Source organism: Stutzerimonas sp. VN223-3, assembly GCF_045999685.1.
GTDB lineage: Bacteria > Pseudomonadota > Gammaproteobacteria > Pseudomonadales > Pseudomonadaceae > Stutzerimonas > Stutzerimonas stutzeri_AR.
The window spans coordinates 226991-282853 of sequence record NZ_RBEC01000002.1; the positions used below are offsets into that span (position 1 = coordinate 226991).

General features: G+C 62.1%; 56 protein-coding genes (2 of these 56 only partly in view). 24 read left to right on the forward strand and 32 right to left on the reverse strand.

What is annotated here, in order from left to right:
- Positions 1-484, reverse strand: the 5' portion of a protein-coding gene (locus D7241_RS09895) for a 2-dehydro-3-deoxygalactonokinase (protein ID WP_408101380.1). Its footprint begins 467 nt before the window's first position; only the first 484 of its 951 coding nucleotides appear in the window; the start codon lies at positions 482-484; its stop codon lies off the left edge, out of view.
- A complete protein-coding gene (locus D7241_RS09900; protein WP_408101381.1) occupies positions 481-1269 on the reverse strand; it encodes an IclR family transcriptional regulator in 789 nt (262 codons plus the stop codon). The genes D7241_RS09895 and D7241_RS09900 overlap by 4 nt, the downstream gene beginning before the upstream one ends.
- 163 nt (positions 1270-1432) lie before the next feature.
- On the opposite strand from D7241_RS09900, the gene phoB reads away from it, so the two are divergent.
- The 3 genes from phoB to D7241_RS09915 all read left to right on the forward strand — a co-directional run bounded on the left by phoB (position 1433) and on the right by D7241_RS09915 (position 4941).
- A complete protein-coding gene (gene phoB, locus D7241_RS09905) occupies positions 1433-2122 on the forward strand; it encodes a phosphate regulon transcriptional regulator PhoB (protein ID WP_255979815.1) in 690 nt (229 codons plus the stop codon).
- Between the two features lie 79 nt (positions 2123-2201).
- Positions 2202-3500, forward strand: coding sequence for a phosphate regulon sensor histidine kinase PhoR (gene phoR / locus D7241_RS09910; protein WP_408101382.1), 1299 nt, complete (start codon positions 2202-2204; stop codon positions 3498-3500).
- A gap of 100 nt (positions 3501-3600) precedes the next feature.
- The gene (locus D7241_RS09915; protein ID WP_408101383.1) at positions 3601-4941 is read left to right on the forward strand and encodes a hemolysin family protein; all 1341 of its coding nucleotides are present in this window, start codon (positions 3601-3603) and stop codon (positions 4939-4941) included.
- A gap of 103 nt (positions 4942-5044) precedes the next feature.
- Here D7241_RS09915 and D7241_RS09920 read toward each other — a convergent pair whose 3' ends face one another.
- Both D7241_RS09920 and D7241_RS09925 read right to left on the reverse strand, forming a co-directional pair.
- Positions 5045-5941, reverse strand: a complete 897-nt coding sequence (locus D7241_RS09920) for a peptidoglycan DD-metalloendopeptidase family protein (protein ID WP_255980236.1) — start codon at positions 5939-5941, stop codon at positions 5045-5047.
- A gap of 164 nt (positions 5942-6105) precedes the next feature.
- Positions 6106-7020: a response regulator gene (locus D7241_RS09925; RefSeq protein ID WP_408101384.1), complete on the reverse strand. Its 915-nt coding sequence runs from the start codon at positions 7018-7020 to the stop codon at positions 6106-6108.
- Between the two features lie 706 nt (positions 7021-7726).
- Here D7241_RS09925 and D7241_RS09930 point away from each other — a divergent pair.
- The 5 genes from D7241_RS09930 to D7241_RS09950 are packed head-to-tail and all read left to right on the forward strand — an operon-like array spanning position 7727 to position 12331.
- Positions 7727-8935 (forward strand): ABC transporter substrate-binding protein, encoded by a 1209-nt coding sequence (locus D7241_RS09930; protein ID WP_408101385.1) that lies wholly within the window; start codon positions 7727-7729, stop codon positions 8933-8935.
- Between the two features lie 2 nt (positions 8936-8937).
- Complete coding sequence (locus tag D7241_RS09935; RefSeq protein WP_408101386.1) at positions 8938-9756, forward strand: ABC transporter ATP-binding protein; 819 nt, start codon at positions 8938-8940, stop codon at positions 9754-9756.
- Positions 9749-10459, forward strand: coding sequence for an ABC transporter ATP-binding protein (locus D7241_RS09940; RefSeq protein ID WP_255979806.1), 711 nt, complete (start codon positions 9749-9751; stop codon positions 10457-10459). The genes D7241_RS09935 and D7241_RS09940 overlap by 8 nt, the downstream gene beginning before the upstream one ends.
- Positions 10459-11346 carry a branched-chain amino acid ABC transporter permease gene (locus tag D7241_RS09945; protein ID WP_255979804.1) on the forward strand — a complete coding sequence of 296 codons (888 nt, stop codon included), beginning with the start codon at positions 10459-10461 and terminating at the stop codon, positions 11344-11346. Before D7241_RS09940 ends, D7241_RS09945 begins: the two co-directional genes overlap by 1 nt.
- 1 nt (position 11347) lies before the next feature.
- Positions 11348-12331 carry a branched-chain amino acid ABC transporter permease gene (locus tag D7241_RS09950; protein WP_408101387.1) on the forward strand — a complete coding sequence of 328 codons (984 nt, stop codon included), beginning with the start codon at positions 11348-11350 and terminating at the stop codon, positions 12329-12331.
- 2 nt (positions 12332-12333) lie between these two features.
- Here the strand turns inward: D7241_RS09950 and D7241_RS09955 are convergent, their stop codons facing one another.
- The 4 genes from D7241_RS09955 to D7241_RS09970 form a co-directional block, all read right to left on the reverse strand.
- On the reverse strand, positions 12334-13104 hold the full coding sequence (locus D7241_RS09955; RefSeq protein ID WP_408101388.1) for a ParA family protein: 771 nt from the start codon (positions 13102-13104) through the stop codon (positions 12334-12336).
- An 88-nt stretch (positions 13105-13192) separates the two neighbouring features.
- A complete protein-coding gene (locus tag D7241_RS09960) occupies positions 13193-13987 on the reverse strand; it encodes a thymidylate synthase (RefSeq protein WP_408101389.1) in 795 nt (264 codons plus the stop codon).
- Between the two features lie 108 nt (positions 13988-14095).
- On the reverse strand, positions 14096-14896 hold the full coding sequence (gene lgt / locus D7241_RS09965; RefSeq protein WP_408101390.1) for a prolipoprotein diacylglyceryl transferase: 801 nt from the start codon (positions 14894-14896) through the stop codon (positions 14096-14098).
- A 10-nt stretch (positions 14897-14906) separates the two neighbouring features.
- Positions 14907-15689 carry a sulfite exporter TauE/SafE family protein gene (locus D7241_RS09970; protein ID WP_408101391.1) on the reverse strand — a complete coding sequence of 261 codons (783 nt, stop codon included), beginning with the start codon at positions 15687-15689 and terminating at the stop codon, positions 14907-14909.
- Positions 15690-15844: 155 nt separating this feature from the next.
- On the opposite strand from D7241_RS09970, the gene D7241_RS09975 reads away from it, so the two are divergent.
- A complete protein-coding gene (locus D7241_RS09975) occupies positions 15845-16621 on the forward strand; it encodes an NRDE family protein (RefSeq protein WP_408101392.1) in 777 nt (258 codons plus the stop codon).
- On the opposite strand, the gene ptsP is transcribed toward D7241_RS09975, so the two are convergent.
- Together ptsP and D7241_RS09985 are read right to left on the reverse strand one after the other, a co-directional pair.
- Positions 16618-18891 (reverse strand): phosphoenolpyruvate--protein phosphotransferase, encoded by a 2274-nt coding sequence (gene ptsP, locus D7241_RS09980; protein ID WP_408101393.1) that lies wholly within the window; start codon positions 18889-18891, stop codon positions 16618-16620. The genes D7241_RS09975 and ptsP overlap by 4 nt on opposite strands.
- 19 nt (positions 18892-18910) lie before the next feature.
- A complete protein-coding gene (locus tag D7241_RS09985; RefSeq protein ID WP_031310843.1) occupies positions 18911-19390 on the reverse strand; it encodes an RNA pyrophosphohydrolase in 480 nt (159 codons plus the stop codon).
- Positions 19391-19568: 178 nt separating this feature from the next.
- Here D7241_RS09985 and D7241_RS09990 point away from each other — a divergent pair, with 178 nt between their 5' ends.
- The gene (locus D7241_RS09990; protein ID WP_408101394.1) at positions 19569-20222 is read left to right on the forward strand and encodes an HAD family hydrolase; all 654 of its coding nucleotides are present in this window, start codon (positions 19569-19571) and stop codon (positions 20220-20222) included.
- A gap of 32 nt (positions 20223-20254) precedes the next feature.
- On the opposite strand, the gene D7241_RS09995 is transcribed toward D7241_RS09990, so the two are convergent.
- Positions 20255-20695: a DUF2269 family protein gene (locus D7241_RS09995; RefSeq protein WP_408101395.1), complete on the reverse strand. Its 441-nt coding sequence runs from the start codon at positions 20693-20695 to the stop codon at positions 20255-20257.
- Between the two features lie 21 nt (positions 20696-20716).
- Entirely contained in the window at positions 20717-22252 is a 1536-nt protein-coding gene (gene ilvA, locus D7241_RS10000; protein WP_255979783.1) for a threonine ammonia-lyase, biosynthetic, read from the reverse strand.
- 152 nt (positions 22253-22404) lie between these two features.
- Between ilvA and rpiA the strand changes: the two genes are divergently transcribed.
- On the forward strand, positions 22405-23076 hold the full coding sequence (rpiA, locus tag D7241_RS10005; protein WP_408101396.1) for a ribose-5-phosphate isomerase RpiA: 672 nt from the start codon (positions 22405-22407) through the stop codon (positions 23074-23076).
- A 93-nt stretch (positions 23077-23169) separates the two neighbouring features.
- Here the strand turns inward: rpiA and D7241_RS10010 are convergent, their stop codons facing one another.
- From D7241_RS10010 to D7241_RS10020, 3 genes are all read right to left on the reverse strand, one after another.
- Complete coding sequence (locus D7241_RS10010) at positions 23170-24069, reverse strand: SdiA-regulated domain-containing protein (protein WP_408102310.1); 900 nt, start codon at positions 24067-24069, stop codon at positions 23170-23172.
- A 111-nt stretch (positions 24070-24180) separates the two neighbouring features.
- Positions 24181-24846 carry a fumarylacetoacetate hydrolase family protein gene (locus D7241_RS10015; protein ID WP_408101397.1) on the reverse strand — a complete coding sequence of 222 codons (666 nt, stop codon included), beginning with the start codon at positions 24844-24846 and terminating at the stop codon, positions 24181-24183.
- A 52-nt stretch (positions 24847-24898) separates the two neighbouring features.
- A complete protein-coding gene (locus D7241_RS10020) occupies positions 24899-26290 on the reverse strand; it encodes an FAD-binding oxidoreductase (protein WP_408101398.1) in 1392 nt (463 codons plus the stop codon).
- Between the two features lie 200 nt (positions 26291-26490).
- Between D7241_RS10020 and serA the strand changes: the two genes are divergently transcribed.
- Complete coding sequence (gene serA / locus D7241_RS10025; protein ID WP_408101399.1) at positions 26491-27720, forward strand: phosphoglycerate dehydrogenase; 1230 nt, start codon at positions 26491-26493, stop codon at positions 27718-27720.
- A 67-nt stretch (positions 27721-27787) separates the two neighbouring features.
- On the opposite strand, the gene D7241_RS10030 is transcribed toward serA, so the two are convergent.
- The 3 genes from D7241_RS10030 to D7241_RS10040 form a co-directional block, all read right to left on the reverse strand.
- Positions 27788-28075, reverse strand: a complete 288-nt coding sequence (locus D7241_RS10030; RefSeq protein ID WP_408101400.1) for a hypothetical protein — start codon at positions 28073-28075, stop codon at positions 27788-27790.
- Positions 28076-28212: 137 nt separating this feature from the next.
- Positions 28213-28539, reverse strand: coding sequence for a hypothetical protein (locus D7241_RS10035; RefSeq protein ID WP_408101401.1), 327 nt, complete (start codon positions 28537-28539; stop codon positions 28213-28215).
- Between the two features lie 243 nt (positions 28540-28782).
- Positions 28783-30480, reverse strand: coding sequence for an OPT family oligopeptide transporter (locus D7241_RS10040; RefSeq protein ID WP_408101402.1), 1698 nt, complete (start codon positions 30478-30480; stop codon positions 28783-28785).
- Positions 30481-30759: 279 nt separating this feature from the next.
- Between D7241_RS10040 and D7241_RS10045 the strand changes: the two genes are divergently transcribed.
- From D7241_RS10045 to csgH, 5 genes are all read left to right on the forward strand, one after another.
- Positions 30760-31344 (forward strand): response regulator transcription factor, encoded by a 585-nt coding sequence (locus D7241_RS10045; protein WP_255980229.1) that lies wholly within the window; start codon positions 30760-30762, stop codon positions 31342-31344.
- Positions 31332-31742 (forward strand): CsgE family curli-type amyloid fiber assembly protein, encoded by a 411-nt coding sequence (locus tag D7241_RS10050; protein ID WP_408101403.1) that lies wholly within the window; start codon positions 31332-31334, stop codon positions 31740-31742. Before D7241_RS10045 ends, D7241_RS10050 begins: the two co-directional genes overlap by 13 nt.
- A gap of 117 nt (positions 31743-31859) precedes the next feature.
- On the forward strand, positions 31860-32348 hold the full coding sequence (locus tag D7241_RS10055; RefSeq protein WP_408101404.1) for a curli production assembly protein CsgB: 489 nt from the start codon (positions 31860-31862) through the stop codon (positions 32346-32348).
- Positions 32349-32368: 20 nt separating this feature from the next.
- On the forward strand, positions 32369-33298 hold the full coding sequence (locus tag D7241_RS10060; protein WP_408101405.1) for a hypothetical protein: 930 nt from the start codon (positions 32369-32371) through the stop codon (positions 33296-33298).
- Positions 33299-33345: 47 nt separating this feature from the next.
- Positions 33346-33831 (forward strand): curli-like amyloid fiber formation chaperone CsgH, encoded by a 486-nt coding sequence (csgH, locus tag D7241_RS10065; protein ID WP_408101406.1) that lies wholly within the window; start codon positions 33346-33348, stop codon positions 33829-33831.
- Here the strand turns inward: csgH and D7241_RS10070 are convergent.
- Entirely contained in the window at positions 33817-34968 is a 1152-nt protein-coding gene (locus tag D7241_RS10070; RefSeq protein ID WP_408101407.1) for an acyltransferase family protein, read from the reverse strand. The genes csgH and D7241_RS10070 overlap by 15 nt on opposite strands.
- A gap of 277 nt (positions 34969-35245) precedes the next feature.
- Between D7241_RS10070 and D7241_RS10075 the strand changes: the two genes are divergently transcribed.
- The 3 genes from D7241_RS10075 (at position 35246) to D7241_RS10085 (ending at position 37592) form a co-directional block, all read left to right on the forward strand.
- Positions 35246-36256, forward strand: coding sequence for an SDR family oxidoreductase (locus D7241_RS10075; protein ID WP_408101408.1), 1011 nt, complete (start codon positions 35246-35248; stop codon positions 36254-36256).
- Positions 36257-36412: 156 nt separating this feature from the next.
- On the forward strand, positions 36413-36856 hold the full coding sequence (locus tag D7241_RS10080; RefSeq protein ID WP_408101409.1) for a ketosteroid isomerase-related protein: 444 nt from the start codon (positions 36413-36415) through the stop codon (positions 36854-36856).
- A 421-nt stretch (positions 36857-37277) separates the two neighbouring features.
- On the forward strand, positions 37278-37592 hold the full coding sequence (locus tag D7241_RS10085; RefSeq protein WP_408101410.1) for a hypothetical protein: 315 nt from the start codon (positions 37278-37280) through the stop codon (positions 37590-37592).
- A gap of 204 nt (positions 37593-37796) precedes the next feature.
- Here D7241_RS10085 and D7241_RS10090 read toward each other — a convergent pair whose 3' ends face one another.
- The 10 genes from D7241_RS10090 to D7241_RS10135 form a co-directional block, all read right to left on the reverse strand.
- Positions 37797-39452 (reverse strand): proton-conducting transporter membrane subunit, encoded by a 1656-nt coding sequence (locus tag D7241_RS10090; protein ID WP_408101411.1) that lies wholly within the window; start codon positions 39450-39452, stop codon positions 37797-37799.
- Complete coding sequence (locus D7241_RS10095) at positions 39449-40945, reverse strand: complex I subunit 5 family protein (RefSeq protein WP_408101412.1); 1497 nt, start codon at positions 40943-40945, stop codon at positions 39449-39451. Before D7241_RS10095 ends, D7241_RS10090 begins: the two co-directional genes overlap by 4 nt.
- On the reverse strand, positions 40942-42366 hold the full coding sequence (locus tag D7241_RS10100; protein ID WP_408101413.1) for a complex I subunit 5 family protein: 1425 nt from the start codon (positions 42364-42366) through the stop codon (positions 40942-40944). Before D7241_RS10100 ends, D7241_RS10095 begins: the two co-directional genes overlap by 4 nt.
- Positions 42363-42644: an NADH-quinone oxidoreductase subunit K gene (locus tag D7241_RS10105; protein ID WP_408101414.1), complete on the reverse strand. Its 282-nt coding sequence runs from the start codon at positions 42642-42644 to the stop codon at positions 42363-42365. The genes D7241_RS10100 and D7241_RS10105 overlap by 4 nt, the downstream gene beginning before the upstream one ends.
- Positions 42641-43546: a hydrogenase subunit MbhD domain-containing protein gene (locus D7241_RS10110; protein ID WP_408101415.1), complete on the reverse strand. Its 906-nt coding sequence runs from the start codon at positions 43544-43546 to the stop codon at positions 42641-42643. The genes D7241_RS10105 and D7241_RS10110 overlap by 4 nt, the downstream gene beginning before the upstream one ends.
- Complete coding sequence (locus tag D7241_RS10115; protein ID WP_255979744.1) at positions 43539-43835, reverse strand: monovalent cation/H(+) antiporter subunit G; 297 nt, start codon at positions 43833-43835, stop codon at positions 43539-43541. Before D7241_RS10115 ends, D7241_RS10110 begins: the two co-directional genes overlap by 8 nt.
- Positions 43828-44079 carry an MrpF/PhaF family protein gene (locus tag D7241_RS10120; protein WP_255979742.1) on the reverse strand — a complete coding sequence of 84 codons (252 nt, stop codon included), beginning with the start codon at positions 44077-44079 and terminating at the stop codon, positions 43828-43830. Before D7241_RS10120 ends, D7241_RS10115 begins: the two co-directional genes overlap by 8 nt.
- Positions 44079-44570: a Na+/H+ antiporter subunit E gene (locus D7241_RS10125; protein WP_408101416.1), complete on the reverse strand. Its 492-nt coding sequence runs from the start codon at positions 44568-44570 to the stop codon at positions 44079-44081. Before D7241_RS10125 ends, D7241_RS10120 begins: the two co-directional genes overlap by 1 nt.
- Before the next feature lie 127 nt (positions 44571-44697).
- Positions 44698-47097 carry a glycoside hydrolase family 65 protein gene (locus D7241_RS10130; RefSeq protein WP_408101417.1) on the reverse strand — a complete coding sequence of 800 codons (2400 nt, stop codon included), beginning with the start codon at positions 47095-47097 and terminating at the stop codon, positions 44698-44700.
- Complete coding sequence (locus D7241_RS10135; RefSeq protein WP_408101418.1) at positions 47090-48049, reverse strand: PfkB family carbohydrate kinase; 960 nt, start codon at positions 48047-48049, stop codon at positions 47090-47092. The genes D7241_RS10130 and D7241_RS10135 overlap by 8 nt, the downstream gene beginning before the upstream one ends.
- A gap of 283 nt (positions 48050-48332) precedes the next feature.
- On the opposite strand from D7241_RS10135, the gene D7241_RS10140 reads away from it, so the two are divergent.
- From D7241_RS10140 to D7241_RS10150, 3 genes are all read left to right on the forward strand, one after another.
- Positions 48333-48908, forward strand: a complete 576-nt coding sequence (locus D7241_RS10140; protein ID WP_408101419.1) for an antibiotic biosynthesis monooxygenase — start codon at positions 48333-48335, stop codon at positions 48906-48908.
- 232 nt (positions 48909-49140) lie between these two features.
- A complete protein-coding gene (locus D7241_RS10145; RefSeq protein WP_408101420.1) occupies positions 49141-49320 on the forward strand; it encodes a hypothetical protein in 180 nt (59 codons plus the stop codon).
- Complete coding sequence (locus D7241_RS10150) at positions 49307-51679, forward strand: putative bifunctional diguanylate cyclase/phosphodiesterase (protein ID WP_408101421.1); 2373 nt, start codon at positions 49307-49309, stop codon at positions 51677-51679. Before D7241_RS10145 ends, D7241_RS10150 begins: the two co-directional genes overlap by 14 nt.
- Positions 51680-51793: 114 nt before the next feature.
- Here the strand turns inward: D7241_RS10150 and D7241_RS10155 are convergent, their stop codons facing one another.
- On the reverse strand, positions 51794-53194 hold the full coding sequence (locus D7241_RS10155; RefSeq protein ID WP_408102311.1) for a sigma-54-dependent transcriptional regulator: 1401 nt from the start codon (positions 53192-53194) through the stop codon (positions 51794-51796).
- Positions 53187-54674, reverse strand: coding sequence for an ATP-binding protein (locus D7241_RS10160; RefSeq protein ID WP_408101422.1), 1488 nt, complete (start codon positions 54672-54674; stop codon positions 53187-53189). The genes D7241_RS10155 and D7241_RS10160 overlap by 8 nt, the downstream gene beginning before the upstream one ends.
- Positions 54675-54824: 150 nt before the next feature.
- Here D7241_RS10160 and D7241_RS10165 point away from each other — a divergent pair, with 150 nt between their 5' ends.
- A complete protein-coding gene (locus D7241_RS10165; protein ID WP_408101423.1) occupies positions 54825-55217 on the forward strand; it encodes a DUF4168 domain-containing protein in 393 nt (130 codons plus the stop codon).
- A gap of 290 nt (positions 55218-55507) precedes the next feature.
- On the opposite strand, the gene D7241_RS10170 is transcribed toward D7241_RS10165, so the two are convergent.
- Positions 55508-55863: the 3' portion of a DUF1456 family protein gene (locus D7241_RS10170; RefSeq protein ID WP_408101424.1), read on the reverse strand. Its footprint extends 103 nt past the window's final position; only the last 356 of its 459 coding nucleotides appear in the window; its start codon lies off the right edge, out of view — the gene reads right to left on this strand; its stop codon occupies positions 55508-55510.

Sequence of the window (55863 nt, forward strand, 5' to 3'; positions counted from 1 at the left end):
GTGAACCGTCGCGCACCTGGACCCACTTGCTGTGGGTGCCCGGCAGCAGCAAAAGCGCCTGTTTCTCCAGGGCGGGATCGAGGGCCAGCGCGCCCACCACCTGGGTCTCCTCGCCGCGTAATACGTTGGGGTGTTCACCGACCTGCCGTACTCCCGGAATCAGGTGCAGCGCGCCGACCCCGGTTTCGATACTGACCAACCCGGCAGCGAGGGCCGACGCGTCGGCCGGACAATCGACATAGGGCACTTCGCGCCAACCTTGGCGGCTTCCAATCATGCCGGACGCGATGGCCGGCAGGCCGGGCCAGCGTGCGAGCCAGTCTTCCAACAAGAGTCGATAGGCGCGGGCAAAATCGCGATCGGGTGTGTGCTGAATTCCCCAAGGTTGCGACCGGCTATCCAGCAGCAAGCCGCCAGGGCCGAGCAAATAAGCGCGCAGGGATGAGGTCCCCCAGTCGATACCGATCAGGCAGGGCTCGCTCATCGCCCCCTCCATCCCAGCTCGGCGGATACGTCGGCCGCGCACCGTATGACCACAGGCCGTAGTTCTTCCAGACGACTTTCCGGCATGTATGGGATCGCGCTCGCGACGCTCAGCGCCGCGATGATTTCCCCGCCCGTGTCACGAACAGGGGCCGCTACGCAGCGCACACCGAGTTCGTTTTCCTCAAGGTCGAAGCTGAACCCACCCGCCGCGTATTCCGCCATCTGTGCGTGATAGTCCTGCCAGGGGGTGAACTCCTCACGCAACCCGCTCTGGCCCGCTCGCCGCTGAAGTCCTTCTTCGTAGAGCGTCTGCCAGTCGGCTGCGGGCAGATCGAGCATCAACGATTTGCCGATCCCGGTCAGCGCCAGGGGCATGCGCAAACCGATACGCGAGCGCATCTCCAGACCACGGGTGCTCGACAGCTTATCGATGTAGAGAACGTCGCCGCTTTCGCGAACGCCGAGGTGAATGGTGTCCTGCGTCAGATCGGCCAGGCGCTGCAGATGAGGGCGCGCCAGTTTGATCAAAGGCATTTCTGCACGGGCCTTGTAACCCAGCTCGATCAGCCGCGGGCCGAGACGATAACCCTGCGCCTCGCTACGCAGATAATCGGCCTGCACCAGCGCCGCGACCAGACGGTGTGTCGTGCTGCGCGTGCAGCCGATGGCGCTGCCAATCGCTGCAAGCGAATCCGCGCCCTGCGAGACCGCATCGATTACCGCCAATCCCCGAAACAGCGCCTGCGCGCCGAGGGGAGCTTCTTTGTTGTTGTCTTGAGTCATGAGCGTCTCCTACGAAGCGCACCTTAATACCAAAAACAGCCGGTCTCAATATGCGAGTTACACTCCCAAATTGTGGGATACATCAAGGCGGATAAATTTGTCATATCGCTGCAACATTTCCGTTATCTAATGCCGAGCGACAAGAAACGGACCGAGAGCGGACATGAACGGCAAATGCATATTGATCGTCGATGACGAAGCGCCGATTCGCGAGATGATCGTGGTGGCGCTGGAAATGGCCGGCTACGAGTGCCTCGAAGCGGACAATACCCAGCAGGCCCACGCCCTGATCATCGATCGTCAACCGGACCTGATCCTGCTCGACTGGATGCTGCCCGGCACGTCGGGAATCGAGCTGGCGCGGCGCCTCAAGCGCGACGAAATGACCGCCAACACCCCCATCATCATGCTCACCGCCAAGGATGCCGAGGACAACAAGATCCAGGGTCTGGAAGTGGGCGCCGACGACTACATCACCAAGCCCTTCTCCCCGCGCGAGCTGGTGGCACGCCTCAAAGCGGTGCTGCGCCGCGCCGCGCCCAGCGACAACGAGACGCCGATCGAGATCGGCGGTCTGCTGCTCGACCCCATCAGCCACCGGGTCACCATCGATGGTTCGCCGGCGGACATGGGCCCGACCGAGTACCGCCTGCTGCAGTTCTTCATGACCCACCAGGAGCGCGCCTACACTCGCGGACAGTTGCTCGATCAGGTCTGGGGCGGCAATGTTTATGTCGAAGAGCGCACCGTAGATGTACACATCCGTCGTCTGCGCAAGGCGCTGGGCGAAACCTATGAGAATCTGGTGCAGACCGTGCGCGGCACCGGTTATCGTTTTTCCACCAAGAGCTGAACAAGCCGTAACCGCCGGGCTTTCGCTGGCGTTGTAGATGATTTCCGGCCAGCCTAAGCTGTCTCAAGGAGCGTTAGCGGTGAACCAAGACTGGCAAGGCGCACTGATGCGCCGGCTGCTTCTGCTATTGGCGGGATGCCTGCTGATCGGCCTGATCACCGGCGAATATGCTTGGGCCCTGGCGGTGGGCCTGGCCGGTTACGTCGGTTGGACGTTGCATCAAATGCGCCGTCTGCTGCGCTGGCTCAAGCGCAGTCAGCCCGACGAGCCGCCGCCAGACAGCCACGGCCTATGGGGCGAGATCTTCGACAATCTCTATCAGTTGCAGCGCAGGGACTTGCGTTTGCGCGGCCAGCTGCAGGCTGTCATCGATCGCGTTCAGGGTTCGACGACAGCTCTGAAAGACGCCGTGATCATGCTCGACAGCGATGGCAATCTTGAATGGTGGAACCCCGCCGCAGAGCGCCTGCTGGGCCTGAAAAAGCCGGACACCGGCCATCCGGTCACCAATATGGTTCGCCATCCGAGCTTCAAGGAATATTTCGACAGCGGCCGGCACGAGGAACCGCTGGAGCTTTCCTCGCCGGTCAATGACCGTCTTTGGTTGCAGGTCACTATCACGCGCTACGGCAACAGTGAGCATCTGATGGTGGTACGCGACATCACCCGGTTGCATCTGCTGGAGCAGATGCGCAAGGACTTCGTCGCCAACGTCTCGCATGAGCTGCGCACGCCGCTGACGGTGATTGCCGGCTATCTGGAAACCATGCTCGAACACACTGACGAGATGAATCCGCGCTGGTCACGGGCGCTGCAACAGATGAACCAACAGGCCGGGCGTATGCAGCATCTGCTCAATGACCTGTTGCTGCTGGCGAAACTGGAAGCCACCAGCCCGCCGACCAATACCCAACCGGTGGCTGTCGCCGGCCTGCTGCAGTCGATCAAAAGCGACGCCCTGGCTTTGTCCGCCGAGCGCAACCATGACATTACTCTCGAGGCCGACCCCACCTTGCTACTCAAGGGCAGCGAGGCTGAGCTGCGCAGCGCATTTTCCAATCTGATATTCAACGCGGTGAAGTACACCCCAGCTGGGGGCGTGATCCAGATTCGCTGGTGGTGCAACGAGCACGGCGCGCATCTGGCCGTGCAGGATTCCGGGATCGGCATTGAATCCAAGCACCTGCCGCGCCTGACCGAACGCTTCTACCGGGTCGATTCGAGCCGCGCCAGCAACACCGGCGGCACCGGGCTGGGACTGGCCATCGTCAAGCATGTGTTGCTGCGCCATCAGGGCCGTCTGGACGTGAACAGTACGCCGGGCAAAGGCAGCATCTTTACCTGCCATTTCCCGCTGTCTCAGGCCTCGGTGCAGTAAGCATCGCCAATCGGCCGCCGATCAATGTCCTCACCAGCTTCTTGAAATAACCCGAGTCGAGCCCCATCCTTGTGGCCGTCATTAACTACCCGAAACCTTCATGGACCCTTCCCCCAGTTACGTCGCCCCTTCCTACTTCGCCGATTTCGGTTTGATTCTCTTCGCCCTGTTCCTGGTTCTGCTCAACGGCTTCTTCGTGGCCGCCGAGTTCGCTATGGTCAAGCTGCGCGCGACCAAGGTCGAAGCCATCGCCAAGCAACACGGCTGGCGCGGGCATATCCTGCGCAAGGTGCACAACCAACTGGACGCATACCTGTCTGCCTGCCAACTGGGTATTACCCTGGCATCCCTGGGCCTCGGCTGGGTCGGCGAGCCGGCCTTCGCTCATCTGCTCGAACCGCTGTTGGCAGCCATTGGTGTGCAATCGCAAGCCGTGGTGCATGGCGTCGCGTTCTTCACCGCGTTCTTCATCATTTCCTACCTGCACATCGTTGTCGGCGAGCTGGCGCCCAAGTCCTGGGCAATCCGCAAGCCCGAGCTGCTGTCGCTGTGGACGGCCGCGCCGCTGTACCTCTTCTACTGGGCCATGTATCCGGCGATTTATCTGCTCAACGCCAGCGCCAACGCAATTCTGCGTGTCGCCGGGCAAGGTGAGCCGGGAGATCATCACGAACACCACTACAGCCGCGACGAGCTGAAGCTGATCCTGCATTCAAATCGCGCACTGGATCCGGCCAACCAGGACATCAAGGTGCTGGCTTCCGCCGTCGAAATGAGCGAGCTGGAAGTCGCCGATTGGGCCAACTCGCGCGAAGATCTGTTGCAACTGGAGCACGACGCATCGCTGCCGGACATCCTCGACCTGATTCGTCGCCATAAATACAGCCGCTACCCGGTATTCGATACCGAGCAGGGCGAGTACATCGGCCTGTTGCATATCAAGGATCTGCTGCTGGCGCTGGCCAGCGACGAACAACTTGCGCAACATTTCGACCTCACCACCCTGTTGCGGCCGCTTGAACGGGTGCCCCGGCACCTGCCACTGAATGCGTTGCTGGATCAGTTCCGCCAAGGCGGCGCGCATTTCGTGTTGGTGGAGGAAGGCGACCACAAGGTCGTGGGTTTCCTGACTATGGAAGACGTGCTCGAAGTGCTGGTGGGCGATATCCAGGACGAACATCGCAAGACCGAGCGCGGCATCCTCGCTTATCAGCCCGGCAAATTGTTGGTGCGTGGCGATACGCCACTATTCAAGGTCGAGCGGCTGCTGAACGTAGATCTCGACCACATCGAAGCAGATACCCTTGCCGGTCTGATCTACGAAACCCTGAAGCGCGTTCCGGAAGAAAACGAAGTGCTGGTTATCGAGAACCTGCAAGTCATTATCAAGAAGATGCGCGGGCCAAAAATCGTGCTAGCCAAGGTGTTGAAGCAGGAATAAAGCGGCTGGAGGCGGGACAGAATCGTAGGGCGGGCGAACCCGCCAGATGTACAGGTGGCAATCGGCGGGTTGCAACCGCCTTACGCTGCAAGCTCGCCGCTACTCAATCCCCGCCAACCGCAAAATTCGGCAGACTGTTTACCGGCTGAGAGAAGTCGAAGGGAATCGATTCGACCGCCAGCCCGACGTTACGCTGCACCACGAAGTGCAGGTGTGGCCCGGTGCTGTTGCCGGTATTGCCGGAACGCGCGATGCGGGCGCCGGTCTCGACGCGCTGGCCCTCGCGGACGCTCACCGACCCCTTCATCAGGTGCAGATAGACGCCCATGGTGCCGTCGTCATGCATGATCCGCACAAAGTTGCCCGACGGGTTGTTACCGCGCCCGCTCTGGCTGTTCTCGATCTTCACCACCATGCCGCCACGCGCCGCGATGATCGGCGTGCCTTCGGGCATGGCGATGTCCGCGGCGTAGCGGCCTTTGGGCGTGAAATGGCTGTATTTGCCATTGGCGCCCTGAGTCAGACGGAACGGACCGCCGCGCCAGGGCAGCGGATAACGATAGGGTTTGGGTAGCAGGCGCGGATCGCCCAGCGCATGGCGCAGTTTGGGGGTGTATTTCAGCGGCTTTGAAGGGTCGAGCGGCGCCAGGGTCGCCAGACGGATCTGGCTGCGTGGCGGTAGCACCCAGCGAATCGGTTCATCCGGCACACCGACGGCGTTCTGCACACCGGTCAGCTGGAGCTCGATATCCACCGGCGCGAAGAGATCATTGCGCACCAGCAAGGTTTCCCCGGCGGCATGCTTGCGCGTCTCCAGCTTCACCTGATTATCGAGCGTCTCGACCATGCGGTCGTTGAAGGTGAACACGCGCGCGCCGGGAGCGGCCTGGTCGCTGTAGGTGACCACGCCGTTGGCGTCCGTGTACTTGTAGATGGTCAGGGCCGAGGCGGGCGATGCCAGCCAGAACAACCCGAGACAGAGAACGATGCGCCCCAACATAACGGCAGACTTCATGTGGTTATGTATTCAGAGCGCTGCAGACTAGCAGCGCAACGGGGTACGCGCGAGCCACCGACCGTCGGGCTGTGAAATTGTTCCTTTTACGAAGAATTTTCCGGACGGACGGAGTGATTCGTACAGGCAGTGGCCGGCAGGATCGGCCTTCAAGCTCCCGGAACGAAATGCCGTTGCGCGGTGCCGCGGGCAATCAAACGCGACAGGTAGTCGAGCTTCTGCGGGTCGCGATCGACGAAACGGAAGGTCAGCTGTAGCCACTCGCTGTCGGGCTTTGGCTCTAGCGCCGCGACGGCATGCAAGTAGCCATTCAAGCGTGCGATCTCGCCACCCTCCCCCTGTTCTAGATCGAGCACGGCACTTTCCAATACCTGCGGCAGAATCTCGCTGCGCTTGACCACCAGCAGGCCTTCCTTGAGGCTCAGCGCCTTGATCACGCAGGGAAGCGTTCCGCTCGCCAGGCGTAACTGGCCCTGACCCCGCCCGCCGCTCGAAGCAGTGGGTTTGGCCGCGCTCGGCTGGATCAACGGCGCGGCGGCCGCTGGCACCGAAGAGCTGGCCGATGCAGCGGACGCAGGCTTCACCACCTCCGCCTTGCCGCCGGTAAGCGCGGCCAGTGAATCATTGGCCATTCCGGTGTTCGTCGGCCGTGGCGGTGCGCTGGCCGCCAGCGCATCAAGCTTGCCAGCGCGGCCCAGTGCCTTGCGTACCTTGGTGATCAGCTGCTCGTTGGAGAAGGGTTTGCCGATGAAGTCGGAAACACCGGACTGGATCGCCTGGACGACGTTTTCCTTGTCGCCACGGCTGGTGACCATGATGAACGGGGTGGTCTTCAGTTTTTCGTGGGCACGGCACCAAGTGAGCAACTCGAGCCCGGACATTTCTGGCATTTCCCAATCGCAGAGAATCAGGTCGAAGCGTTCGCGATCGAGCATCTGCTGCGCCTTGCGACCGTTCACCGCGTCCTCGATGCGGATACCTGGGAAATGACTGCGCAATCCTTTCTTGACCAGATCCCGGATAAAGGGTGCGTCATCCACTACCAGCACACTGACCTTGCTCATCACTCGCTCCTGCTTGAATGGCCGCCAGCATAGCGGTAGCCGCCGGTCGAAAAAAGCACAGCCGACCAGCGTGGCACTTTAACTTCATTTGGCCAGCGATTGTCATTTGCCTGGCGCTCCCGACCGAATACGACGCTCGACTGACTCTTGAACTTGCGAAAGATGAGCGCAACGGACCAAAAAATGAGCCCGACACCGAGCTTAAACCCCGGGCACCGGCGCCCTGTATGGATAGATCGCCACGCGAAGTAAGCGCTGCGCCTGTTTTTTTTTATTTGTTGAGCCTTACGGATGCGTCAAGCTCGCAAGCTGCGCCGAATAAGCCTACCGAATCCAGCCGATTCGCCCGAAATGGTCAGTTGCGTCTGGCCGATCCCCTGCTACGTTTAGTTCTAACAATAATTAAAAAAGACATAGTCAGGCCGAATGAAAACACCCCCATCGACTATTCATGCCTGCCCGGCACAACGACCGACGGCTTCTCTTGGAGCGACCCCGTTTGCTGCCGCAGCCCCGATTTATTTTTTCCAATCGACGCGCCTTAAGGATTACGCCCGGAGCCGTTACCGCGGCGCCCGTCGGCGCCAAATCGTTGTGATGGAGGCAGTCCCGTCTGCCGGCACCCCTTTACCCACCGAACCGTCCAGTCCGTGGCAGCCCGCATGGGCCGCCCTGTAAGCGGTCAACCCCTGCAAGGAGATAGGCGATGAAGCTTCTGGCAATTGCAACGGCAGCATTGAGCGCGGCAGCGGTGATCCCCGCGTCGGCTGCGGAAATATCCGATGGAAAAGTGAAAATCGGAATCCTCAACGACCAATCCGGCGTCTACGCCGACTTCGGTGGCAAGTGGTCCTTTGAGGCGGCCAAGATGGCGGCGGAAGATTTCGGCGGAAAAGTTCAGGGGGCGCCGATCGAGATCGTCACGGCTGACCATCAGAACAAGCCGGATATCGCCTCCAATATCGCCCGCCAGTGGTATGACCGCGAACAGGTCGACTCGATCATGGAGCTGACCACCTCGTCCGTTGCACTCGCGGTGCAAGGCATTTCCAAGGAGAAGAAAAAGATCGATCTGGTAACCGGCGCCGCCACCACGGAGCTGACCGGAAAGCAGTGCTCGCCCTATGGCTTTCACTGGGCCTACGACACCCATGCGCTGGCGGTCGGTACCGGTGGCGCATTGGTGTCTCAGGGCGGAGACAGCTGGTATTTCCTCACCGCCGACTATGCCTTCGGTTATTCGCTGGAAGAGCAGACCAGCGAATTCGTCAAAGCCAAGGGCGGCGAGATCAAGGGCTCGGTGCGTCATCCGCTGGCCACCAACGACTACTCGTCCTTTCTGCTACAGGCACAATCCTCCGGCGCCGAAGTCATTGGCCTGGCCAACGCCGGGCTGGATACTGCCAACGCAATCAAGCAGGCGGCGGAGTTCGGCATCGTCGCCAGCGGGCAGCGCCTCGCGGCTCTGCTGTTCACCCTGTCAGAGGTACACGGCCTGGGACTGGAAGCGGCACAGGGCCTGACCCTGACCGAAAGCTTCTACTGGGACCGTGACGACCAATCTCGAGAATTTGGCAAACGCTTCTTCGAACGTACCGGGCGCATGCCGAACATGGTCCATGCCGGGACCTACTCGGGGGTTCTGCAGTATCTGAAGGCCATCGACAAGGTCGGCACCGACGAAACGGAAGCGGTAGCCAAGGCCATGCATGAGATGCCTGTGAATGACCTTTTCGCGCGCAATGCCAAGGTGGGCGCGAACGGTCGGCTGATCAGCGATGTTTATCTGATGGAAGTGAAGACGCCCGAGGAAAGCGAGGAGCCCTGGGACTATTACAAGGTGCTCGCCACTGTGCCGGGGGATGAGGCTTACATCAAACCAGCCGAGAGCGGCTGCGACCTGGTCAAGCAATAAGCATGGCGGCCAGCGTCGGTAATGTGCCCGGGGAAGCGGCGGCTTCGCCGGGCATCGGCGATGAATCGCAACCGCGCGTCGTGCTTTCGGCACGCGGGCTGCGCCGCGATTTTGGGGGTTTCGTAGCGGTGAACAATGTCGATCTGGACGTTCACCATGCGCGCGTCCACGCTCTGATCGGGCCCAACGGCGCGGGCAAGACCACCGTGTTCAATCTGCTAACGAAATTCCTGCAACCGTCGAGCGGCAGCATCCGGCTGCTCGACCATGACATCACCCGCACCGATCCGGCCAGGGTCGCCCGCATGGGACTGGTCCGTTCGTTTCAGATTTCGGCGGTATTCCCGCACCTGAGCGTCCTGGAAAACGTGCGCGTGGCGCTGCAACGCCCCAGTGGGCTGGCCACTCAGTTCTGGCTGCCGCTGCGTTCGCTTAATCGGCTCAACGAGCGCGCCATGGCGTTGATCGAATCGGTAGGGCTGCAGGACGCCAGCCACAGCCCTGCCGCGGATCTGTCCTACGGACGCAAACGTGTATTGGAAATCGCGACCACACTAGCGCTGGAACCCAAGGTCTTGCTACTCGATGAGCCGATGGCAGGCATGGGGCACGAGGACGTGCATATCGTCTCCGAGATCATTCGCGAAGTCGCTCGCGACCGCGCCATCCTGATGGTTGAGCACAACCTGAAAGTCGTCGCCGACCTTTGCGATCAGGTAACCGTTCTGCAGCGCGGGGAAATTCTCACCTCTGGCGACTACCGCAGCGTGAGTCAGGACGCACGCGTTCGTGAGGCTTATATGGGGACGGAAGATGAGTGAGGCCACGCCGCTGCTGAGTGTTCGTGAGCTCAACGCCTGGTATGGCGAGAGCCATGCCCTGCATGGGATCGATCTGGACGTGCATCAGGGCGAAACCGTCACCCTGCTCGGCCGTAACGGCGTGGGCAAAACCACGGCGCTGCGCTCGATCATGGGCATCATCCGCAAACGTACCGGAACGGTTCAATTCGATGGCCGCGACATGATGCGCGTGCCATTGCATCGAACCGCGCACACCGGGATGGGTTTCGTGCCGGAAGAGCGCGGCATTTTCGCCACCCTGACAGTTGATGAGAACCTGACCTTGCCCCCGATCATCGCCAAGGGCGGCATGTCCACCGACGAGATTTACCAGCTGTTCCCCAACCTCAAGGAACGCCGCAACAGCGCCGGGACCAAACTTTCCGGCGGCGAACAGCAGATGCTGGCAATCGCGCGCATCTTGCGCACCGGAGCGAAACTGCTACTGCTCGACGAGCCCACCGAAGGCCTGGCACCGGTGATCGTCCAGCGCATCGGCGATGTGCTGCTGACGCTCAAGGAGCGCGGCATGACCATCTTGCTTGTGGAGCAAAACTTCCGCTTCGCCAGCAAAGTCGCCGACCGCTTTTATCTGGTCGATCACGGACGGATCGTCGACAGCTTCCACGTCAGCGAACTGCCGGACCGTATGACGATACTCAACGAAACCCTGGGGGTCTGATGACGGAAATCTTCGGCGTACCCATCCAGGCCTTTCTAGGGCAATTGTTGATCGGCCTGATCAACGGCTCCTTCTACGCCATGCTCAGCCTTGGCCTGGCGATCATTTTCGGCCTGATCAAGGTGATCAACTTCGCCCACGGCGCGCAGTACATGATGGGCGCCTTCGCCGGTTACCTGCTGCTGGCGATGTTGGGCATCGGTTACTGGCCGGCGTTGATCCTGGCACCGCTGATCGTTGGCCTCGTCGGAGCAGTGATCGAGCGACTCGCGCTCTCGCGACTGTATAACCTCGATCATCTATATGGCCTGCTGTTCACGTTCGGCCTGGCCCTCGCGTTGGAAGGCGCGTTCCGCTACTTCTACGGCTCGTCCGGCCAGCCCTATGCAGTGCCGAGCCTGCTATCGGGCGGCTACAACCTTGGCTTCATGTTTTTGCCCAAGTACCGCGCCTGGGTAGTGTTGGCATCCCTGTTGATTTGTCTGGGCACTTGGCTGCTGATCGAGAAGACCAAACTCGGTGCCTATCTGCGCGCCGCCACCGAAAACCCCACGTTGGTGCGCACCTTCGGTATCAACGTGCCGCTGCTGCTGACCTTCACCTACGGGCTGGGCTCCGGTCTGGCGGGGCTGGCCGGGATTCTCGCGGCGCCGATTTATCAGGTCAGCCCGCTGATGGGTTCCAACCTGATCATCGTCGTATTCGCCGTGGTGGTGGTCGGCGGCATGGGTTCGATTCTGGGCGCGATCATCACCGGTTACATGCTCGGGATTCTCGAGGGGCTGACCAAGGTGTTCTACCCAGAGGCCTCCAACATCGTGATCTTCGTGGTCATGGCGATCGTGCTGCTCGTGCGTCCGGCGGGCTTGATGGGAAAGGATGGCTGACATGCAGCAAGCAACCGCAACCGCCGCAGCAAAGCGAAAGCGCTGGAACGCAGAGACAATCCTGATCCTTATCGGTGTCGTGGCGCTGGTACTGGCGCCCCTGCACTTCTACCCCGTGTTTCTGATGAAGGTGATGTGCTTCGCCCTGTTCGCCTGCGCCTTCAACCTGCTGCTGGGCTATACCGGCATCCTCTCGTTCGGCCATGCGGCGTTCTTTGGCGGCGCCGCCTACTTCACCGCCCACGCCGTCAAGGAATGGGGGCTGACGCCAGAGCTTGGGGTGCTCGTCGGCGTCATCGGTGCCGCATTTCTCGGCTTGGTAATTGGCTTTCTGGCGATCCGGCGGCAGGGCATCTATTCGACGATGATCACTCTGGCGCTGTCGCAGATGTTCTTCTTCTTTTGCGTGCAGGCCCCCTTCACTCACGGCGAGGACGGTATCCAGGGCATCCCTCGCGGCCACTTGTTCGGCCTGATCGATCTGAAAGAGCCGCTGCACATGTACTTTTTCGTGCTGAGCGTGTTTCTTCTTGGCATGTTGGCGATCTGGCGAATCGTTAACTCGCCTTTCGGGATGATCCTCAAATCGATTCGCGAGAATGAAAACCGCGCCATCTCCCTCGGCTACTCGGTGACGCGCTATAAGCTTGGCGCCTTCGTCATGTCGGCGGCTCTGGCGGGATTGGCAGGAGGTTTGAAAGCGCTGGTGTTCCAGTTCGCCACGCTAACCGACGTTAGCTGGCAGATGTCCGGCGAGGTGGTGCTGATGACGTTGCTTGGCGGGATCGGCACGCTGGTCGGGCCTGTGTTCGGCGCTGCGCTGGTGACCACCCTGGGCAACTATTTCGCTACCTCGGAGCTACCGGTCACGCTAGTGACTGGAATCATCTTCATGGTCTGCGTGCTGATCTTCCGCCGCGGCATCATCGGAGAGCTGTATGCCTCCCGCCTGGGCCGTAAGATCGAACATGCAAGGGACGAGTGAGCTCAGGCACCCTCGAGATGCCCGTGCAGCGCGACGAACTGTTGGGTCAGCTTGTGTCGAGGGTCGAAATGGATCAGCGGCAGGCAGACCTGATGCGACTCGCGCATTCGCACCGAACTCATCAAGTGCACCGGCAGCACCGGTAGGCCTTCGGCCAACAGCTCGTCGATCATCTGTTGCGGCAGCGCCGCCCTCGGCTGGAACTGGTTGACCACGATCCCCTCGACCTTGAGCACGCCGTTGTGGTCTTCCTGCAGTTCCTCGATTTCATCGAGCAGGCTGTATAACGCCTGACGAGAGAAACTGTCGCAGTCGAACGGAATCAGGCAGCGATCCGCCGCGATCAATGCGGACACGGTAAAAAAATTCAGCGCCGGCGGCGTATCGAGGTAGATTCGCTCGTATTCCTCAGAGAGGCTTTCCAGCAACTTGCGCAGCTTGTTGATCTTGTATTTAGCTTCGAGCTTGGGTTGCAGATCCGCAAGTTCGGCAGTGGCGGTGACCACATGCAGATTCTCGAAACGGGTTTCACTGATTGGCGGCCGCGCCTTCTTGCCCACCGCACCGCCAGCCAGCACCTGCTTGAAGAAATCGGCAATGCCGGTGGGCAGATCATCGCCAGTGAGACCCGTGAGGTAATGGCTGGAGTTGGCCTGCGCATCGAGGTCGACCAGCAGCGTCCGATACCCCTGCGCAGCACTCACTGCAGCGAGGTTACAAGCGATACTGGACTTGCCAACACCGCCCTTCTGATTGAACACAACCCTGCGCATGCCGTAGCCCCTAACCCCCGAGCGGTCGAGTCTATACGGCAAATATGACACTGGCATTAAACGACCGGAACGCGGCGTCCGGCCGTTCTCACACCGCGACGGGAGCCTTGATGTGCGGGTGCGCTTCGTAACCGACCAGTTCGAAGTCCTCGAAGCGGAAGGCGAACAGGTCTTTCACAGCCGGGTTGAGCTTCATCGTCGGCAACGGTAGCGGCGCGCGTGACAGCTGCAGGTCGGCCTGTTCCAGATGGTTGGCGTACAGGTGGCAATCGCCGCCGCTCCAGATGAACTCGCCGGGCTGCAGATCGCAGACCTGCGCCACCATCAGCGTCAGCAAGGCGTAGCTGGCGATGTTGAAGGGCACCCCGAGAAAGATATCGGCCGAACGTTGGTACAACTGGCAGCTGAGCTTGCCGTCGGCAACGTAGAACTGGAACAGGGCATGGCAGGGCGGCAACGCCATTTGATCGACCAGCGACGGATTCCAGGCGGAAACGATCAACCGTCGCGAATCGGGGTTCTTTTTGATCATTTCTACCAGCTTGCCGATCTGGTCCACCGACTCGCCATTGGGTGCCGGCCAGTTGCGCCACTGGTAGCCATAGACCGGTCCCAGCTCGCCCTTTTCGTCTGCCCATTCGTCCCAGATGCGTACGCCGTTTTCCTGCAGATAGCGCACGTTGGTGTCGCCCTGCAAGAACCACAGCAGCTCGTGAATGATGGATTTCAGGTGGCACTTCTTGGTGGTCACCAGCGGGAAACCTTCGGCCAGATCGAAACGCATCTGGTAACCGAACACGCTGTAGGTGCCGGTGCCGGTGCGGTCGCTCTTGAAGGTGCCGTTCTCGCGCACGTGGCGCATCAGGTCGAGATACTGTTTCATCGATGGACTCGAAACGGGCGCGAAGGCGCGGTGAAAAAAAACTCTAGGAATAGTAAGAGTCGCCGCCCGGAATGTCTCGCTGGAAGCGACAAGCCGGACGGAATCGACTCAGGCCGAAGCCTTGGCCGGGGCGCGACGGTAGCCCCAGGCGATCATGCCGAGGCCGATCAGCACCATGGGTACGCAGAGCACCTGCCCCATGGTCAGCCAGCCGAAGGCGAGGTAGCCAAGCTGGGCATCGGGCACCCGCACGAATTCGACAATGAAACGGAAGATGCCGTAGCAGACAGCGAACAGCCCGGATACCGCCATGGTCGGCCGCGGCTTGCGTGAGTAGATCCAGAGAATGACGAACAACGCCACGCCTTCCAGCGCGAACTGATAGAGCTGCGAAGGATGCCGCGCCAGCTGCTGCGGATCGGTGGGAAAGACCATGGCCCAAGGCACGTCGGTGGCCTTGCCCCACAACTCGGCATTAATGAAATTGCCGATGCGGCCAGCGCCCAGGCCGATGGGCACGAAGGGCGCAATGAAATCCATTAGTTCGAAGAAACGTTTACCGTTGCGCCGGGCGAAAATCCACGTGCACAGCAGCACGCCGATCAGGCCGCCATGAAAGGACATTCCGCCTTTCCACACTTGCAAAATCAGGCTTGGGTCGTTGAGATAGGAGGCCAGATCGTAGAACAGCACGTAGCCCAGCCGTCCGCCGACAATCACGCCCATCGCCACCCAGAACACCAGATCGGAGAGCTTGTCCTTGTCCCAGCTCGGGTCGAAGCGGTGCAACCTGCGTGAGGCGAGCAGCCAGGCGCCACCGATCCCGATCAGATACATCAGGCCGTACCAGTGAATTTGCAGCGGGCCTAGCGAGACGGCCACAGGGTCAATCTGCGGGTAAGGCAGCATCCAGGTTTCCTCAGATCAAGAAGTTGATTCCAACGCCCAGCAGCAACAGCGCGAACAGGCGCCTGAGCAACAGCGCTGACAGGCGATGCGCCAGATTGGCGCCGATACGGGCAAAGAACATGCTGGTAACGGCGATGCCGACCAGCGCCGGCAAATAAACGTAGCCCAGACTCCATTCCGGCAAATGCGCATCCTGCCAGCCGACCCAGGCGAAACTCAACGCGCCGGCAATGGCTATAGGCAGACCACAGGCCGCGGACGTCGCGATCGCTTGCTGAATGGGCACGCTGCGCCAGCTGAGAAAGGGCACCGTCAATGAGCCACCGCCAATGCCGAAGAGCGCAGAAGCCCAGCCGACCACCACGCCTGCCAAGGTGAGTCCAGGCTTGCCGGGCACGCCGCGGCTGGCCTTGGGCTGCAGTGAGAAAGCCATCTGGATCGACATGGCGATGGCGAACACGCCGATAATTTTCTGCAGCACCGGCCCATGGATCGCGGCCGCAGTAAGACCACCCAGCGCGGCACCAAGCACGATGCCGACGGTCATCCACAGCACCACGGGCCATTGCACCGCACCTCTGCGATGGTGAGCCTTGATCGAATTGAGCGAGGTAAAGACGATAGTCGCCAGTGACGTGCCGACGGCCAGATGGGTCAGCACCAGCGGGTCGAACCCCTGCGCGGTGAAGCTGAATACCAGTACCGGGACGATGATCATTCCACCGCCAACACCGAACAGTCCGGCCAGCACTCCAGCGAATCCGCCAAGAAGCAGATAAAGCGCGAACTCCATCGGACCATCCTGAACAACAAAAGCGGCATGGTAGCTGAAAAGCTGGAAGCTGGAAGCTGGAAGCTGGAAGCTGGAAGCTGGAAGCTAGAAGAGGGTTGCCGAGTCGGCTGCTTGGCTTCAAGCTTCTCGCTTCGAGCTTCCAGCTGAGCAAACCTATGTGCCTGATCGTATTCGCCTGGCGCCCGACTCATGCGCTACCGCTCATAGTCGCCGCCAACCGCGACGAGTTCCATGCCCGCCCCAGCTTGCCGCTGGGTCCTTGGGAGGATGCGCCGCAGATCATTGCGGGACGAGACCTGCAGGCCGGCGGCACTTGGCTGGGAGTGGGGCCTGAGGGTCGCTTCGCCGCGCTGACCAATATCCGTGACCCCGGCGCACCGACCGGATCGCTTTCACGCGGCGAATTGCCGGAGCGCTTCCTGCGCGGCCAACTGACTCCAGAGGCTTATCTGACCGTGCTGACGGGCCATCTTGAACACTATTCGGGGTTCAATCTGCTGGTCGGCGATGCACACGAGCTGTGGTACCTCAACTCGCACACCGGCGTACCGGAACAGCTTCCGCCTGGCGTTTACGGGTTGTCCAACGCGGCGCTGAACACACCATGGCCAAAACTCCTGCGAACGCGGGCAGCGCTGCATGAATGCCTGGACGCACCGGAAGCAGAAAACCTGTTGCAGCTGTTGAGCGACCCGCAACCGGCCGCCGACGCAGAGCTGCCCAGTACTGGCGTCTCGCATGAAGTGGAAAAGTTGCTGTCGAGCGTGTTCATTGCCAGCCCCGACTACGGCACCCGAGCCAGCACCGTGCTGCTCCGCCGTGCGGATGGCTCAACGAGCATCACCGAGCGCTGCTTCGGGCCGGACGGCCCGTTGGGGGAGGTCAATATCCGCCTGCCATTCGCCCAAGGCGAGAAGTCCGCTCTGGGCTAGATTGCCGCCGATGGATTGACCATGCGATCCAGGCCAAGATTGCGCAGGGCCAGCTGTACGGTGGCGTGAATCACCTGCGGGCTGTCCATGACCATTATCTTGGCCAACAACTCGCGCGCCGTGGTCGAGCTGATCTGACGCAGCATCCATTTCACCTTTGGCAGGTTTGTGGCGTTCATCGACAGGCTGTCGAAACCCATCGCCAACAGCAGGATGGCCGCGCCCGGGTCTCCGGCCATCTCGCCGCAAATACTCACCGGCTTGCCTTCCTCGTGCGCTTCGCGCACGACTCGCTGCAACGCCTCGAGTACTGCCGGGTGCAGGTAGTCGTAGAGATCGGCGACACGCGGATTGTTGCGATCGACCGCCAGCAGATATTGGGTCAGGTCGTTGGAGCCCACCGAAATGAAATCCACCTGACGCGCCAGTTCACGGGTCAGATAGACCGCCGCTGGCACCTCGATCATCACGCCGACGGGCGGCATTTCGACATCGGTGCCCTCGTCACGAACCTCACCCCAAGCACGGTGAATGAGGTGGAGCGCTTCTTCTAGCTCGCGCGTGCCGGAGATCATTGGAAGCAAAATGCGCAGGTTATTCAGGCCGGCGCTGGCCTTGAGCATGGCGCGTGCCTGCAGCAGAAAGATCTCCGGATGATCCAGCGTGACGCGGATACCACGCCAGCCGAGGAAGGGATTCTCTTCCTTGATCGGAAAGTACGGCAGACTCTTGTCGCCGCCGATATCGAGGCTGCGCATGGTCACCGGCAAGGGATGGAAGGCCTGGAGCTGCTCTCGATAGATCGCCATCTGCTCCTTTTCGCTGGGGAAGCGCTCCTTGATCATAAAAGGCACTTCGGTGCGGTACAGGCCGACGCCTTCGGCGCCGCGCTCCTGGGCTCTCACCACATCGGCGAGCAGGCCGGTGTTAACCCATAGCGGAATACGCACGCCGTCGGTGGTTTCGCACGGCAGCTCGCGTAGAACATCCAACCCTTCGGAGAGTTGCCGTTCCTGCTCGGCAAGGACCAGGTACTGCTCGCGCAACACCTTCGCCGGGTTGGTGATGATCTCGCCGCGCGTGCCGTCGATGATCAGCTCGATGCCGTCGACTTTGGAATACGGCAGGTCAACCGCCCCCATTACCGTCGGGATGCCCATGGCCCGGGCGAGGATCGCCACGTGCGAGTTGCTCGAACCAAGCACCGAGACCATGCCCACCAGCTTGCCTTCCGGCACTTCACCGAGCATCGCCGGGGACAACTCCTCGCTCACCAGAATGGTCTTGTCCGGGTAGGTCAAGGTCTGCTGGCGGGCCTGCTGCAGGTAACCGAGCAGGCGTCGGCCGATGTCCTTGACGTCTGAGGCGCGCTCGCGCAGATAGGCATCATCCATCATCTCGAAACGGGCTACATGATCGCTGACCACTTGGCGCAACGCGCCTTGCGCCCATTGCCCGGTGCGGATGACCTTGGACACTTCGCCGCCGAGCGCGGAGTCGTCAAGCATCATCAAGTAGACATCGAACAGTGCGCGTTCTTCCTTGCGCATTTGCGTGGCGAGCTTCTCGGACAACGCGCGCATATCGGCACGCACGGCCTCCAGAGCGTTCTCGAACAGCATCAGCTCGGCGGCAATGTCGCTGACCGTCTTATCCGGCACCACATCGAGGTCGGCAGGTGGCAGCACCACCAAAGCCGTCCCGACCGCCGCACCGGGCGCGCCGGGAATACCAATGAAGCGAGTTTCCTGGATGCCCTTACCCTGCCGACCGAGACCGCGGATCGAACCGGTCGCCTCGGCATGCGCGATGACGCCGGCGAGCTGCGCACTCATGGTAACGAGGAAGGCTTCTTCACCCTCGTCGAACAGGCGCTGCTCTTTCTGCTGGATGACCAGCACACCCATTACCCGTCGGTGGTGGATGATCGGCGCGCCGAGGAAGGAGGCGTAGCGTTCCTCTCCGGTTTCGGCGAAGTAGCGATAGCGCGGATGCTCGGAGGCGTGCTCGAGGTTGAGCGGTTCCTCGCGGGTACCGACCAGACCGACCAGGCCTTCGTTGGGGGCCATGCTGACCTTGCCGATGGCTTTCTTGTTCAAGCCCTCGGTGGCCATCAGGACGAATCGACCGGATTCGGGATCGAGCAGGTAGACCGAACAGACCTGGCTGCCCATGGCCTCCCGAACTCTCAGCACGATAATGCCCAAGGCCGCCTTGAGGTCCTTGGCGGCATTCACTTCCTGGACGATCTTGCGCAGCGTGCCGAGCATGCTCAGGGGCTTTCTCCCGTCAATCCCGCGCCAGAAGGCGCGGGGCGAGTTCTTTTAAGGCGCGACGGTAAACCTCGCGCTTGAAGGTGACTACCTGCCCCAGCGGGTACCAGTAACTGACCCAGCGCCAGCCATCGAACTCGGGCTTACCCGTGAGATCCATGCGCACCCGATCCTCCGCGCCGGTCAGACGCAGGAGAAACCACTTCTGCTTCTGCCCGATGCACAGTGGCTGACTATGGGTGCGCACCAGGCGTTGCGGCAGACGATAGCGCAACCAGCCACGGGTACAGGCGAGAATCTTCACGTCCTGCTGTTCGAGACCGACCTCTTCGTTGAGCTCGCGGTAAAGCGCCTCTTCCGGCGTCTCGCGTGGATTGATCCCGCCTTGCGGGAATTGCCAGGCGTCCTGATTAATCCGTCGGGCCCAAAGCACCTGTCCGGCATCATTGGTCAGGATGATGCCGACATTGGGGCGAAAACCATCGGAGTCGATCACGGCATACAACCTCGCAAACGCATGTCGCGGCATTGTTCCACAAAAAGACGCGAAGCAGAAAGCACACTGAACGGCCAGTGATCGAGAGGCTCGCGGCCTTGGGCGACGCCTTCCAGCTGCCATGCGCGGGGCAATCCCGCTATGCTTTGCGCTCATACATCCGTTCCGAGGAAGCAGCGTGCGCCTGGCTCTATTCGATCTCGACAATACCCTGTTGGCTGGTGACAGCGATCACGCCTGGGGCGAATTTCTCTGCCAGCGCGGACTGGTCGACGCAGTCGCGTACAAGGCGCGCAACGATGCCTTCTACCAGGACTACCTGACCGGCGAGCTGGACGTGCTGGAGTATCAGAACTTCTGCCAGGAGTTGCTTGGCCGCAGCGAAATGGCGCAGCTGCAGCAATGGCATGCCGAATTCATGCGTGACCACATCGAACCCATCGTGCTGGCCAAGGGCGAAGCGCTGGTGCGTCAGCATCATGAGGCCGGCGATCGTGTAGTGATCATCACCGCCACCAACCGCTTTATCACCGGGCCGATTGCTAAGCGCCTGGGCGTCGATACGCTGCTGGCCACCGAATGTGAAATGCTCGACGGCCGCTATACCGGCCGCCTCACCGATATCCCCTGTTTCCAGGAAGGCAAGGTCACGCGCATCGAGCGCTGGCTGAAAGAGAGTGGGCAAAGCCTGGACGATAGCTATTTCTATAGTGACTCGCGCAACGACCTGCCCTTGCTCGAACGCGTCAGCCATCCGGTGGCGGTAGACCCCGACCCGACCCTACGCGAGATCGCCCAGCAGCGCGGGTGGGCGATCATCAGTCTGCGCTGATACCAGGGCGTGGGCGTTACGTCAGCGGACGGTTAAACCGGCTTGGCGCCCATCAGCCCCATGATAGCGATCAGAATCAGCAGGATCAGCCCGGCATAGATCAGTGCAAAGCGCGGCAGGCTGGCCGGGGCCTGCCTCTCACCCAAGCCCTGCCAGGCGCGCAGGCGCCCGCCGAGCAATAATCCAAGCGGTACCAGGATCAGGAATAGCACCGAGCTCGCCAGCAGCCACAGCTGGCCGAGCGGAAAGGCCGCCAGATGCGCCAGCCACCAGCCGGTGACAGGCAGCAACAGCGCCAACACCGCGAGCAGCGGCAGCGACATCAACCGAGTGCGGCGCAGCTTCTGCTGCATCACAGCGGCATCGCCCCGGCGCCAAGCCTTCCACAGCATGATGATGTGGGCGATCAGCCCGAGCGTGAGCAGAATCGCCAATGCGGCATGGACAATGTTCAGCAGCTGATAGTGTTCCATTGATCCTCGCGGTACGGCTGGTCAGCCGAGAAACAGTTGATAGGCCGGATTATCCGTCTCGTCCCAGTAGCGATAGCCGATCTTGTCCAGCGCCGCCGGCAGCAGGTGGCGCTCTTCGGCCGGCACCTGCAGCCCAGCGACCACACGACCATCGGCCGCGCCATGGTTACGGTAATGGAACATCGAGATATTCCAGCGCCCGCCCAGATTGTTGAGAAAGTTGAACAGCGCGCCGGGACGTTCCGGGAATTCGAAGCGGAACACTACTTCGTCGCTCACGCCGGAAGCGTGCCCGCCGACCATGTGACGGGTATGCAGCTTGGCCAGTTCATTGTCGGTGAGGTCGAGCACCGGGAAACCTTTGGCCAGCAGCCCTTCCACCAGCGCCGCGCGCGGATCGTTTTCCGGGTGGGTCTGCACGCCGACGAAGATGTGCGCTTCGCGATTCTGGTGGTAGCGGTAATTGAACTCAGTAATCTGACGCTTTCCGATGGCCTCGCAGAACGCCTTGAAACTCCCTGGCTGCTCGGGGATGGTCACGGCGATGATCGCCTCGCGCTTTTCGCCAAGCTCGGCACGCTCGGCGACATGACGCAGGCGGTCGAAATTGACGTTGGCACCCGAGTCGATGCCGACCAGCACCTGATTTTCTATGCCGTCACGCTCGACGTATTTCTTGATACCGGCTACGGCCAGCGCACCGGCCGGTTCGGTGATCGAGCGGGTGTCGTCGTAGATGTCTTTGATCGCCGCGCAGATTTCGTCGGTACTGACAGTGATCACTTCATCGACGTAATCCTTGCAGATATCGAAGCAGTGCTGGCCGATCTGCGCCACCGCCACGCCATCGGCGAACAGTCCGACCTGAGACAGCACCACTCGCTCTCCCGCGGCCATGGCTTGCTGCAAGCAGTTGGAATCGTCCGGCTCGACGCCGATAACCTTCGTCTCGGGCCGTAGATATTTAATGTACGCCGCGACGCCTGCGATCAACCCACCGCCGCCCACGGGCACGAACACCGCATCCAGCCGGCCCTGATGTTGACGCATGATTTCCATCGCCACGGTGCCTTGTCCGGCAATCACATGCGGATCGTCATAGGGATGGATGTAGACGTAACCCTTTTCCTCGACCAGCTTCAGCGAATGCGCCAGCGCGTCAGGGAAGGCGTCGCCGTGCAGCACCACCTTGCCGCCACGGGCGCGCACGCCCTGCACTTTAAGTTCCGGCGTGGTACGCGGCATGACGATGGTCGCCTTGATACCCAGTTCGCGCGCGGCCAGTGCCAAGCCCTGGGCATGGTTGCCGGCCGATGCAGTCACCACGCCACGCGCCAGTTCCTCGGGGGACAGCTGCGCCAGCTTGTTATAGGCGCCGCGAATCTTGAACGAAAACACCGGCTGCAGATCCTCGCGCTTGAGCAGAATCTGATTGCCGAGCCGCTCGGAGAGCTGGCGGGCGGGCTGCAACGGGGTTTCTACCGCAACGTCATAGACGCGCGAGGTGAGGATCTTCTTGACGTATTGTTCGAGCATCGTGGCTATCTTGGCGGGCATTGCGGGGCCAACGAGTCTACTCTGCGAAAAACCCTGCGACCACCGGCAATCGGCGCGCAATTCACCGTTACAGTCTCGCCGGGCAAGACCCACCGGTGAGGCCCCGTTATAATTTCCCACTTTCGATTCCACTTCGCCCGGACCCTTACGCCATGACCCAGGACCAACTCAAGCAGGCCGTCGCCCAGGCCGCCGTCGACCTCATCGTCCCGCAGCTCACCGACCGCAGCATCGTCGGCGTTGGCACCGGCTCCACCGCCAACTTTTTCATCGATCTGCTGGCCAGGCACAAGGGTGTCTTCGATGGCGCAGTGGCGAGTTCCGATGCTACGGCCGAGCGCCTGAAAGGGCACGGTATCCCGGTCTATGACCTGAATTCTGTATCCGAGCTGGAGTTCTACGTTGATGGCGCCGACGAAGCCAACAGCCACCTGGAACTGATCAAGGGCGGCGGCGCGGCCCTGACCCGCGAAAAGATCGTCGCCGCGGTGGCCAAGACCTTCATCTGCATCGCCGACGGCAGCAAGCTGGTCGACCGGCTCGGTGCCTTCCCGCTACCGGTCGAAGTCATTCCCATGGCTCGCAGCCATGTCGCGCGAGAACTGGTCAAGCTGGGTAGCGATCCGGTCTATCGTGAAGGTGTGGTGACCGACAACGGTAACGTCATCCTCGACGTACATAATTTGATGATCGGCTTCGCGCCTGATGTCGAAGCGCAGATCAACAACATCGTCGGCGTCGTCACCAACGGCCTGTTCGCTGCGCGTCCGGCTGACGTCTTGCTGCTGGGCACCAAGGACGGCGTGCAGACGATCAAGCTCTGAGGCTGGCGGCAGGCAGATGGTGATCCCGTCGCTAACCCACCCTACGCCTACTCTTTCGCCCAGCTTTCCAGCCTCCAGCGCCTTTATCGGTTTCTACTGCCGCTGGCTGAACACGTAAAACCGATTCGGCTCGCCAACAACGTAGATGTTGCCCTGATTGTCCATTGCCACGCCTTCGGCCTGGTCGATTCCCTGTACCAGGCCGTTGAGGCCGCCAAACAGGCTGATGAAACTGCGTGGACGGCCCTGCAGGTCGAGTTCGACCAGCAATCGGGACTCATCGGAAAGCATCAGGGTATGGCCGGTGCGCGGATCGATGGTCACCGAGGAAATATCGCGCACCAGCAGGGGCTGGCTGGGGAGTGCCTCGAGTGTTCCGGCGCTGCCGTCTTCGGGGAATGGCAGCTCGAACAGTCCCTGCGGGTCGCGTTCCTTGGCCAGCAGCATCCGCTGTGTTCTCGGATTCCAGGCTAGCCCCTCGAAACCTTTATTGCCTTCCCCGGCGAATCCCAGGTCGTAACGGGCCATATCGTCGAGATCGAGGCTCTGCACACCAGGCTCCAGGCGAAAGACCGCGACCAGTCGGCGGCGCTCGTCGACGATGGCCAGTCGCCCGTCACTCAGCGCCTCGACCGCTTCAGGATCGGAAAAGCCGGTCAGCTTCACCCGCCGCAACACGACCCCACCGGGCGTGAATTCGATGAGCTGTGGGTTTTGCCCGGTGACGGTGAACAGCGTACCGGTGAGCGGATTCCAGGTCAGACCGGAAGTTTCATCCTCCTCCAGACCAACCAACGTCGTCTGTAATGACAATTGGTAATCAGGCAACCAGATACTTTCTATGCGTTGCTCAGCGTCGACTGACTGCTCCTGCCAATACAACTTGAGCTGGTCGTCCCAATGCAGCAGCGCGCCGGCCACGATCACCGCGGACACGGCAAACAACAGCAAGGCATAGAGAAACAGACGTAGGCGAGAAGTGTGAGTAGCGATGGCTGGCATGGAGATCAAACCCAGGGCGGGGCCGGATTACAGCATGACCAGTAGCGAAGAAGAAACGAGAACAGCGGCCGGATGCGCCAGAGCGCACCCGGCCCAGGTGAATCAGAGCACGCGGCTCTCGAAGCGCGACAGCCCGACCAACTCCAGCACCAACTGATCGCCCTGCTTCAGCGGACCGACACCGGCCGGCGTACCGGTCAGCACTACATCGCCCGGCTGCAGGCTGAAGTGTCCAGCGATGTGCTGCAGCAGCGGCAGGATGGTATTGAGCATCTGGCTACTGTTGCCGTCCTGGCGAACTTCACCGTTGATAGTCAGGCGAATGCCGATATCGGTCAGGTCCTGTACCGCATCACCCGGTACGAAGGGCGCCAGCACGCAGGCGCCATCGAAGCTCTTGGCGGTCTCCCAGGGATGGCCCTTTTCCTTGAGCTTGGCCTGCACGTCGCGCAGGGTCAGATCCAATGCCGGGGCGAAGCCGGAGATCGCATCACGGACTTCCTCGTCGTTCGGCTTGCGCGACAGCGGCTTGCCGATCAACACGGCAATCTCCGCCTCGTAATGCACCGCGCCACGGTCGGTCGGGATAGTGAAACCGCCCGCCAGCGGTACCGTGCAGCTACCAGCCTTGATGAACAGCAGCGGCTCGGTCGGTACCGGGTTGTTCAGTTCCTTGGCGTGCTCGGCATAATTGCGACCGATGCAGACCACCTTGCCCAACGGGTAATGAATTGGCGTGCCGTCGGTGTACTGGTGTTTGTAGTTCATTGCGAAATCCTTAAAAGGGCGCTGCAAGCTGCAGAAGGCCAAATGCTCAGCTTTAGGCAAAAATCTTGCCCGGATTCATGATCCCGTTGGGGTCGAACGCTGCTTTGATCGCCTTCATATACGCAATTTCCGCGGGCGACCGGCTGTATTCCAGATAGTCGCACTTGGTCATGCCGACGCCATGTTCGGCGGAAATCGAACCGTTGTATTTTTCTACCGTCTCGAACACCCATTTGTTGACCGAAGCGCACTTGTCGAAGAACTCGTCCTTGGACAGCGCTTCGGGCTTGAGGATGTTCAGGTGCAGGTTGCCATCACCGATGTGGCCGTACCAGAGCACCTCGAAATCCGGGTAGTTGTTGGTGACGATGGCGTCGATGTCGGCGAGGAAGGCCGGCACTTTGGAAACGGTGACCGAGATGTCGTTCTTGTAAGGCGTCCAATGCGAGATGGTCTCGGAGATATACTCGCGCAGCTTCCACAGGTTCTGCAGCTGTTGGTCGCTCTGGCTCATCACGCCGTCGATCACCCAACCTTCGTTGACGCAATGTTCGAAGGTCCCCAGAGCCTGCTCGGCACGCTCTTCGGTGGTCGCCTCGAACTCGAGCAGCGCATAGAACGGCGTGCGAGTCTCGAAGGGCGCCGGAATGTCGCCGCGGCCGAGGAGCTTGTCCAGGCACTTGTCGGAGAAAAATTCGAACGCGGTCAGGTCCAGCTTGTCCTGGAAGGCATGCAGCACCGGCATGATCGAGTCGAAGTCCGGCGTACCCAGCACCATCGCGGTGAGGTTGGTCGGCTGGCGCTCCAGGCGCATGGTCGCCTCGACGACGAAGCCCAGCGTGCCCTCGGCACCGATGAATAGCTGGCGCAAATCGTAGCCGGTGGCGTTCTTGATCAGATCCTTGTTCAGCTCTAGCAGATCGCCCTTGCCGGTGACCACCTTCAGCCCGGCCACCCAGTTGCGGGTCATGCCGTAGCGAATCACCTTGATGCCGCCAGCGTTGGTGCCGATATTGCCGCCGATCTGGCTGGAACCGGCAGAGGCGAAGTCCACCGGGTAATACAGGCCCTTGTCCTCGGCGAACTGCTGCAGCTGTGCGGTGACCACACCGGGCTGGCAAACCACCGTGCGGTCCATCCCGTTGAAATCGAGAATCTGGTTCATGTAGTCGAAGGACACGACGACCTCGCCATCAGCCGCCACCGCGGCGGCAGACAAGCCGGTGCGCCCGCCCGACGGGACCAGCGCAACCTTGCGCTCGTTGGCCCAACGAACGATTGCCTGTACCTGCTCGACGTTCTTAGGGAACACGATGGCTGAAGGTGCAGGGGCGAAATGCTTGGTCCAGTCCTTGCCATAGGTTTCCAAGGAACTGGCATCGGTGAGCACTTTGCCGGGCTCGACCAGGGTCTTCAGCTCATCGATCAAGGCGGGGTCGGTCATGACGGGAACTCTCATACGATTCATAGTCACCCTGAATACGCTTCAGCTCAGGGATGGGGGTGCTTCGAGGGGCTCGTATGCTAGCATACGCCCCCCTTTCAACGTGCCTCGGCAGACTTCCCGACACCGCTTTCACCCGGTTCGGCCAGCCTTCGCTGGACACTTCAGTCCTATCCTTCGGCCTTAAGGTTTTAACGCAGATGAGCCAGACCTCTCTCGACAAGAGCAAGATCAAGTTCCTTCTCCTCGAAGGCGTACACCAGAACGCTGTCGACACTCTCAAAGCCGCAGGCTACTCCAACATCGAGTACCTCAAGACTGCGCTGACCGAGGAGGCGTTGAAGGAGAAGATCGCTGACGCCCATTTCATCGGGATCCGCTCGCGCACCCAGCTCACCGAAGAGGTTTTCGACTGCGCCAAGAAGCTGATCGCCGTCGGCTGCTTCTGCATCGGAACCAACCAGGTCGACCTCAATGCCGCCCGCGAGCGCGGCATCGCGGTGTTCAACGCCCCCTACTCCAACACCCGCTCGGTAGCCGAGCTGGTGCTGGCCGAAGCCATCCTGCTACTGCGCGGTATCCCCGAAAAGAACGCTTCCTGCCAACGCGGCGGCTGGATCAAGTCGGCGGCCAACTCCTTCGAGATACGCGGCAAGAAGCTCGGCATCATTGGTTACGGTTCCATCGGCACCCAGCTTTCGGTTCTTGCCGAAGCACTGGGCATGCAGGTGTTCTTCTATGACGTGGTGACCAAGCTGCCGCTGGGCAACGCCACTCAGATCGGCTCGCTGTATGAACTGCTGGGCATGTGCGACATCGTCTCGCTGCACGTTCCGGAGCTGCCGTCCACCCAGTGGATGATCGGCGAGAAGGAAATCCGCGCAATGAAGAAGGGCAGCATCCTGATCAACGCCGCGCGCGGCACCGTGGTCGAGCTGGATCACCTGGCCGCTGCGATCAAGGACGAGCACCTGATCGGTGCCGCCATCGACGTGTTCCCGGTCGAGCCCAAGTCCAACGACGAAGAGTTCGAAAGCCCGCTGCGTGGCCTGGACCGCGTGATCCTCACGCCGCACATCGGTGGCTCCACTGCCGAAGCCCAGGCCAATATCGGTCTGGAAGTAGCGGAGAAGCTGGTCAAGTACAGTGACAACGGCACCTCGGTATCTTCGGTCAACTTCCCGGAAGTGGCGCTGCCATCGCATCCCGGCAAGCACCGTCTGCTGCACATCCACCAGAACATCCCCGGTGTGATGAGCGAGATCAACCGCGTATTCGCCGAGAACGGCATCAACATTGCCGGCCAGTTCCTGCAAACCAATGAGAAGGTCGGTTACGTGGTGATCGACGTCGATGCCGAATACTCCGATCTGGCCTTGGAAAAGCTCCAGCACGTCAACGGCACCATCCGCAGCCGCGTGTTGTTTTAAAGCTGATACAGGATGAAAAAGGGAGGCTTCGGCCTCCCTTTTTCGTTACTGCCGGTTAGTCGGACGTTCAGCTCGCCGGAGCGTGATTACCGCTGGCGTCGGTACCGCGGCGCTCGGGCAGTTCCTGCTGCGAAGGACGCTCGACCGGTTCGACCGGCGGCACCTCGGGCGGCGCATCCAGCGTGGGTGGCCGGGGTTGGGTATCGTTCTGCTGATCGATGACGTCCTGTCGGGGCTCGCGATTATCCAGCGGATGCTCGCGAGTTTTTTCCGGCAACGTCGGCCCGGTACCAGTCGCCAGCGCAGCGGAAGCGGCCGCGAAAGCTGCAGCGAATATCAGAAGACGCAGATTCATGGCTCACTCCAAGAGTGGGTAACAGCTTGGCAGCCTCGCGCAACAACGGCTTTCAGCGGTACACCAGAGGCTAACGCTACTTTAAAAGTTAAAAGCGCCAACCAGCGTCGGCCGAGGCTTCGCAGGCCGTGACCGCATCAGTTGCCCGCACCGCCGGAGCCGCCCGCACCCGTACCGCCATTACCGCCCGCACCCGCGCCAGTCGAGCTGTTACCGGTGCCAGTGGTATTGCCGACACCTGTGCCAGTACCGGTGCCTGGGCCTGCTTCAGCGCCAGAGTCGGTAGTAGTACCGGCACCGGTGGTCATGCCCGAACGGTTGGTATCATCGGTGGTTTTGCCATCCATCGACTCGTTCATGGTTTCGCCGCTGGTGTCGCTGTCCATATCGGTAGTACCTGCCGCGAAAACGCCCGCGGACATCAGACTGGCCAGAGTCAAGGCAGCTAATTTTTTCGTTTGCATGTGCGCTCTCCTATTTTCCAAGGGTTACCTTCATTCCGGCATCAGGCAGGCGCAGGGGTTGCATCAAGCGCGTTACAAATTCTCTCCTGGACGCCGCGAAGCGCCAAAAACAGCACCGGCGAGGGATTACCGTTCGTCGCCATATGCCAGTCGTGACCGTTCGTCCTCTTCGGGGCGATCGCCGACAATGTCTTCATAGAGCATGCCCGCTAGAACCATGCCTAGCGCCACTAGCGGCGTACCTCAGCGCAGCAGCTGCCAGAGGGAAATGCCGATCCCGGCCAAGCTCTCGCCCGCCACCAGTCCGGCGGCGGCGACAATGACGAAGCGCTCCGCGAGGCTGCCCCAACGCGCAGAGAACAGCCAGGCCAGCAGCGCGCCGAAGGTCATCATCAGCGAGATCGAGGCCGGGATGATGAAGGCCAGACCGAGCGCCGCGGAACTCGGCAACCAGCGCAGCCGATGCGCCGGCAGCAGACCCTCGAATGCACCCAGCAGTACGCCACTCAGCGCCCCCGCGAACATTGCCCAGCGGATATCGCTGCTGATCGAATCCAGACCCGCCGTCAGTGCCTCGGCTACCGCCTTCCAGGTGGCCACTGCCGGTGCTGGCCATTCGGTAGTAATCAGCATCGTCTGCGGGTCTGGAATCAGCAACTGATAGACCAGCACTCCGACCATGCTGCCTACCAGAATGCCCAGGCACTGCGCGACCACCTGCCGAGATGGCGCGGCACCGATGGCGTGCCCGACCTTGAAGTCATTGAGCAGATCGGTGCATTGCCCCGCCGCACCGCCGGCGGTATTGGCGCTCATCAGGTTGATCGCCACCTGGCCGGGAGCGATCACGCCGAAACTCAGTTGCGACAGCTGACCGATGGCGCCGATCGGCGGGATGCCGGTGGCACCGACGACCCGCGCCGCCACCATCGCCAGCAGCAATGCCAACGGAATCGACAACGCCGCCATCAGCGGATGGATACCGAACAGCATGACTTGCAGGGCAATCACCAAGACTGCTGCCAAGGCCAGACCGAGCGCCGGTAAAGTGGCCGGTCGACCCAGCTGCAGGCGGCGCGCAGAGTCGCCGCGACGTGCACGCAGGACGCGCAATCCGAGCGAGGTCAGCGTGGCACAGACCATCAGGCTTACCCCCGGCCAGAGCAACCATTCAATCAGCAGCGCGAATTGCGGTCCGCTGGCATCCGCCGGTATCGTCACCAAACTCTCGGCAACCAGCCAGGGCGCCAGCAGCCCCCACGCGAGTACCGCGCCGAGCAACAGCGACAAACCGACTCGCAGGCCGATGATCCCGCCGAACCCGACCAACAACAGCGACGGCTCGAGGCTGAACGTGAGCCGCTCCAGCTGGGCACTCGGCGCCCAACGCGGCAGCGCCCAGAGCAGGCTGTCGATCAGCTTGCTCGCCGCCGCCAGCAACGCCGCCGCTCCAAGCACCAGCAGTCGCCGGGTCGCTTCCGCGCCGTGGCTGTAGATCTGCTGCATGGTTGCCAGCGTGGCCATGCCCTCGGGAAAGCGTAGCTGCGCCTCGACGATCAGCGACGGGCGCAGATACCACGCAACCCAGACGCCGAGAAAGCTCACCGAAAACACCCAGGCCATCAGCGGCAGGGTGTCCAGTTGCTGTCCGGTGATCAGCGTATAGGCGGGAATCGGTGCCACCAACCCACTGGAGATGATCGAGGCAGCGGACGAGGCGGCAGTCTGGTTGATATTGCTTTCGTGCAGCGACCAGGCTGGTCGGCGAAAGAACCTGGCCAGGCTTTGCCAGAAGGCGAACCCGACCAGCAGCGCAATGATCGACATATTGAAAGACCAGCCGATCTTCAACCCGGAATAAATATTCGAAGGCGTCAGCACGGCGCCCAGCAGCAAGCCGGTGGTCAACGCGCGCAACGTGAGTTCGCGAGACGGGCTCATGCCGGCTCCATCCAATGGGTGATTGACTCACCTTAGCCCATTCAGTCCACCCGGATGCCGACCTAACCGTCCGTCGGCTTATCGCCGTCCCAGCGCAGATGCCCTCTCAATCGCTACCTGAACGCTGAACTTAGTCATTTAGCGCCGGTCGTTTAGTAACTTTTCTACGCGACATAACGGTACCCAGACCAAGGATCGAACATGGACGAAGCGGATCTTACCCACCGGGAACGTAACCACCCTACTGTGACCCTGCTCACCGGCAATGAACTCTTGGGATTGTTCTTCAGACACTTCCTCGGTGAACAGGCCCAACTGGACGTATGCCTGACCCGGCTCGACGAAGCCTCCAGGGATGCCGCCGACCTCTATCTGGTCGACGCCGGCAACAGCCAGACCGAACAACTTTCCACGCTTCTCGATCGGCTCGATGAGCAAACACCCGTGGCGCTGGTCAATATCGCTCCGGAGCAAGCCGAGCGGTTGGTGGACAAGCACCCCGGCATTCGCGGCGTGTTCTACAGCCACGCGACCCGCGAGCATCTGCTCGACGGCATCCAGGTGTTGCTCGATGGCGGCGACTGGCTGCCGCGAGTACTGACCGAGCGGCTGCTCAGCCAGTGGCGCCGCATGCGCCAGCTCGCCGGCAGCAAGCCGTCACTGACCCTGCGCGAGCGCGAGATTCTCAGCCTGGCCGGCAAAGGCCTGTCCAACGCAGAGATCGCCGAACAGCTGTGCCTGAGCCCGCATACCATCAAGAGCCACATCCATAACCTGCTGCGCAAGATCGGCGCCTCCAACCGCGCCGAGGCGGCGTTCCTGCTGCGCGGCCGGCTGGACTGGTCCGAGCCATGTCACGCCTGACGCTTGGCCTGCTCCTGCTACTTCTGGTCAGTCCGTTGCAGGCGCAGGAGCAGACGGAGCAGGCACAGGACGAAGCGGAACTGAGCGGGCTGATCATTGACAACACCATCACCCGCTTCGGCCACGACTTCCACCGCTACCTGAGCTTCCAGTTGCAGGACGCCAGCGACCTCGAAGCCGATCTGGTGGTCCGCGAGCGGCCCTCGGCACGCTGGGGCAGCCTGGTCTGGGTGGAATACGGCCAGCGCACCGTGTACCGCCGGTTCCTGCAACCCAACGTGGCGGAAATCGAGGCAATCGCTGACGAAGCCGCACGGCTTATTCTCGATGAAATCAGCCGCAGCAAGCTGCAGAACCTCCTCCAGGACACCTTCGATATGGATCGCGATGAGCTTTGACCATGCGACAGGATTAAGCCGTTCCATTTATCAGCAACGGTGTGTTTTGCATCATTCGATGGATGTTCATCGCAGCGTTACCAATCAAGAATCCGAGCACTATTTCGAGGTGCCTGCATGGATTGTCTAGCGCTGTTTCGCCGCGGCTTGTTCGCCACCCTTCTACTGATCGTCAACGTTCCGCTCCAGGCCGCCGATCTGCTGGACAATGCCGACCTCGCCGATAGCTCGTTCAGCCTCGGTGACACGGCGGGCCTCGCCACACAGCTACCCGCCGGCCAGACTGCGCAGGTGCTGCAGCAAGGCAGCGACAACCTGGCCGACCTCAGCCAGATCGGCGAGAACCAGCTGGCCAGCATCATTCAGCAGGGCAGCGATCAGCAGGCCTTCATTCTCCAGCAGGGCGAAAACCAGCTCGCCACCATCCTTCAGATCGGCCAGGGCAATCTGGCCGATATCACCCAGATCGGCAGCGACAACGTGGCGGCTATCGCCCAGGTAGGCGCCAATAACAACGCCAGCATCGAGCAGCTCGGCAGCGGTATGAGTAGCAGCGTCATCCAATACGGAAGCGGCCAGCGCGTCCAGATCGTTCAGCACCGCTAAAACAACAAAAGGAAATTGTCATGCGCAGACTGCACACCATCGCGTTTACCGCTCTGCTGGCTACGGCCATCGGCGCTCACGCCGACAACACCGCCGAGGTCGATCAGACCGGCAACGACAATACCGCCACCATCGACCAGACCGGCATGCTGAACGAGGCGTTGGTCAGGCAGAACGGCACCAGCAACACGGGCTCGGTCTATCAGGCCCAAGCCGCTGAATCGAACCAGGGCAACATCGTGCAGGTTGGCGGCAACAACGATGCCTCCATCTATCAGTCGCCCGACAGTTACTTCGCCACCGCAAGCGTCTATCAGCAGGGCAACGGCAACAGCGCCGACGTGGTGCAGACCTGGTACGCCAATGATCTGAACATCAGCAGCATTGGCGATGGCAACTCGATTTCCGCCACGCAACAAGGGTTTGCACAGGCCGAGGCGTATCAAATCGGTAATGACAACACGGTGACCCTGACGCAGGACGGCATCTACCACGGTACGAGTCTTGCGGTGTACCAGGTCGGCGACGAAAATCTGGCCACGGTCGACCAAGGCGATGCCGGCAATATCCAGCTGGCCCAGAATGGCAATCTGAACACTGCGCATGTCACGCAGAACGCCTTGTTTGGTGAGGTTACGTTCAATCAGACCGGTGACGATAACTTGCTGACCGTTGAGCAAAGCGGTCGCGGCCATAGCTTCCGGGGTTATTCGATCGGCGATGACAACAGCGTCGAACTGGTCCAGGGGTTCGAAGGCAACCAGGCCAGCGTGGCCCAGACAGGCGATGGCAACCTGGCCGACATCCGCCAGCTTGCCCAGTACAGCGAGGCACGGATTACCCAAACGGGCGATGCCAACGCGGCCTACATCAACCAGGCTGCGGCAAACATGACGGCTATCATTCAACAAACCGGTACCGGCAACCTGGCTACCGTCAGCCAGCAATAGCCATCTAGCACTCCACTTCGCAGCGCCAAACGAGCGGAGCCACCCTCATGTTGAGCGCCGTTACCCTGGCAAGCCTATTGCTGGCGTCCGGCGCCCTGCCGGTCGCGGCTCGCCTTGAACTGACCCCCGAAGGCAACGATCGGCTGGCGCTGCGGCTCTGCTTCAGCAGCCCGCAGGCGCACAACCTGAGCTATAGCCTGGAGGTTCGGACCAGCGGCAAAGCCGGGACCAGCCGCAGTAGGCACTCTGGCGCACTGGTCAGTGGTCCTGCCGCGCAATGCCCGCTCAACAATCGTCTCGGCCTGTCCGCCGATAGCCGTGTCGATGCGACCCTCGAATGGAGCATCGATGGCCAACCGCAGCCGCCGCTGCAGCAGAGCTATCCAGCGGCCCGGCCGGCCAGCCCCGAGGCTGCACCTGACGAACCGCCACCCATGGAGTTGGAACTCCAGCCCATCGAGCAACCACACGAAGCACCTGAGCTGATAGCCGGCACTGTTCCTCCCGCTGTGCCCGTCTCAGACCTGCGATAACCCCAGCGGCTCGTTCCGCGCCACTCGACGCCCCATCTCGATGCCCTTCAGCTCGACGTAGTGATACGTCAGGCTCGACACCGCCAACACCATACCCAGTTCGAGCAAGGTCAGCAGGTCATCCACGAGCACGTTGCCGGTACTGATGTAACGCATGATCTGCTCGCTGCCAGGCTGCTGAAGAATCATGGTGTATTCGCTGCCCGTGAGCTTGGATATCACCACCGCGGCGCTGGTGAAGGCGAAGATCACCGCAGCGTGCGTCAGGTAAATAGAGAACGACAGTTCACCCAACCGGGCAAAGCCCCGTCGCTGCAACAGCCGCGAAACCGCACCGCGTTCGCCAGCGAAAACCAGCACCACCACACAGAACAGCAGGCTAGCGATGATGCCTTGATGCGGGGTCGGGTGCGTCAAGGTGCGATAGACCAGCAACAGACACAGCACCTCCAGAACGCTGAAGAACAGCCTGTCGTCGATCCGATCGAGCGCCGGTTCGAGCGCCTGATACAGCCGATAGGTCAGCGCACCGGCGAAAAAGCAGGACGCGCCACGCCAGATGAACGGCTTGATCACGTCGAGATCGACGTACAGCGCCACGAAGGAGATCAGCGTCGCCAGCGCGAGGAGCCGCCCGCAATAGCGCGGCACAAGCAACAACACCAGCGCCAACAGCATGTACAGGTAGTACTCGATGCTGATGCTCCAGGCTGGTGTGTTGAAAGACAAGCTATTGAAGCCGCCTATCCACGACTGCAGCAACAACGCGTTGGGCAGGATCTCGCTCGGCGCCGTCTTGCCGGTGAACGCGGCATCGTTGAAGGAAAATCCATGGTGCTCCGCCCACAGCTTGCCGAACTCCAGGCCGATGAACACCAACAGCATCACCAGATGCAGCGGATACAGCCGAAAGGTCCGGCTGATGGCGAAACGCCTCAGGACCTGCGGGCCGAATTCGCGAGTGCCATAGGCGTGAAACATGACGAAGCCGCTAAGCACGAAAAAGAACTCAACGAAGAGGTCGGCGTGCCGGAAAAAGCTGAGTTCGGAAAAACTCAACAAGATCTGGGTATGAAACAACACAACCGCAACCGCACAGATACCGCGAAAACTATCCAGTACGACAAAGCGTTTCATTCATGCACCTTGCTCGACATCCAAGTACGCCCGCCGCATCGATTGATCGAGCAGCGCCTCCTAACCACATCCGCAGGAAGAACCTCCTAACGCAAGTACTGAGAGCAATCTGCCATCAAAGAGTTCCAGCAATTATTTCAAACTATTTCAGAGAAGTCGGGCGTCCGTAAGGCTCTGTCGCAGCCATCCATCGCCTCCCTGGAACCGCAAGCGGGCCTGCGGCTTCTACCGAGCCAATCCACCCTTGCCGGCGCGGCCGGTGGCAACAGGAGGTCCGATGCGAATTTCCCTGAAACCCCTGCATGAACAAGTCATCGTCATCACCGGCGCGTCGAGCGGCATCGGCCTGGCCACCGCTCGCCTGGCCGTCGAACAAGGCGCCCGCGTGGTGCTGGTGGCACGCAACGAACTGGCCTTGGCAGATGTTGAGCGCGACCTGAACGCGGGCGACCGGGTCCTGCATGTGATGGCCGACGTCGGTGAGCGCGAGCAGCTCGAACGGGTCGCCAGCCAGGCCGTCGAGCGTTTCGGCGGTTTCGATACCTGGATCAACAATGCCGGTAACTCGGTCTGGGGCCGCTTCGACGAGGTCAGCGACGAGGATCACTACCAAGTCATGCAAACCAATTTCTGGGGCACCCATTACGGCTCTTCGATTGCGGTGAAACATCTGCGCAACAAGGGCGGCGCGCTGATCAACATCGGCAGCGTGGAGTCGGCCAATGCGCTGCCCTTCCACGCCAGCTACAGCGCCAGCAAGCATGCGATCAAGGCAATGACCGACGTGCTGCGGGTCGAGTTGCAAAAATCCGACACACCGATATCGGTGACCCTGGTGCGGCCGTCTTCCACCGACACCCTGTTCATGGACCATTCAAAGAATTATCTGCCCAGCGCGCCAGTGTTTCCGCCGCCGGTCTACGCGCCGGAAGTGGTGGCACAGGCGATCCTCCACGCGGCCGAGCACCCGCAGCGCGACGTCTACATCGGCAATGCCAAGCTGCTGTCGCGCCTGGCGCAGAACGCCCCGCGCCTGGCCGACTGGGTCAACCGAACCTTTGTCTACAATGCCATCCAGAGCGGCCGCCAGGACCGCCACCGCGACGGCGCGTTGTATGACCGCGACGTTGGCCGGGCCGGCGATGGCAAGGCCTCCGGCAATTATCCCGGCATGGTGCTGACACGCAGCCTTTATACGCGCGCCTCGCAGCATCCGGTGGCGACTACGGCTGCCGTAGCAATGGGTGCGATCGCTGTCTTTGCACTGCTCGGGCGACGTCAGCGCTGAAGTCCGATCAACACGCAGCAGCGGCGGCTAAGCTGCCCCGCGGCTGGTGTCGATGCTATTGCAACCGAACCGACGAACAGGCGCTCCGGGAGCTGCCTCGAAAGATATCTACTGCTACAGTTCTGCATCTCGGCATCTACAACCGGAAGAGCATTCATGTCATTGGACGACGGTAAAAAACTGGTTCGCAAACACATCGACCTGACCTGGAACCGCGGCCACATGGCGCTGGCCGATCAGCTGCACAGCAAAGATTTTCTGTACAAAAGCTCCTTCGTCGGCCACCCGCTCGGCAGCACCAATTTTCTGGCAATGGTCGGGCAAATCCGCACCGCCATGCCGGATCTGGAAGTGGTGATCGAGGAATGCATCGCCGAAGGCGACAAGGTCGTCACCTGGAGCACTCTCATTGGCACCATCGAGAACGCAGCCCTCGGCTACCCACCCAGCGACAAGGTGCTGAGCATTTCGGCGATGGCGTTCTGGACGATCACGCCGAGCGGGCAGATCCGCGAAATCTGCACCATGTTCGACATGGAAAGTTTTCGCGCCCAGCTGGGCCTGCAAACCCGCACCTACGCGGAAAAAGCCCTGCCCTGATCGGGCCGTGATTGCTACGCAGCCATCGTCGCAGTCTCGCGGTCCATTGGGCATGGCCCATGACACCAAAGGCAGGCTGAATGCCGCGAAGGCTGCTCCTCAAGACGCTAATTTCCCGCCGCGGTGCTGTGGCGCTCGTCTGCAACCACTGCCCCGGAACAACAGGACGACATCTGGCGAAGCCACAGGCTAGCGGACTGTTGGAAAGCTCGATATCCATGAGCTGTTACTTCTTTTCTATAAGCGCATGTAACACGGTTCGGACAGAATCGGGACAAGCTCGTATATATTCCGACTGACAGTTATTTCCCTGCCAGCGCGTTATCACGATCGTCGATTTGCACTATCGATGCGTGCGCGTTTGCCGCTCCAACTCTCGTTAGTAGCATGAGTCCCGTACCCACTCTATCGAGGACATGACATGAAAGCATTATTGGCAAGTCTGGTTATGGCCAGCGTCACGACAACTGCTCTGGCCGTTCCGCCAACTCATCCGCAACCTTTGCTGGGCGAAGCACACAGTATCAGTACCGTGTTGGACCGTGCCGCGCCCGATCGCACTGTCTCGGAAAATGGCTTTGAACGGACGCCACTTGGCGAGCAATTTGCCGAAGATGGATTTGATCTGACACCGCAGGCAGACCGTATCGCCGATGATGGCTTCGATCGCACACCGCTGGGTCAAATGATGATCGCCGAGGATGGCAGCGACCGAACCGGTCTAGGCCGAACTTAAAAAACAACCGATTCACCTAAGGCGCCGTAGGCGCCTTTTTAATTATCAGCAATTTTATTTTTCTGTGCGAAGCGATAAAACTTTATTTGGCGAGAGGCTGTAGAGTTCAATTTATTAATCATCTCCCGCAACTAGCACAACGGAATTAGCTTATAACCAATATCGCTCTGTTAGTTACAACGCACTACCGGCCGGCAGCTTCAATCACCATAACCAACCCAGCCACAACATAGCCGCCAACAGCCAGGCACTCATTGCAAGCGCGCCGGTATCCCAGAAGCGGTTCCAGCAACGCTCCCGCTGCCGCCAGCGCGGCTGGTCCGGTTCGGCGTTCGGCACGGCCAGCGGCGGCCGCTGCACCAGACGTTTGAGCCGCAGCGACAACCAAAGCGCCGGGCTGGGCAGCGCAGCCAGCCGTGCCGGCACAGTCCAACCCGATTTCAGCGCCAGCCCGGCCAAGACAATTGCCAGTAACAGCGGCCACAGCGCCGCCCAGATGCCGCCCGGGTAGAGGCCATGCAGCATGGGATCGCGCAGGGCAGGCCAAGCCCAGGGCAACAACAGCGCCAGGCTACTGAGCAACGCCCAGGGCAACAGCTGACGAAGCGGTGGCCCGGCTGCCGGCGCATCCCTGGCATCGCGGCGCAGCAGCCACAGCGCGCGGATCAGCAGCAAGGCGGTGGTCAGGCTGCTGAGGCTCAGCCAGACCAGCCAGCCCTCGAATTCGCCGCTGTGCCAGACGTCTTTCAACGCTGTCTTGACCGCCCCGCCGCTGGACAATGGCAGCCCGATGATGGCCAGCGCCGGCACGGCCAGTAGCAACCAGCCGAGCAGCGGCAGGCGACCCGCATGAATCAGTCCGGCGGCGAGAAACAACGCGCCTTTGGCCAGCCCGTGATGCACCCCGTAGAGCATCAGCACGACGGTCATCGCCTGATATTGCTGCGGATGGCGCCACGCCAGCGCCAACAGCATCACCAGATAACCCATCTGGCTGACCGAGGAATAGGCCAGCGCCGCCTTGGCCTTGTCGCTGCACAACCCCAGCAATGCGGGGTAAATGGCGCCGAAGATTCCCACCGCGAGCAGCACGTCGGCCCAGCTCGACAACAGCGGATCGCTCTCCGGCAGGCAGCGCCAGATGCCCAGGAAACCCGCCTTGAGCATTGCCCCGGACAGCACCGCGCTGGCCGGTGCCGGCGCTGCCGGATGCGCCAGCGGCAACCAAACGTGCAGCGGCCAGAAACCGGCCTTCAGCCCCAGGCCAGCAAGCAACAACAGCAACGTCAGGCCATCCATAGGCAATGCTTGCCAGGCCGCGAAGGAAAAATCACCGCTGGCGGCGTGGCTGCGCAGCATCAATGCCGCCAGCAAGGACATCTCGCCGAGGATCGCCAGCTGCAGATACAGCCGCCCGGCACGCCGCGGACCGGGACCGCCCTGATGGACGATCAGCCCGTAGGCCGCAAGGCTCATCACACTGAAGCCAAGGTAAAAACTCAGCGCGTCGGTGGCGATGATCAGCAGCAGGTTGCCGGCCAGCGCGAGCAGCCAGAATGTCCAGAAACGCATCCGACGGGAGTCGTTAGCCTGGCTGCTGCTGGCGAATATTCCGGCGCAGCCCCAGAGCAAGGCGGTAAAACCCAGCCATGCGCGACTCAGATCGTCATTCGCGCCCCAACGCATGCCGTCCCAGAGCATCGGCAAATCCAGCGCCGACATCGGCCAAATGACCAAGGCCAGCGCCGGTATGCAGGCCAGCCACAGCCAGCCGATCGCCCGATCGCGCCAGACCGCCAGCGCCACGCCGGCCAGCAACGGCGCCAGCGGCACCAGCAACCAGAACCAGGCGCCGCTCATATTTCGAACTCCCGGTCGACGATCAGCTGAGCCCAGCCCAGCGGACTCAGCGCAGTGCCGGCCAGCAACCCGACCAGCACCGCCAGCGCCGCGGTGAACAGCGCCGGGAGTAACAGCATCCAGTGTGTTTCCCAGCGTTCCTCGCGCCAGTTGTCTTCGTGCCAGTCAGCCGGTGGTGCAAACCAGCCACGCCATAGCAAAGGAAGGAAATATCCAGCGTTGAGCACGGCCGAGGTCATCAGTACCAGCAATACCCAATCCTGCCCGACTTCCAGCGCGCCCATGCCCAGCGCCCATTTGCTGACGAAACCGGCAATCGGCGGAATACCGATCATGCCCAGTGCGCCGATGCTGAACGCTGTCATAGTCAGCGGCATTCGCCGGCCGACACCGTCCATCTCGCGGATGCGGTGGATGCCTAAGGTTTCGGCGAAGTTGCCCGCGCAATAGAACAGCGTCACCTTCATCAACCCCTGATGAACCAGATGCACCAGGCCGCCGACTGCCGCGATCGGGCCGAGCATCGCAACGCCAAGGGTGACGTAGGAAACCTGGCTGATGGTCGAGTAAGCCAGGCGCTTTTTCAGCTCCTGCTGCTGCAACGCTCGCAGCGAGCCATAGAGGATGGTCGCCGCGGCCAGCCAGAGCAGCGGCCCGGCCATGTCCAGCTGGCCCAACGCCTCTGCGCCGAATACGTCATAGACCACCCGAACGATACCGAACGCGCCAGCCTTGACCACCGCCACCGCATGCAGCAAAGCGCTGACCGGCGCCGGTGCGACCATCGCCTGTGGTAGCCAGCCGTGCAGCGGAATCAGCGCCGCCTTGACGCCGAGCCCAGCCACCAGCAGGACGAACGCCACCCGCAGCGCCAGATCGTGTTCCCCCACCGCTTGTAGCAAGTAGCCGCCAGGCTGGAAATCCTGCCCGCCCGCCAGGCCATGCAGCAGCGCCACGCCCATCAGCACCAGCGCCCCGCCACCGACGGTATAAGCGAGGTAGATGCGTCCGGCACGCAGCGCTTCGGGTGTGCCGCGATGTACCACCAGGGGAAATGTGGCCAGCGTCAGCATTTCGTAGAACAGCAGAAAGCTGACCAGATTCCCTGCCAGCGCCAGCCCCACGGTGGCGCTGACGCAGAGGCTGAAATAGCCGAAGAAACGTGAGCGCAGCGGCGAGTGTTCGAGATAGCCAATGGCGTAGACGGTGGTGGCCATCCACAGCACCGAGGACAGCGCGACGAACAGCAACGACAAGGCATCGCCTTGCAGCACCAACGGCGCGCCAGGCAGGAACGGCAAGCTGAAACGAAACTCCAGGCCGCGGCTGACGCCATAGATCATCGCCACTACCAGCAGCAGCTTGATCGCCACGCCACAAAGGTTGAGCGTGACCCGAAGCCGTTGCTGATCCTCGCGCAGAGTGAAGATGAGCAGCCCCGGCAGCAATGAGCTGAGCACGATCGCCAGAGGCAGCCAACTGGTCCAGCTCATCGCGCCACCCCGCCGAGCCAGAGCAGCAAGGGCTCACTGATCAGCGCCAGGCTCAGCACCAGCAACGCTGGTAGCATCGCCAACCATTGCGCCAGGCGATCCGGCACGACGCTGGGCGGATTCGGCTTGGCCCGGTCGAAGCCCAGCGCCACCACGCGGAAGACATAGGCGGCGGACATCAGCGTACCGAGCAGCACGCCGAACGCCCAAGGCCAATGCTGCGGCTGTTCGAACAAAGGCTGCAGCAACAACCATTTGGCGAGAAAGCCGCCGCTGGGCGGCAGCCCGATCAGACTGGCACCGGCCACGGCGAAGGTCGCCATCGCCACCGGCATGTTCTGGCTGGCACCTTTTAGCGCACGCACCCGTCGCGTACCGAGTACTCGTTGCAACTCACCAGCGGCGAGAAACATCGACACCTTTGCCAGGCCGTGAGCGAGGATGAATAGCCACAGCGCCGCCTCCATCCGCGGCTCCTGCCAGTGCAGCAACAACCCCAGCGCCAGCAAGGCATAGCCCAGCTGGGCAACCGTCGAGTAGGCCACCAGCATTTTCAGCCGCGGCGCGCGCAGCGCCGACCAACCGCCAGAGAGCAACGCGAGGATGCCAGCGGCGGCGAACAGCACACCGGCCTGGCGACCCAGCTCGGGCGGGGCGATCTCGCTCCAGATCAGCCAGAGGATGTAGATCGGGCCCTTCACTACCAGTGCCGAGAGCAAGGCACTGACCGCTGTCGGTGCGCCGGAATGCGCCGGGGGCAGCCACAGATGCAGCGGCCACAGCGCAGCCTTGAGCATTAGCCCCAGGCTCATCAGCAGCAGCGCCAAACGTGTGCTGGCGTCAGCCTCGGTCAGTTCCGCCAGCACCCAGACATCGAGCACGCCGTAGCGGCCATAGAACAGCGCAACGCCGAACAGATAAGCCAGCGAGCCGGCCAACGACAACATCAGGTAATTGAAAGCGGGTCGATAGGCCTTGCGCCCGGCCAGTGCAACCAGCGCTACGGCGCTGAGGCTGAGCAATTCGAGCGTGACGTAAAGGTTGAACAGATCCGCCGACAGCCACAGCGCCACCAGCGACGCATGCAGCAGGCAGGACAGCGGCCAGTAATCCTCGCTGCCAGTGGCATGCGCGCTGCGCGCGGCATACAAGGCCACCAGCAGATGCAACCCAGCGGTGAACACCAGTAACAGTGCAGTCAGCGGGGTCAGCTGGAAACGGATCGCAAGCGGCGTCTCCCAGCCCCCGATCTGCAGCAGTTGTGGTCCCAGCTGCATCGCCTGCTGCAGGGCGACGGCAGCGGCCAGCAGACTGCCGATACTGATGGCGATCACCCACAATCCGCTGCGGCGCGGCTGCAGTAACACCAGCAGCAAACCACCGGCTAGCGGCAGAGACAGGCTCAACAATGCCGCGTTCATTGCTCTGGCTCCTGTCGATCATGCGCCACGCCAGCCAGCCGCAGCGCCAGCGCGGTAGCACTGACTGCTACCACCAACCCGGTGACCACCAGCGCCACCAGCAGCGGATCGCTCGGCTGGCTGCGCGCGGCCAGGGCGATCATCACCAAAAAAACCCCGCTGCCCATCAGGTTGAAGGCGATGATCCGGCGCAGCGCCTGACGCAGGCTCAGCAGGCCGTGCAAACCGAGCAACCAGAGCGCGGCGCCGACAGCCATCCAGAACAGGCTGCTGGTCATGCGGACTCGCCTTCGCCGACGACCAGCAGGCTCAGGCTGGCGGCGATCGAAAGTGTCGCCACCGATTCGATCAGCACGATCAGCAGCTTGGCCGACCCGCTGGGATAGGTCAGCCACCCACTGCCCAGCCAGGCGGTGGCAATGGCGACGCCGATAAAAACCAGCAAGCCGCCCAACACCAGCAGCCGCAACGGCGCGAAGGACCAACGCAATAGCGGCAACAGACCGGACAGGCGCAGCAGCACCACGCCGGCCGCCAGCAATGCGCCGGCCTGAAAAGCGCCACCCGGTGCGCTGGCGCCACGCCAGAGAACATAGCCAGCGGCGAGTACCAGTAGCGGCGCCAGTACCCGCGCCCATGCCCGTAGCAGCGGCCAGGGCTCATCCAGTTCCAGCCGTCGCGGCCCGAGCTGGCGTGCGCCAAGCAGGGCCAGCAGCAACACGGCCAGTTCCAGCAGCGTGTCCCAGGCGCGGAAGTTCAGCAGCACGGCGGTCACCGGATGGCTGACGCCGGTTTCCGACAGATTCCGGGCTATCGCGGCGGGCAGCTGCGACTGGCGCTCGCTAATCGGCGCCAGCCCCTGTAAAAGCAGGATCAGCAACGGCAACACCACCGCGGCAGCCGCCAGGCGCTGACGGAACCCGGAAATGTCGGGCAGGTCGGTCCGATCCGGCTGACGGGCCAGCGCGGCAAACAGCAGCACACCGGTCAGCCCGGCACCGATGGCCGCTTCGGCCAATGCCAGATCCGCTGCGCCCAGGCGCGCCCAGATCAGCGCCAGCGCCAGGCCGAAAGCGATGAACAACAGCACGCTGGCGTAGAGGTTGCGCCCGTGCAGCGCGCCGAAGGCCAGGCCGAGCAACAACAGGCCGAGCACACCGTCGAATAGCCATTCAGTCATCGCCGGGCTCCTCGTCGGCCTGCCGCGCCAACAGCTGGCAGGCGGTGGCGCTGGAGGCCAGCAGCAACAGCCAGATCAGCAGCATCTGACCGACCTCCAGCAGGCTTTCGGCGCGAATCGACAAGCCGGCGACAACCAGTCCGAGGCCCAGGGTGTCGGCCTTGGTCAAGGCATGCAACCGGCTGACGGTGTCGGGAAAGCGCAGCAGCCCGACGCTGCCGGCGGCGAAGAACAGCAACCCGGTGATCAGCAACAGCCAACTCAGGCCGTCCAGCAGCAGTTCAGTCATGCCGCCTCCGCCGCAACAGCTGCACCAGGGCGGCACTGGCCACCGCCGCCAACAATCCCAGCACCAGCGCCACATCGCGCAGCGCCGGTTGCGCCTGCCACTGCGCCATCACCAGCAGCAGCGCGGTGCCGGTCGTGCCGAACAATTGGATTGCCAGCAACCGATCCACCCGCCCCGGACCGAGGACCACACGAACAAGACCCACGACGATGGTCAGCAGCAGCAGCGCCGCGTACAACGCCATCAGCGCCCAGCCCCGGTATTAAGCAGTTGGCTCAGGCGCTGCTCCAGCTCGATCACGGTGGGCTCCCACGGCTGGCGTTCGTCGAGGACATGTACTCGCATCCGGTCGCCTTCGATCCGCGACGACAGCGAGCCCGGCAGCAGTCCGATCAAGGCCGAGAGCAACAGTCGCACCCGTGGAGATTCGCTGCGCAGCGGATAGTCGAGCCAGGCTGGCTGCAGCGGCCGCCGCGGGTGCAATGCGCGCACTGCCACGTCCCAGCCACCGGCAACCATTCGCCCGAGGAAGAACCAGACGAATCCAGGCAGCACCGACAAGGATGGTCGCCAGGGGCGGATGCCCAGCCACACTGACAGCACGACCGCCAGTACGATGCTCGGCACGCCCAGCAACCAACCGCCACCCTCCGCGAACAGCGCCCAGAGCACACCGTAGAGCAGCATCCAGCCCAGCCCGTCGGCCCAACGGCGACGCACTCCAGTCTCTTCCATCGCGGGTTCTCCTTGCTGGCAGGTCAAGGTGTTGGACTGGGCTCAGCCACGGCGTTCCGTCGAATGCGGCGATGGGCTTGTATCGGCGCATTGCGAGCGCCGCCGCGGACGGCCCGGTTTCGGTGAGTCACTTGGGCGCCCGGCAAGGCACGCTCAGCGATTGCCCCGGCTCGAGCAGCATCTGACCGCCAGCGTGATGCACCGGCACCGCTCGGTCGTTGCCGCTGCTGGCCGTCACCTGCAGACAGCCGTGCTGTAGCCGCAATTGCAGATGCGCCTGGCGATAAACCAACGACAGCGAGACGTGTGGCAGCTGCGCGGGCGGCGTAGGAAAAATGTGCAGACCGTCGAGTTCGGGCCGCACGCCGAGGTAGTGGCGCTGAAGAACATCGAGCGAACCGGCCATGCAGCCAAGGTGCACACCCTCTTGCGTGCCGTCGTTGCTCGGATCATGCAGATCGGTATCCAGCACTTCCCGGAAGTAGACCCAGGAAGCCTCGCTATCGACCTGGGCCAGGGCACCGGCACAGACCACTTTCGACAGGCTCGACTCGTGGGTGATACGTGCCAGATGGTAGGCCAGCGTGCGACGAAGGCTTTTCTCGTCGTGCTGATAGCCGAGCCGCTGAAACAGCTGCTGCAGGCTCCGCCGCGGCAGCAGATGATGCGTCATCAACACATCAGCCTGCTTGCTCAGTTGATAGCGATCACAGCTGTCGTGCCGCGCTTCGAGCATCCAATCCAACCGCGGCCGGTCGCCGTGCAGCCATTCTTGCGACGGCGCGTCGAGTTGGTCGAAGCCGTCGAACTGGCTGAGCACATCACCATCGATGAAGGGCAGATACATGCGGCGGCTGATGTGATCCCAATTTTCCGCCTCGTCCGGTTCGAGCTGCAGCCTGTCGCGCAGCTCGGTTGTCTTGCCCTCAGGCAGCAGCTCGAGTACCTGCAGCGCGCGGCACAGCGTCCAGACCGCCATGAGGTTGGTATAAGCGTTGTTGTCCAAGCCGGGTTCCGCCGCGCCGGGGTAACCATTGTGGTATTCGTCCGGGCCGATCACGCCGCAGATCAGATAGCGCTGCCGAGACTCGTCGAAGCGTGCGAGGCTGGCCCAGAAGCGCGCCACTTCGATGATCAGCTCACCGATAGGCCCAGCCAGCAGTGTCTCGTCCGCGGTCGCCAGATAGAGCTGCCACGCATCGAACGCCACAGCCGAGCCGATATGGCGCTGCAGGCGGGTGTGGTCAGCCATCCAGCGACCCGACATCGGGTTGCATTGCCACGGCGGGGTTTCTTCCTCGCCGCTATCAGCGCTGCGCCAGGGAAACATGGCGCCCCGCAGGCCGGCCCGACGCGCACGCTCACGGGCCTTATCCAGACGCCGATAACGGTAATCAAGCAGGCTGCGCGCCACGTCGGGGAAATGCGCAGCGAGGAACGGGAAGGCGAACACCTCGTCCCAGAACACTTGCCCGTAATAGCCCTCCATCCAGCCGCGCGGCGGAAAACCAATGTCCTGGCCGATGCTGTGCGGGGACCCTGTCTGTAGCAAATGAAAGGCATGGAAGCGCAAGGCCAGATGCAATTGCGGGTCATCCGATTCGATCGGCATGCATCGCCAGAGCTGTGCCCAGCCATGGCTGTGTGCCTGCTGCAAACTGGCGAAGTCCTCGGTCGGCAATTGCTTGAGCAGCTGCTCCCGAGCCTCGCGATGGCCGGTCGGCCGCTCGTCCTCGACACGCACCACCACCCGTTTTTCGATGACCAGCCGGCCGTCTGCCGGAACAGGGCATTCAGTCTGCTGAATCAGCCGCTGCTCGACCTGCTGCCCATGCCAGTGCAGGCGCATCCCCGGCGTCTGGACCCGCACTGCCATCGCCAACCGACGGTGATCGTCATACAAGGTTGCGCTGACCGCAGCGCCACCCAAGTCATCGTGCTGAAAACCCACCGCGCCGAGGCGCCGCCCCTCGTACGCACCATTGCGCCGAATCGCGGCATTGGTCACGCCGCCATCGAGAGTCGCGCGCAAACGCAGCCGAGCAATCGCCGGCGGCACTTGCAGCTCCCAACGCAGCACCGCGAGATGTGGCGTGGCCATGCTGACGAAGCGGGTTTCGTGCAGCTTCACCACATGGCCTGCCATGGTGAATTCCAGTTCTCGCTTGAGCAGCCCGCTATCCAGCGTCAGGCACTGACGGTAACGGCGCAGCTCGACACCATCGAGGCTGTACCAGTCGCCGTCATCCAGCGCGAAGCTCAGGCCAAAGGGATCGGGCAGGTTCACCAGCGAGGCCATCCGCACCGCAGTGCCATTTACCTCACGGGGTGCATCGTCGTACCAGCCAGCACGGTAGAAACCGGCATAGTGGTCACCGCCATTGGCCGCATGCAGCGCAGCCGCTTCTGGAGCGCAGGCGCGGCAGGACAGCACACCGTTGCCCATCGCCAACAGCGCTTCGCGCCGGCGCTCGTCGGCAGGATCGTAATGATCGAAGACCAGCTTGCACGGCATTTGATCAGCCATCGACAGGCCTCGCCTTGGCCAGCAACCCGTGCGCCATCGAAGCCACCTGGTCGCGCTCGGGGTACGCCGGTTGTGAGCCATAACCGGTTACCGCCAGGTTGGCCGCGGCCACGCCCCAGGCCGCGGCCTCACGTGGCGCGAGTCCTTCCAGCAGTGCAATGGCGAACACGCCGGTAAAGGCATCGCCCGCGCCCGTGGTGTCGACCGGCTCCACCTCGCCCGGCGGAATATGCAGGGTTTCCTCGGCGCTAGTCAGGACACAGCCGCCATCGCTCAATTTGATGCAGACAATCGGCGTACCGGCCCGCTGTAGCTCACGCGCAGCACGCGCGGCGGCTGCGATGGAGTCGACCGGATGACCGACCAGCGCCTCGGCCTCGGACGCGTTCGGCGTGATCGCCTGCAACATAGGCAGCAGGTCGCGCTCCAGGCGATCCGGGAAGGACGGGTCGAGCACCGAACCGATGCCCTTGCGCGCGGCGGCCTCTATCGCGAGGCGAACCACCCAGGCGGGGATCTCGTAGTCGAGCACCAGACAGGCCGGGGGCTCGCATGCCTCAATGGCCGCGACCATGGCGTCCGCCGCCGCCTCGTCCCAGCAATCGTTGGCATTGGTCGCGAGCACGATGTGTTTCTTCGCATCCGGCGGAACCATGATCATCGAAACGCCGGTGGATCGGCCGGCGGCGCGCCCGACCTCATCGATCTCCACCCCCGCCTGCCGCAACGGGGCGAGCGCCTGCTCGGCCAGCTCGTCGTCACCCACGCGCCCGAGCAGGCAGCTGCGATGGCCGAAGCGCGCGGCAAGGTAAGCGGTGTTGCTCGCTTTGCCGCCAGACAAGCGGCTCAGATCATGAGCGATCAGCGTTTCGCGACTGCCGAGCGGTTCGTCGACCCGCACCTGGAAATCGGCATTGATGCTGCCTAGCGACAACAGTGTGAGGCGTTGCATGGACAGCTCCGACGGCTCAGGCTCGTTCTTCAACGGACCTGAACCGCCGGCGAGGGTTCGCGTTTCGCGCGCCGCTCCCGCGTTCCGCTCGGTCCTTGTGCAAAGGAACACATACAGTAAGGTGCAAATTCCGATCACTGGCGACGCCTCTACAAAAACGATTACTGGCGCCGTTAGGAAAACAGAATAGAATTCGCGTCCTTTTGCACGCAGCCCACCACCCCGGCGCTGCGTTTTGCCGAATGCCCTACCCGGGTTGCCGGTCTGCTGCTGGAGATACACGATGTCTACCGAACCCGTCACCCTGATGGTTGCCCGCCGCGTGCGCGATGGCCGCTACCACGAGCTTCTCGCCTGGCTGCACGAAGGCGAACAACTGGCCGCGGACTTTCCCGGCTACCTCGGCTCCGGCGTCCTGGCGCCTCCGCCCGGTGACGACGAGTTTCAGATCGTTTTCCGCTTCGCCGATGAACAAACCCTCGACACCTGGGAGCACTCGGCATCGCGTCGTGCCTGGTTGCAACGCGGCGGCGAGCTGTTCGGCCAACCCTATGAACACCGCGCGCGCGGCATCGACACCTGGTTCGGCAGCAGCGACAGCGTTCCACCGCCGCGCTGGAAGCAGAGCGTGGCGATCTGGCTGGCGTTCTTCCCGGTGTCGCTGCTGTTCAACGTATTGTTCGGCAACGTGCTCGGCGAATTGAGCCTGGTCATGCGCATCCTGCTCAGCACATTGATGCTTACGCCATTGATGACGTATCTGTTCATTCCGCTTTCCACGCGCCTCCTGGCGCCGTGGCTGAACAGCCCGCCTCAACCACGCATTCGTCACGTTAAACAGCCGTCGCCTGTCCGCTGACGGAACGGCACCGTCGGATAAAAACATTGCCGCCATTCGTCCGGCGCCATTAAAGTGCCACTCCTGCGCGCCGATAGCTGAACGCCGGCCTAGGTGCGCGCACCAAACGGGTCGCCTCAAGGCAACACAGCCAAACGTCGATGCCGAGGCGACTCTAAGGGCCGCGCGAAGAAAGTACGCAGCCGTCGCTGCGACGACCGGACCGGTGAACGCAGCAGCAGATGAATACCCGATGAATAGCACCAAAACACCTGCATCGTCCCGACGCACTTACAACGTCCTGTTGACGGCGCTCAGCCTGCTGTTTCCTTCGACCACGCCGTACGCGGCCGAAACGCTGTCTCGCTTCGGCGGGGGCGGGACGCGGCGGCGCTTCATCAGCGCGCTAATTGATCCCCATGACGCTCGGTAAACGCGCGCAGCTGGTGATCTTTCCGGTCATTCTGATCATCCAGCTGCTTGCCGCCACGGCCGCTTACCTGACCCAGCGAAATTCGCTGCTGGGTCTCGAACAGGCACGTCTGGCGCAACAGCTCTCAGCGTTGAAATCCGCCTTTCTCGACTACGAAGCGTTCAATCGCAGCGTGCTGTACTCGATCATCGATAGCGAGGCGCTGCTGCTGTTCCTGCGCGAGTCGGATACCGCTTATCTCAACGAGACGCTCGGGCTGCGCATTCAGCAGAGCATTAGTTCGCTGTCCACCACCTCGCTGCCGTTTACCTCCTTCGCGATCGTTCATCCCGACGGTGAGGTCGCCTGCTATTTCGAGAGCGGCCCGTCGCCTTTCGCCAGCATGAGTGCCACCCAGCAGCGGATCGTCCAAGAGGCCAGGCAGGCGCCCGAAACCGGCGAAATGATTTACGTGGAAAACGCCGAGGGCGGGCCGCTGCTGCTGGCCACCGATTTCATCCTGCCAGCCTCGACCAGCCGGCCGCTGCCGAGCCAACGGCCGGAGGCCTTCGCCTTGCAACTGGCCGTGCGCCCTGAGCGATTTATCGCACTGAAAAACAGCCTGGAGCAGGAATACGGCGCGACGGTGGATATCGCCCCGGTGCTGGCCCCCGCCGCGCCGGGTCTGTCGGCCGATATCGATCTGTCGCGCTCGCTACATGCGCGACTGACGCCAGCGCCCGACTACATTACCCAGCGCCTGCAAACGCTGAGGCTGGCCTTTCTCATCTGCGGCACGCTGATCTGTCTGATTTCCGTTGGTCTGCTGTTACTGCTGATCCGCCGCTATGTCACCGGTCCCATCAGTCGGCTCGACAGTCAGCTCACCGACCTGTTGCTGTGCAAGCGCGCCGCCCTGGACGAGCCCAGCGACGGTGGCGAAATCGGTCGCCTGACCACCAACATGAAAACGCTGCACGAGCGCAATACCGCCGCTCTGCGCCACATCCAGGAGATTTCCTGGACCGACAGCCTGACCCACATCAGCAATCGTGCCCACTTCGGCATACTGGCCAACAGCATGTATGAGCAGTGCGCAAAGGGGGACCGGCAGTTGGCGTTGCTGTTTCTCGATCTGGACAATTTCAAACTGGTCAACGATCAGCATGGCCATGACGCCGGCGATGCGCTGTTGCGGATATTCGCCCAGCGTGTACAGGGTGCGCTCGACCGGCACAAGCAGGCGCATCCGCACACCGAAGCGGCGTTTGCGCGACTGTCGGGCGATGAGTTCGCGATTCTGTTGATGGCAGATGCCGACAACGACACCCTGGCGGCGCTCACCGAAGCCTTGCTCGGCCTGTGCCGTAGCGGCTTCCGTCTGGAAAATCGCATCAGCCCGGTCAGCGTCAGCATCGGCACCGCCCGCTACCCTGCGGACGCGGATTCCGTCACCCAGTTGCTGATCCGCGCCGACACCGCCATGTATCAGGCCAAGGCCGAAGGCAAGAATGCCGCGGTGGCCTTCTCGGCGCAGCTCGAGCAACGCAACCAGCGCATCCGTGTCATCGAGGAAGAGTTACGCACCCTCAATGGTGACGACCAGTTTCGCCTGGCCTATATGCCGGCAGTCGACCGTGAGGGCGCGGTAGTCAGTTGTGAGGTGTTGCTCCGCTGGCACTCGCCACTCCTGGGCACGGTATCGCCAGGGGAATTCATCCCCATTGCCGAACGCGCCGGCCTGTTCCCGAAGATCGACAGCTGGGTTATCGACCATGCATTGGCCGGCTATCCAGAGCTGGTCAGGCTGTTCGGCGAGGGTGTGATATTGGCGATCAACGTGTCTTCGGCGCAGCTGACCGATGACCGCATCTGCAGCTGCTTGATCGAGCGCGCCGCGCACCATGGCATCGCGCCGAGCAGCATTGAGATCGAGCTCACCGAGACCTTCGCCGCCGAGCTGAGCAGCAACACCATGGAAGTGGTCCGCGCGATTCGCCAGGCCGGGTTCCGTGTCGCCATTGATGATTTCGGCGTCGGTTACACCTCGATTCAGCAGCTGCTGGAATACCCGGCCGACACCATCAAGCTGGACATGGCGATCATCCAGCGCCTGACGCAGCCAGACATGCAGGAAAGCCTGACGGCGTTCATTGCCTTCTGCCGGGCACAGGGCAAGCGGGTCAATGCCGAGGGCGTCGACACCCTGCAAAAGCAGTCGGCACTGCTCGACGCCGGCTGCGACTTGTTCCAGGGTTATCTGATCTCGCCGCCACGTTCGGTGGCCGCGCTACGCGAGTGGATGGCGGTGCGCAGTCGTTCACAGGCCGATCTGCGCCTCGAACAGCTGCCAGGCCGCGTCGCTCCACTGATGAGCTGAGCCACGCGCTGGCGGCAAACAGCATTGAGAAATCATGCATTTTTAATTGCGTCAGGCTTGGCCATTGCCTGATAGCCGTTCCGTTCGCAGGCCGCGCCATGCCGGAGACGTAACTCACGCCTCATCCTGGTCCTGCTCCTTCTCGCCCAATCGCCGATACAGGGTGCGCCGACCAATGCCGAGCAATGCCGCGGCGCGCCGCTTGTTGCCGTCGACCCGCTCCAGCACGTGGCGGATGTAGCGCGTTTCCAACTCGTCCAGCGTCGGCAGCAGCGGGCCGTCGATCATCAGCCCGAGCAACTTATCCGCGCCGCCTTCGGGCGTGCTGTTCTGATAGCTGGCGATCCGCGCTGGCAGGTGCTCCAGCTCGATGTTGCGGCCATGGCAGAACGTCACGGCGCGCTCCATGGCGTTCTGCAGTTCACGGACATTGCCTGGGAAGGGATAGCGTCGCAGCTGCTCCAGCGCCGCGCGCGACAGCCCGCGCACCGGGCGCCCGTCACGGGCGGCGAAATGCGCGACGAAGCCGGCGGCAAGCAGCTCGCGGTCTTCTTCGCGGTCGCGCAGCGGCGGTACTTGCAGGATGAAGGTTTCCAGACGGAAGAACAGATCCTCGCGGAACGACTCGCGGCCAGCAGCGGTTTCCAGTGGCCGGTTGCTGGCCGCGATGATGCGCACGTCGACGCTCAGCTCGCGCTCGCCGCCCACCGGACGGATGGTGCCTTCCTGTAGTACGCGCAGTAGCTTGGCCTGCAGCGGCATGGGCATTTCGCCGATCTCGTCGAGAAACAGGGTGCCGCCATCGGCTTGCTGGAACAGGCCCTTATGCGCGCGATGGGCGCCGGTGAAAGCACCCGCGGCATGGCCGAAGAATTCGCTTTCCAGCAGTTCGGCTGGCAGCCCGGCGCAGTTGATCGCCAGGAACGGTCGCTGCGCACGCTCGCTCTCGGCGTGCACCGCGCGGGCGACCAGCTCCTTGCCGGTGCCACTTTCACCGATCACCAGCACCGGGCCAGCGGCGCGGGCCAGTTGCCGGATCTGGTCGAACAACCCGCGCATCACCCGGCTGCGGCCGAGCATGCCGTGGAAGCGGTCGTCGCTCAGCAGCTGCTGGAAGCGCCGCACCTCGTCGCGCAAATGGCGGGTTTCCAGTGCCCGTGACACGGCGAGGCCAAAGTGATCGAGATCCAGTGGTTTGGTGAGAAATTCGTCGGCGCCTTCCTTCAGCGCCGCCACCGCCTGTTGAATGCTGCCGAACGCGGTGATGACCAGAAAGGCCGGGGCCGCCTGCATCGCCTTGACCCGGCGCAGCAGCGCCATGCCGTCGGCACCCGGCAGGCGCAGGTCGCTGACGACCAGGTCCGGTTCCCAACTTTCCAGCAAGGGCACGGCGTCCTCGGCGCTGGCCACCGAGCGCACCTGCAGCGCGCGGTCCTCAAGCTCCTCGACCAGCAATTGCCGCAGGCTGTCGTCGTCCTCGACCACCAACACTCGCTGCGGCGCGGTGTCACCCATTTTCATTGCGTTTGTCCTCATCGGCCAGCGCCAGGGAAATACGAAACGCCGCGCCGCCCAGCGGGCTCTCGACCAGATCGATACGGCCGCCGCACTCGGCGACCACGCCATGCGCCACGGCGAGCCCGAGCCCGCTGCCCTTGCCCACCGGCTTGGTGGTGAAGAAGGGCTCGAACAGCGCGGCACGATGGTGCTCGGCCACGCCGGGACCGTCGTCCTCGACCTGGAACAACAGGCAATCCGCCTCCTGCCACCAGCGCAACACCACACGCCCGCCGGGGCTGGCCTGGGCAGCGTTGCGCAGCAGATTGGTCAATGCCTGTTCGAAGCGTGGCGGATCGACCTCGCAGTGCAGCGTGTCGGTGGGCGCTTCGAGTTGCAGATCGACGTTCAGCGTGGCCAGTTCGTCGGCCACCGCCGCAGCGGCCGAATGCACCAGCACATCGGCCGGCATGCGCCTCGCCGGACGTCCGGCGGCGCGGCCGAACTCCAGCAGCTGACGGACGATTTCACTCAGGCGTTGCACCTGGCTGCGGATCTGCAACAAGCTCTTGCGCTGCGTATCCTCCAGGCTGTCACTGCGCAATACACGCTGGGCCTTGCCGTCGATGACGCTAAGCGGGCTGCCGAGTTCATGGGCGACCCCAGCCGCCAGGCGCCCAACCGCAGCCAGTTGCTGGGTGCGTCGCAGACGGGCTTCCAGTTCCGCTTCACGGGTTTTCTGCTCGGCCATCTGCTGTTCGGCATCGGCGATGCTGTCCAGCATCTGGTTCAGCGCACGACCGAGTACGGCGATCTCCTGCGGGCCGCTGCGTGGCGCACGATGCTGACGATCGCCCGCCGCTACACGCGCCATGCTCTGGGTCAGTTGCTGCAAGTGCTTGCCGATCGCCGACCAGTGACCGAGCAGGACGATGCATACCGCAATCAACGCCAGCAGCCCGGCGGAAACGCCAGCAATCAGCCGCAACCGTCGGGTATCACGCTCGAAATCGCTCCAGCGTCGGGTGACCTGCAGCAATCCATTGATGCGCCCGCCGCCCTGCTCCAGCGGCAGAAAATAGGAGTACACCTCGCGTCCGCGAATCCGCTGGTAGCCGCCGCGACGTTTGCCGTCAGCTGTCAGTTCTTGAATCGAGGACTGGTCCTGGTCCGGCTCGATGGCGCCGGCGAACGCCACCAGGTCGCCTTGATCGTCATAAAGATAGGCGCCGTAGACCCGACCGACGCCAAGCACGGACTCCAGCACCTGTTGCATGGTGCGATCGTGCTTGCGTTCGAGGCTATCGCTGAGCGGCAGCCGAACCGCCCGCGCGACCAACTCGACCTCCTCCTGCAGACGCCTTTCGCTGTTGCGCTCGACCGTCCACAGCATCAGATAACTGAAGCCGAGCATGATCGCGACCAGCGGGATCACCACCTTCAAAACCAGCGCGCCGCGTAGGCTCGATATGTGTCGCCAAACTGCTACATGTGCCATTTTGGCACCATACAGTCCAGCGTTCTCAACGTCGAGACAGGCATGACAGACGGTAAATTACCTTTAAATTCAATAACTTGTTTAGTTAATCAAAGCTTGGCATGGTGGATGCAAAGCGCCTTGACCTACTTCAAGCACAGGATCTTAAGCATGACCAAGCTAACTACCCGCCTCGCCTCCGCCAGCCTCGTTGCCCTGTTCATGGTCGCCGGTGCTTCGCAGGTTTCCGCCCAGCAGGCCACCCAAGCCCCGGCAACCCAGCCGGCTCCTGCGATGCAAGCGGCGGACATCAGCGACCAGAAATTGGAGAAATTTGCCGACTCGCTGGGCGAGATTATGGAGATCCGTGAAGACTTCACCGCCAAGCTGGAGAAGACCGGTGACCCGGCTGAAGCCCAGCAACTGCAGCAGCAGGCCAATGAGAAGATGATGAGCACCGTTGAGGACAATGACCTCAGCATCGCGGAATACAACGCCATCAACCAGGCAGTGCAGAACGACCCGCAACTGCGTGATCGCGTCATCGCGATGGTGCAGAACTAAGATTTAGCGGTTTAGCAAGCCCCGCCTTGGCGGGGCTTTTTTATTGCCCACACAAACCTTTTAGTGGACGTAGGGTGCGCCGGGCGGCGTTCCGCTTCAGCCCACCAGAAACACCGTCACTCCATTGAGGTGGGCTAAAGCCCACCCTACCAGGCCGCAAATAGTGCTTCGGGAGCTCGCGTGCCCACGCAGCACTAGGGGCCGGCGGCGCTCTGCTTCAGCGTAGGGTGGGCTTCAGCCCACCGTTATCCAGACTGACGGGGCAGCTGAACAACGAGCACCTCGCTCTATCACTGACCGCGCAGCGCCAAACCCTTGAGAAAATTGCGCAGCAGCTGGTCGCCGCAGACCCGGTAGTTGCTGTGCCCAGCCTTGCGGAACAGCGCGCTGAGTTCCGGCTTGGATACGGGAAAATCAGCCGCCTTGAGGATCGCGTGTATGTCGTCTTCCTTGAGCTCGAACGCCACGCGCAGTTTTTTCAGCACCATGTTGTTGCTGACCGGCACCTCGATCGGCGGCGTCGGCCGGCTTTCGTCCTTGCCACGCTTGTAGATCACCAGACCATCGAGGAAATGCGCCATGATCCGGTCGCCACAGGGTTTGAAACCCTCCTCGTCTTCCTTCTTCAGGTAGGCCACCGCCTCGG

What these genes read in the sequence shown, in the direction of transcription:
- D7241_RS09930 (WP_408101385.1), top strand. Translation starts at nt 7,727, where the DNA reads ATGAAGCTTCTGGCAATTGCAACGGCAGCATTGAGCGCGGCAGCGGTG.
- D7241_RS10135 (WP_408101418.1), bottom strand. Translation starts at nt 48,049, where the DNA reads ATGCAACGCCTCACACTGTTGTCGCTAGGCAGCATCAATGCCGATTTC.
- D7241_RS09940 (WP_255979806.1), top strand. Translation starts at nt 9,749, where the DNA reads ATGAGTGAGGCCACGCCGCTGCTGAGTGTTCGTGAGCTCAACGCCTGG.
- D7241_RS10140 (WP_408101419.1), top strand. Translation starts at nt 48,333, where the DNA reads ATGTCTACCGAACCCGTCACCCTGATGGTTGCCCGCCGCGTGCGCGAT.
- D7241_RS10035 (WP_408101401.1), bottom strand. Translation starts at nt 28,539, where the DNA reads ATGCAAACGAAAAAATTAGCTGCCTTGACTCTGGCCAGTCTGATGTCC.
- D7241_RS09945 (WP_255979804.1), top strand. Translation starts at nt 10,459, where the DNA reads ATGACGGAAATCTTCGGCGTACCCATCCAGGCCTTTCTAGGGCAATTG.
- D7241_RS10160 (WP_408101422.1), bottom strand. Translation starts at nt 54,674, where the DNA reads ATGGCACATGTAGCAGTTTGGCGACACATATCGAGCCTACGCGGCGCG.
- D7241_RS10055 (WP_408101404.1), top strand. Translation starts at nt 31,860, where the DNA reads ATGGATTGTCTAGCGCTGTTTCGCCGCGGCTTGTTCGCCACCCTTCTA.
- D7241_RS10095 (WP_408101412.1), bottom strand. Translation starts at nt 40,945, where the DNA reads ATGAGCTGGACCAGTTGGCTGCCTCTGGCGATCGTGCTCAGCTCATTG.
- D7241_RS09960 (WP_408101389.1), bottom strand. Translation starts at nt 13,987, where the DNA reads ATGAAACAGTATCTCGACCTGATGCGCCACGTGCGCGAGAACGGCACC.
- D7241_RS09955 (WP_408101388.1), bottom strand. Translation starts at nt 13,104, where the DNA reads ATGCGCAGGGTTGTGTTCAATCAGAAGGGCGGTGTTGGCAAGTCCAGT.
- ptsP (WP_408101393.1), bottom strand. Translation starts at nt 18,891, where the DNA reads ATGCTCGGCACGCTGCGCAAGATCGTCCAGGAAGTGAATGCCGCCAAG.
- D7241_RS10030 (WP_408101400.1), bottom strand. Translation starts at nt 28,075, where the DNA reads ATGAATCTGCGTCTTCTGATATTCGCTGCAGCTTTCGCGGCCGCTTCC.
- D7241_RS10100 (WP_408101413.1), bottom strand. Translation starts at nt 42,366, where the DNA reads ATGAACGCGGCATTGTTGAGCCTGTCTCTGCCGCTAGCCGGTGGTTTG.
- D7241_RS09925 (WP_408101384.1), bottom strand. Translation starts at nt 7,020, where the DNA reads ATGAGCAAGGTCAGTGTGCTGGTAGTGGATGACGCACCCTTTATCCGG.
- D7241_RS10115 (WP_255979744.1), bottom strand. Translation starts at nt 43,835, where the DNA reads ATGACTGAACTGCTGCTGGACGGCCTGAGTTGGCTGTTGCTGATCACC.
- D7241_RS10130 (WP_408101417.1), bottom strand. Translation starts at nt 47,097, where the DNA reads ATGGCTGATCAAATGCCGTGCAAGCTGGTCTTCGATCATTACGATCCT.
- ilvA (WP_255979783.1), bottom strand. Translation starts at nt 22,252, where the DNA reads ATGCCCGCCAAGATAGCCACGATGCTCGAACAATACGTCAAGAAGATC.
- D7241_RS10090 (WP_408101411.1), bottom strand. Translation starts at nt 39,452, where the DNA reads ATGAGCGGCGCCTGGTTCTGGTTGCTGGTGCCGCTGGCGCCGTTGCTG.
- D7241_RS09920 (WP_255980236.1), bottom strand. Translation starts at nt 5,941, where the DNA reads ATGTTGGGGCGCATCGTTCTCTGTCTCGGGTTGTTCTGGCTGGCATCG.
- serA (WP_408101399.1), top strand. Translation starts at nt 26,491, where the DNA reads ATGAGCCAGACCTCTCTCGACAAGAGCAAGATCAAGTTCCTTCTCCTC.
- D7241_RS10015 (WP_408101397.1), bottom strand. Translation starts at nt 24,846, where the DNA reads ATGAACTACAAACACCAGTACACCGACGGCACGCCAATTCATTACCCG.
- D7241_RS10075 (WP_408101408.1), top strand. Translation starts at nt 35,246, where the DNA reads ATGCGAATTTCCCTGAAACCCCTGCATGAACAAGTCATCGTCATCACC.
- D7241_RS10020 (WP_408101398.1), bottom strand. Translation starts at nt 26,290, where the DNA reads ATGACCGACCCCGCCTTGATCGATGAGCTGAAGACCCTGGTCGAGCCC.
- D7241_RS10155 (WP_408102311.1), bottom strand. Translation starts at nt 53,194, where the DNA reads ATGGGTGACACCGCGCCGCAGCGAGTGTTGGTGGTCGAGGACGACGAC.
- csgH (WP_408101406.1), top strand. Translation starts at nt 33,346, where the DNA reads ATGTTGAGCGCCGTTACCCTGGCAAGCCTATTGCTGGCGTCCGGCGCC.
- D7241_RS10040 (WP_408101402.1), bottom strand. Translation starts at nt 30,480, where the DNA reads ATGAGCCCGTCTCGCGAACTCACGTTGCGCGCGTTGACCACCGGCTTG.
- D7241_RS10165 (WP_408101423.1), top strand. Translation starts at nt 54,825, where the DNA reads ATGACCAAGCTAACTACCCGCCTCGCCTCCGCCAGCCTCGTTGCCCTG.
- D7241_RS10085 (WP_408101410.1), top strand. Translation starts at nt 37,278, where the DNA reads ATGAAAGCATTATTGGCAAGTCTGGTTATGGCCAGCGTCACGACAACT.
- D7241_RS09975 (WP_408101392.1), top strand. Translation starts at nt 15,845, where the DNA reads ATGTGCCTGATCGTATTCGCCTGGCGCCCGACTCATGCGCTACCGCTC.
- D7241_RS10080 (WP_408101409.1), top strand. Translation starts at nt 36,413, where the DNA reads ATGTCATTGGACGACGGTAAAAAACTGGTTCGCAAACACATCGACCTG.
- D7241_RS09900 (WP_408101381.1), bottom strand. Translation starts at nt 1,269, where the DNA reads ATGACTCAAGACAACAACAAAGAAGCTCCCCTCGGCGCGCAGGCGCTG.
- D7241_RS10120 (WP_255979742.1), bottom strand. Translation starts at nt 44,079, where the DNA reads ATGGCGTTGTACGCGGCGCTGCTGCTGCTGACCATCGTCGTGGGTCTT.
- D7241_RS10110 (WP_408101415.1), bottom strand. Translation starts at nt 43,546, where the DNA reads ATGACTGAATGGCTATTCGACGGTGTGCTCGGCCTGTTGTTGCTCGGC.
- D7241_RS09935 (WP_408101386.1), top strand. Translation starts at nt 8,938, where the DNA reads ATGGCGGCCAGCGTCGGTAATGTGCCCGGGGAAGCGGCGGCTTCGCCG.
- phoB (WP_255979815.1), top strand. Translation starts at nt 1,433, where the DNA reads ATGAACGGCAAATGCATATTGATCGTCGATGACGAAGCGCCGATTCGC.
- rpiA (WP_408101396.1), top strand. Translation starts at nt 22,405, where the DNA reads ATGACCCAGGACCAACTCAAGCAGGCCGTCGCCCAGGCCGCCGTCGAC.
- D7241_RS09970 (WP_408101391.1), bottom strand. Translation starts at nt 15,689, where the DNA reads ATGGAGTTCGCGCTTTATCTGCTTCTTGGCGGATTCGCTGGAGTGCTG.
- D7241_RS10105 (WP_408101414.1), bottom strand. Translation starts at nt 42,644, where the DNA reads ATGACCAGCAGCCTGTTCTGGATGGCTGTCGGCGCCGCGCTCTGGTTG.
- lgt (WP_408101390.1), bottom strand. Translation starts at nt 14,896, where the DNA reads ATGCTGCCTTACCCGCAGATTGACCCTGTGGCCGTCTCGCTAGGCCCG.
- D7241_RS10125 (WP_408101416.1), bottom strand. Translation starts at nt 44,570, where the DNA reads ATGGAAGAGACTGGAGTGCGTCGCCGTTGGGCCGACGGGCTGGGCTGG.
- D7241_RS10145 (WP_408101420.1), top strand. Translation starts at nt 49,141, where the DNA reads ATGAATAGCACCAAAACACCTGCATCGTCCCGACGCACTTACAACGTC.
- D7241_RS10060 (WP_408101405.1), top strand. Translation starts at nt 32,369, where the DNA reads ATGCGCAGACTGCACACCATCGCGTTTACCGCTCTGCTGGCTACGGCC.
- D7241_RS10070 (WP_408101407.1), bottom strand. Translation starts at nt 34,968, where the DNA reads ATGAAACGCTTTGTCGTACTGGATAGTTTTCGCGGTATCTGTGCGGTT.
- D7241_RS09915 (WP_408101383.1), top strand. Translation starts at nt 3,601, where the DNA reads ATGGACCCTTCCCCCAGTTACGTCGCCCCTTCCTACTTCGCCGATTTC.
- D7241_RS10150 (WP_408101421.1), top strand. Translation starts at nt 49,307, where the DNA reads ATGACGCTCGGTAAACGCGCGCAGCTGGTGATCTTTCCGGTCATTCTG.
- D7241_RS09950 (WP_408101387.1), top strand. Translation starts at nt 11,348, where the DNA reads ATGCAGCAAGCAACCGCAACCGCCGCAGCAAAGCGAAAGCGCTGGAAC.
- D7241_RS10050 (WP_408101403.1), top strand. Translation starts at nt 31,332, where the DNA reads ATGTCACGCCTGACGCTTGGCCTGCTCCTGCTACTTCTGGTCAGTCCG.
- D7241_RS09995 (WP_408101395.1), bottom strand. Translation starts at nt 20,695, where the DNA reads ATGGAACACTATCAGCTGCTGAACATTGTCCATGCCGCATTGGCGATT.